General features: G+C 39.1%; 46 protein-coding genes. 6 read left to right on the top strand and 40 right to left on the bottom strand.

All coding sequences use genetic code 11. The annotated features are described in order from the left end of the window. Positions 1-294: 294 nt before the first annotated feature. On the bottom strand, positions 295-972 hold the full coding sequence (locus tag ACPWSO_RS02705; RefSeq protein WP_426081259.1) for a PRD domain-containing protein: 678 nt from the start codon (positions 970-972) through the stop codon (positions 295-297). Positions 973-1,343: 371 nt separating this feature from the next. Between ACPWSO_RS02705 and ACPWSO_RS02700 the strand changes: the two genes are divergently transcribed. After that, complete coding sequence (locus tag ACPWSO_RS02700) at positions 1,344-2,162, top strand: MerR family transcriptional regulator (protein WP_426081257.1); 819 nt, start codon at positions 1,344-1,346, stop codon at positions 2,160-2,162. Between the two features lie 52 nt (positions 2,163-2,214). Here ACPWSO_RS02700 and ACPWSO_RS02695 read toward each other — a convergent pair whose 3' ends face one another. The 11 genes from ACPWSO_RS02695 to ACPWSO_RS02645 form a co-directional block, all read right to left on the bottom strand. Further along, a complete protein-coding gene (locus tag ACPWSO_RS02695; protein WP_426081256.1) occupies positions 2,215-2,745 on the bottom strand; it encodes a dihydrofolate reductase family protein in 531 nt (176 codons plus the stop codon). A gap of 253 nt (positions 2,746-2,998) precedes the next feature. Next, positions 2,999-3,745 (bottom strand): SDR family oxidoreductase, encoded by a 747-nt coding sequence (locus tag ACPWSO_RS02690; protein ID WP_426081255.1) that lies wholly within the window; start codon positions 3,743-3,745, stop codon positions 2,999-3,001. 351 nt (positions 3,746-4,096) lie between these two features. Further along, a complete protein-coding gene (locus ACPWSO_RS02685; protein WP_426081254.1) occupies positions 4,097-5,596 on the bottom strand; it encodes a DUF1846 domain-containing protein in 1,500 nt (499 codons plus the stop codon). A gap of 566 nt (positions 5,597-6,162) precedes the next feature. After that, a complete protein-coding gene (locus tag ACPWSO_RS02680; protein ID WP_426081253.1) occupies positions 6,163-6,420 on the bottom strand; it encodes a hypothetical protein in 258 nt (85 codons plus the stop codon). Continuing rightward, positions 6,414-6,761 carry a hypothetical protein gene (locus ACPWSO_RS02675; protein ID WP_426081252.1) on the bottom strand — a complete coding sequence of 116 codons (348 nt, stop codon included), beginning with the start codon at positions 6,759-6,761 and terminating at the stop codon, positions 6,414-6,416. The genes ACPWSO_RS02680 and ACPWSO_RS02675 overlap by 7 nt, the downstream gene beginning before the upstream one ends. Positions 6,762-6,780: 19 nt before the next feature. Further along, positions 6,781-8,028 carry a hypothetical protein gene (locus tag ACPWSO_RS02670; protein WP_426081251.1) on the bottom strand — a complete coding sequence of 416 codons (1,248 nt, stop codon included), beginning with the start codon at positions 8,026-8,028 and terminating at the stop codon, positions 6,781-6,783. Continuing rightward, on the bottom strand, positions 8,029-8,346 hold the full coding sequence (locus ACPWSO_RS02665) for a hypothetical protein (RefSeq protein ID WP_426081250.1): 318 nt from the start codon (positions 8,344-8,346) through the stop codon (positions 8,029-8,031). Between the two features lie 345 nt (positions 8,347-8,691). Further along, positions 8,692-9,108 (bottom strand): hypothetical protein, encoded by a 417-nt coding sequence (locus ACPWSO_RS02660; RefSeq protein ID WP_426081249.1) that lies wholly within the window; start codon positions 9,106-9,108, stop codon positions 8,692-8,694. Between the two features lie 174 nt (positions 9,109-9,282). After that, positions 9,283-9,663: a hypothetical protein gene (locus tag ACPWSO_RS02655; RefSeq protein WP_426081248.1), complete on the bottom strand. Its 381-nt coding sequence runs from the start codon at positions 9,661-9,663 to the stop codon at positions 9,283-9,285. A 97-nt stretch (positions 9,664-9,760) separates the two neighbouring features. Continuing rightward, positions 9,761-10,150, bottom strand: a complete 390-nt coding sequence (locus tag ACPWSO_RS02650; protein WP_426081247.1) for a hypothetical protein — start codon at positions 10,148-10,150, stop codon at positions 9,761-9,763. 99 nt (positions 10,151-10,249) lie between these two features. Beyond that, positions 10,250-10,636 (bottom strand): hypothetical protein, encoded by a 387-nt coding sequence (locus ACPWSO_RS02645; protein WP_426081246.1) that lies wholly within the window; start codon positions 10,634-10,636, stop codon positions 10,250-10,252. A 235-nt stretch (positions 10,637-10,871) separates the two neighbouring features. Here ACPWSO_RS02645 and ACPWSO_RS02640 point away from each other — a divergent pair, with 235 nt between their 5' ends. Then, positions 10,872-11,303 carry a hypothetical protein gene (locus ACPWSO_RS02640; protein WP_426081244.1) on the top strand — a complete coding sequence of 144 codons (432 nt, stop codon included), beginning with the start codon at positions 10,872-10,874 and terminating at the stop codon, positions 11,301-11,303. A gap of 272 nt (positions 11,304-11,575) precedes the next feature. Here ACPWSO_RS02640 and ACPWSO_RS02635 read toward each other — a convergent pair whose 3' ends face one another. From ACPWSO_RS02635 to ACPWSO_RS02620, 4 genes are all read right to left on the bottom strand, one after another. Then, a complete protein-coding gene (locus ACPWSO_RS02635) occupies positions 11,576-14,062 on the bottom strand; it encodes a polysaccharide lyase 8 family protein (RefSeq protein ID WP_426081243.1) in 2,487 nt (828 codons plus the stop codon). Between the two features lie 433 nt (positions 14,063-14,495). Then, entirely contained in the window at positions 14,496-15,296 is an 801-nt protein-coding gene (locus ACPWSO_RS02630; protein WP_426081242.1) for a PTS system mannose/fructose/sorbose family transporter subunit IID, read from the bottom strand. Beyond that, the gene (locus ACPWSO_RS02625) at positions 15,289-16,080 is read right to left on the bottom strand and encodes a PTS mannose/fructose/sorbose/N-acetylgalactosamine transporter subunit IIC (protein WP_426081241.1); all 792 of its coding nucleotides are present in this window, start codon (positions 16,078-16,080) and stop codon (positions 15,289-15,291) included. The genes ACPWSO_RS02630 and ACPWSO_RS02625 overlap by 8 nt, the downstream gene beginning before the upstream one ends. Before the next feature lie 18 nt (positions 16,081-16,098). After that, positions 16,099-17,025: a PTS mannose/fructose/sorbose transporter subunit IIAB gene (locus tag ACPWSO_RS02620; RefSeq protein ID WP_426081240.1), complete on the bottom strand. Its 927-nt coding sequence runs from the start codon at positions 17,023-17,025 to the stop codon at positions 16,099-16,101. Positions 17,026-17,462: 437 nt separating this feature from the next. Between ACPWSO_RS02620 and ACPWSO_RS02615 the strand changes: the two genes are divergently transcribed. Beyond that, complete coding sequence (locus ACPWSO_RS02615) at positions 17,463-18,170, top strand: GntR family transcriptional regulator (protein WP_426081239.1); 708 nt, start codon at positions 17,463-17,465, stop codon at positions 18,168-18,170. A gap of 26 nt (positions 18,171-18,196) precedes the next feature. Here the strand turns inward: ACPWSO_RS02615 and ACPWSO_RS02610 are convergent, their stop codons facing one another. From ACPWSO_RS02610 to ACPWSO_RS02555, 12 genes are all read right to left on the bottom strand, one after another. Further along, positions 18,197-19,978 carry a glycoside hydrolase family 35 protein gene (locus ACPWSO_RS02610; RefSeq protein WP_426081238.1) on the bottom strand — a complete coding sequence of 594 codons (1,782 nt, stop codon included), beginning with the start codon at positions 19,976-19,978 and terminating at the stop codon, positions 18,197-18,199. An 11-nt stretch (positions 19,979-19,989) separates the two neighbouring features. Continuing rightward, positions 19,990-21,153, bottom strand: coding sequence for a glycoside hydrolase family 88 protein (locus ACPWSO_RS02605; protein ID WP_426081237.1), 1,164 nt, complete (start codon positions 21,151-21,153; stop codon positions 19,990-19,992). Between the two features lie 276 nt (positions 21,154-21,429). Then, entirely contained in the window at positions 21,430-22,257 is an 828-nt protein-coding gene (locus ACPWSO_RS02600; protein WP_426081236.1) for a hypothetical protein, read from the bottom strand. A 3-nt stretch (positions 22,258-22,260) separates the two neighbouring features. Beyond that, positions 22,261-23,994, bottom strand: a complete 1,734-nt coding sequence (locus ACPWSO_RS02595) for a DUF2264 domain-containing protein (RefSeq protein ID WP_426081235.1) — start codon at positions 23,992-23,994, stop codon at positions 22,261-22,263. A gap of 280 nt (positions 23,995-24,274) precedes the next feature. Further along, positions 24,275-25,168, bottom strand: a complete 894-nt coding sequence (locus ACPWSO_RS02590) for a helix-turn-helix transcriptional regulator (protein ID WP_426081234.1) — start codon at positions 25,166-25,168, stop codon at positions 24,275-24,277. Positions 25,169-25,402: 234 nt separating this feature from the next. Further along, the gene (locus ACPWSO_RS02585; protein ID WP_426081233.1) at positions 25,403-26,224 is read right to left on the bottom strand and encodes a hypothetical protein; all 822 of its coding nucleotides are present in this window, start codon (positions 26,222-26,224) and stop codon (positions 25,403-25,405) included. 741 nt (positions 26,225-26,965) lie between these two features. Continuing rightward, positions 26,966-28,414 (bottom strand): glycoside hydrolase family 1 protein, encoded by a 1,449-nt coding sequence (locus ACPWSO_RS02580; protein ID WP_426081232.1) that lies wholly within the window; start codon positions 28,412-28,414, stop codon positions 26,966-26,968. A 38-nt stretch (positions 28,415-28,452) separates the two neighbouring features. Continuing rightward, positions 28,453-30,333: a beta-glucoside-specific PTS transporter subunit IIABC gene (locus tag ACPWSO_RS02575; RefSeq protein WP_426081231.1), complete on the bottom strand. Its 1,881-nt coding sequence runs from the start codon at positions 30,331-30,333 to the stop codon at positions 28,453-28,455. Positions 30,334-30,467: 134 nt separating this feature from the next. After that, positions 30,468-31,316, bottom strand: a complete 849-nt coding sequence (gene licT, locus ACPWSO_RS02570) for a BglG family transcription antiterminator LicT (protein ID WP_426081230.1) — start codon at positions 31,314-31,316, stop codon at positions 30,468-30,470. Positions 31,317-31,770: 454 nt separating this feature from the next. Then, the gene (locus ACPWSO_RS02565) at positions 31,771-32,676 is read right to left on the bottom strand and encodes a magnesium transporter CorA family protein (protein WP_426081229.1); all 906 of its coding nucleotides are present in this window, start codon (positions 32,674-32,676) and stop codon (positions 31,771-31,773) included. 229 nt (positions 32,677-32,905) lie between these two features. After that, complete coding sequence (locus tag ACPWSO_RS02560; RefSeq protein ID WP_426081228.1) at positions 32,906-34,252, bottom strand: PTS sugar transporter subunit IIC; 1,347 nt, start codon at positions 34,250-34,252, stop codon at positions 32,906-32,908. 144 nt (positions 34,253-34,396) lie between these two features. Then, positions 34,397-35,110, bottom strand: coding sequence for a GntR family transcriptional regulator (locus ACPWSO_RS02555; protein WP_426081227.1), 714 nt, complete (start codon positions 35,108-35,110; stop codon positions 34,397-34,399). A 178-nt stretch (positions 35,111-35,288) separates the two neighbouring features. Here ACPWSO_RS02555 and ACPWSO_RS02550 point away from each other — a divergent pair, with 178 nt between their 5' ends. Further along, the gene (locus tag ACPWSO_RS02550; RefSeq protein ID WP_426081226.1) at positions 35,289-36,707 is read left to right on the top strand and encodes a glycoside hydrolase family 1 protein; all 1,419 of its coding nucleotides are present in this window, start codon (positions 35,289-35,291) and stop codon (positions 36,705-36,707) included. 212 nt (positions 36,708-36,919) lie between these two features. Here ACPWSO_RS02550 and ACPWSO_RS02545 read toward each other — a convergent pair whose 3' ends face one another. Then, a complete protein-coding gene (locus ACPWSO_RS02545; protein WP_426081225.1) occupies positions 36,920-38,230 on the bottom strand; it encodes a sensor histidine kinase in 1,311 nt (436 codons plus the stop codon). Then, positions 38,227-38,916, bottom strand: a complete 690-nt coding sequence (locus tag ACPWSO_RS02540; RefSeq protein ID WP_426081224.1) for a response regulator transcription factor — start codon at positions 38,914-38,916, stop codon at positions 38,227-38,229. The genes ACPWSO_RS02545 and ACPWSO_RS02540 overlap by 4 nt, the downstream gene beginning before the upstream one ends. 212 nt (positions 38,917-39,128) lie before the next feature. On the opposite strand from ACPWSO_RS02540, the gene ACPWSO_RS02535 reads away from it, so the two are divergent. After that, positions 39,129-40,088, top strand: coding sequence for a WD40/YVTN/BNR-like repeat-containing protein (locus ACPWSO_RS02535; protein ID WP_426081223.1), 960 nt, complete (start codon positions 39,129-39,131; stop codon positions 40,086-40,088). A gap of 410 nt (positions 40,089-40,498) precedes the next feature. Beyond that, complete coding sequence (locus ACPWSO_RS02530) at positions 40,499-41,629, top strand: glycerate kinase (RefSeq protein ID WP_426081221.1); 1,131 nt, start codon at positions 40,499-40,501, stop codon at positions 41,627-41,629. A gap of 86 nt (positions 41,630-41,715) precedes the next feature. Here the strand turns inward: ACPWSO_RS02530 and ACPWSO_RS02525 are convergent, their stop codons facing one another. The 10 genes from ACPWSO_RS02525 to ACPWSO_RS02480 form a co-directional block, all read right to left on the bottom strand. Then, a complete protein-coding gene (locus ACPWSO_RS02525; protein WP_426081220.1) occupies positions 41,716-43,554 on the bottom strand; it encodes a glycoside hydrolase family 13 protein in 1,839 nt (612 codons plus the stop codon). A 343-nt stretch (positions 43,555-43,897) separates the two neighbouring features. Next, positions 43,898-46,306, bottom strand: coding sequence for a glycogen/starch/alpha-glucan phosphorylase (locus ACPWSO_RS02520; protein WP_426081515.1), 2,409 nt, complete (start codon positions 46,304-46,306; stop codon positions 43,898-43,900). Positions 46,307-46,568: 262 nt separating this feature from the next. Further along, positions 46,569-48,002, bottom strand: a complete 1,434-nt coding sequence (glgA, locus tag ACPWSO_RS02515) for a glycogen synthase GlgA (RefSeq protein WP_426081219.1) — start codon at positions 48,000-48,002, stop codon at positions 46,569-46,571. Then, on the bottom strand, positions 47,999-49,153 hold the full coding sequence (glgD, locus tag ACPWSO_RS02510; RefSeq protein ID WP_426081218.1) for a glucose-1-phosphate adenylyltransferase subunit GlgD: 1,155 nt from the start codon (positions 49,151-49,153) through the stop codon (positions 47,999-48,001). Before glgD ends, glgA begins: the two co-directional genes overlap by 4 nt. After that, positions 49,143-50,285, bottom strand: a complete 1,143-nt coding sequence (locus tag ACPWSO_RS02505; protein ID WP_426081217.1) for a glucose-1-phosphate adenylyltransferase — start codon at positions 50,283-50,285, stop codon at positions 49,143-49,145. The genes glgD and ACPWSO_RS02505 overlap by 11 nt, the downstream gene beginning before the upstream one ends. Positions 50,286-50,399: 114 nt before the next feature. Further along, positions 50,400-52,313 carry a 1,4-alpha-glucan branching protein GlgB gene (gene glgB, locus ACPWSO_RS02500; RefSeq protein WP_426081514.1) on the bottom strand — a complete coding sequence of 638 codons (1,914 nt, stop codon included), beginning with the start codon at positions 52,311-52,313 and terminating at the stop codon, positions 50,400-50,402. Positions 52,314-52,945: 632 nt separating this feature from the next. Next, positions 52,946-54,952 carry an ABC transporter permease gene (locus ACPWSO_RS02495; protein ID WP_426081216.1) on the bottom strand — a complete coding sequence of 669 codons (2,007 nt, stop codon included), beginning with the start codon at positions 54,950-54,952 and terminating at the stop codon, positions 52,946-52,948. Continuing rightward, the gene (locus ACPWSO_RS02490; RefSeq protein ID WP_426081513.1) at positions 54,945-55,703 is read right to left on the bottom strand and encodes an ABC transporter ATP-binding protein; all 759 of its coding nucleotides are present in this window, start codon (positions 55,701-55,703) and stop codon (positions 54,945-54,947) included. The genes ACPWSO_RS02495 and ACPWSO_RS02490 overlap by 8 nt, the downstream gene beginning before the upstream one ends. A gap of 145 nt (positions 55,704-55,848) precedes the next feature. Then, complete coding sequence (locus ACPWSO_RS02485) at positions 55,849-56,859, bottom strand: sensor histidine kinase (protein ID WP_426081215.1); 1,011 nt, start codon at positions 56,857-56,859, stop codon at positions 55,849-55,851. Then, entirely contained in the window at positions 56,856-57,521 is a 666-nt protein-coding gene (locus ACPWSO_RS02480; protein WP_426081214.1) for a response regulator transcription factor, read from the bottom strand. The genes ACPWSO_RS02485 and ACPWSO_RS02480 overlap by 4 nt, the downstream gene beginning before the upstream one ends. Positions 57,522-57,671: the final 150 nt, after the last annotated feature.

Here is a 57,671-nt window from a genome sequence, read left to right as displayed (position 1 = left end):
CTGAACCTGCTAAAGAAAATCTTTTCAGGTTCAGTATTCGTTTTTTATTCACTTTCTTTCGTTCTTTATAAAATCAAATAATGACTGGAACGATACAGTTACCCAGGCAGGGATAACCCTTCACTCGTAACCTTATGGTGTACTTCAGCAATAAGAAAAATTTTCTTTGAAATCGCTCGATTTTGAAGAAAGCTCGACTTAGTATCGTAGCGAGCTAGTTTGTGATGCTAACCATTAGCTGAATGGTTTTGCTTTTTCATGCTACATTTTTTCAGTATTAAATCTACTATTCTGCTAATTTTTACGCTGATAAACGAGTGAATGGATATGGATTGTCAAAAAGAGAATTTCTGTTTCTGTCAGCTCAAACTGATATTTTTTCTTTAAAAATTCAGCAATATCGACTGAGCATTGATAAGCTAGCCTGAATTTTTCTTTTGCATGCGGGGACCATTCATCAATGGTATCAACATCTTTTTGATTTGTGATTATTCGAACGGAGAGGTGCTTAAGATGCTCAATGAAACTGTGCCCCGCGGGAGAATTATAGTCCAAATGGAACATGAAGCGGTATTTAACTAGTTTAATCATCTCATTCATTTGAGTAATAATCGTGTCTATCTGGTCCGTACTGATTCGAAACTCAGCCGCTGCCGCCAGCACAGTAATTTCTGCTGCATGAAACTCATTTAACACCAAACCAAAAGAGCTGTTCATATCTGCTACAATCTTTTGAGCCAGTTCAAATTCCTGATTGAAAAATAAAGCTGTATTATGAATTTTTGGCTGATTCCTTTCAATAATGGTTCTATGAGTCAGACACTGCAGCAAATAATTATACAACGTGATATAGATAGATGAATCAAGGGTATTTGCTATGCCGCTTTTCAAAATGATTACGTATTTCTTAGTATACTCAGCATATATCGGTTTGTAGTGAAAATTACTTGTGTCAAAGATTCTGTCTTCCATATTCAACACATCCTTTACTTAAATTATTAGCTATATAAAACTCATGGGCGGAGTAGCCAGCTCCATTTGAAACAGCCCCCCTAATGGTACGCCACACAAAACAAAAGAGTAGCTGTATCGATGAACACTCAATGTCTAATTCCAAGCTTGCTTGTATAAAAACCTCCAACTTAGACTGCATACCTGCGAGAATTACAAAAACTTTTCTACTTAGGGGTTGGCTGATTAGGGCACTACTTTTATGCATAGTATAGGTAAGGGGAGCAAAACCACCCCATCGCTCAAAGCTTTATCTATTTAAAGTGTAAACTGTCCAGCCTCTTGACAGTCAAGTGATACCTAAATAAAATGAAGAAGAGGTGTTTATTATTATGAAGGAATTAGATAAAAGCATGTATTTATCCACCGGTGAATTTGCAAAAGCTGCAGGAATTCAGCGCAAACACTTGATTTACTACGATCAAATTGGGCTGTTTTCACCAGAATTGATTTTGGATAACGGGTATCGTTATTATTTTTACCGGCAGCTCTATACGCTAAACTTGATATTGACTCTTAAAGAAATTGGCATGTCCTTAAGTGACATCGGTAATTTCATTAAAGAGCGAAATCCCGAAAAAATGATTGCCTTATTTGAACAGCAGCAGCTGGTTATTCAAGAAGAAATCGACAAGCTTCTTCAAATTAAGAATATGATGACCATGCAGATTAACTCAACAAAACTGGCCCAGTCTGTATCTGTGGGAACGATTCAAATCATTGAGTGCGATGAGGAACCTATTTTTCTAGGTGATATTCCTTTATTCGTTGAGGGGGAACAGCCGCTGCTCTCTAAAATGATTTCGCGCTTTTACCAATACGCTTCTTCTCAAGGCTATGAATGTACTTTTCCCTGGGGAATGAGAATTCAGCTCAACAGGCAGCAAAATATACCTGTAGAAAAATCGGCTCAATTTTACTATCGAGTACCTGAATCAACAACCTATAAACCAGCCGGTCGCTATATTGTCCTTTACAGTTACGGCATCCACGGAGACCGAGAGGAGACTTACAAAAAAATCACCGATTATGCTAAAAAATATCACTATCAGCTAACAGATTTTGTTTATGAAGACAGCCTGCTAAACGAAATTTCTACCTGCTTTCCAGAAAATTACATTTTACAGATTTCTGTAAAAATTGATGAATAAAACAGAAGTATTTCGGATTGTTTTTATCTCCGGAATACTTCTGTTTTGTAAGCTACGGTATTTTAGTTGGATTAGGCTTTTCCAAAACAAGCTCAGCAAACTGACCATACTGATGAACTTCTTTCAGCGTATATCGTTTTATTCCTTCCTGCTGAGTAAAAAGCGGAATCCCGTCACCCAATAGCACTGGTGCAAACTGAACAATTAGTGTATCTATCAGATTTTCATCAAGTAATGAGGCTATCAACTGATTGCCTCCGATAATCCAGATATTTTTTTCTTTTGGAAACTGTTTAACAAATGCAGTGACATCTCCCGAAATGGGTGTGAAAGTCTCTGAATCAAGCCCTTCTCGATGAGTAAAAACATAATTTTCAGTTGCTTCATAATAAGAATCGAAGTCAGACATACTGCTGGTTTCATCATAGGTTTTACGCCCCATAATCGTGATGTCCATCTTGTCATAGAATTCCTGATAGCTGGTTTCCTCTGGTGTACCCGTTTCATGAAGCCAGTCGATTCGATGATGGCTATCTGCCAGGTAACCATCTAAACTAACACAGCCATAAAAATAAATACTCATTTAATTATCTCCCCTACTTATTTTTTAGCGTAATAATAGATTACATCTAAAGAGATTTTATCTTACTCTGTAATAATTTAGCAGAAATAATCAAACTACACCAGAAAATAAGAACTAGCTTGCAGCCTTTGTGTAAAGTACAAAGTTTTAACCTTATCAAGCTATTAAACCGCTAAATAATGCCAATTATTAGCTGTCCTGTTTTTTCGTCATCTATAAATATTAAATATTTTTTAACTGCTAACTCTATTAATTACCAAGGCTGTGTAGTCGGTCCAATCGTGAACTCATTAATAGTTGTGTCTTCCGGCTGGTCAATCGCAAATTCTACCACCCCAGCTACCCGCTCAGGCGTGATGCCATGCTGGGCATATAGGGCACTCATCCCTGCCATCGTTGAATCATCGGTAATCGTCTCCAGCAGCTCCGTATTAATTGCAGCTGGGTAAATAGTCGCTGTACGGATGTTGGTTCCTTCTTGAGCAGATTCCATACGTAAAACCTCCATCAAATCACGAACCGCCCATTTTGTCGCGCCGTATACTGCACCGCCAGGATAGGCTTTCAAACCTGCTACCGATGAGGTCGTAATAACATGACCGGATTTTTGTTCAATAAAGGTTGGTAAAACTGCAGCGATTCCATTCAAAACACCTTTAATATTGATATCAATCATTTGATCCCATTCATCCACCTTTAGCGCAGATAAGGGAGCACTCGGCATAATACCTGCATTCAGAAAAATGACATCTACTTTACCATAAGTAGCTAGTGCCAGTTTTACTAGCTCTGCATTATCTTGTCGCTTAACTACATCCGTTACGCGATACACTGCTTGACCATCCAACGCTTCAATCTGGCTCACTAAGTCCTTCAGCCGATCCTCCCGTCTTGCTCCAAGAACTACTTTTGCGCCTTTTAGTGCAAGGCGTTTAGCTGTAGCCTCCCCAATTCCAGAAGATGCACCGGTAATAATTACTACTTTGTCTTTAACTGTCATGATAATCCTCCACCTTGCTGTATTTTTTTATTACATTTGAACTATAGCACTTAAAGTCGGGTTTAAGTCAAGCGTTTTTATAAAATCAACTATTCAAAACAGTTAAAACGATTCAGAAAAATAACAGCCAATAAAATACTTTCTCTAAATCAATAGTAAAAAAGGAAGCTTTTGAACCCTCTTTTTATTTGGTTTTTAGACGTAGAAAGCAATGCTGATTTATTAATGACTACTCACACTATTTAAGTTCCTCCTACATAAAAAAGAACCAGCGGACTTCCCTTTTTCAAGGTAAGCCTACTGGCACATTTTTCTTCTGTACTATATTAAATTTTTTAGAATACACCCTTATTAATAATACAGCTGTTCAGATGGATAAGCCGGTGTACAGGTAATGTCAATCCCCAGCTTTTTCAGATTTTGTTCATTATTCTTATTAATTAAAACAGTGGAATGCGCTTGAGCCCCTTCCAGTTCAACCAGTTTTTCATATGCACGCTGAGCGGTTGGATTCGTCACTGCGCTGATTGCCAATGCAATCAGAACCTCATTAACGCTCAAAGAGTGGTCCTTCATATGAAGTTCATTTTTCTTTAGCTTTTGAATTGTTTCAAGAGTGATTGGCGACAGTAGGTGAATATCATCATCAATTTTAGCTAATAATTTCACAGCATTCAAAATAACCGAAGCCGCTGCCTCCATCAATGATGTTGTTCTTCCAGTGATAATCTCTTTCGAAGGAAGCTCTAACGCAATGACTCCAACCGGATCTTTTGTCAGCGATTCATACTTTTCTGCATAGTCATGAGCAGGCGCAACCACTGTTCGATCCTCTGGCTTCAGTCCCAGCTCCTCCATAATCAAGCTAATCCGATTAACTGCTTCTTCATTAACAAGCCCCTTCTTGAAGTCGCATTCTGTCTGGAAATAACGGCGAATGATTTCTTGTCTGGAAGCCTCCTTTATAATCTCATCGTTAACAAAGCCTGCTGAAATCCGATTGACTCCCATATCCGTTGGAGACTTGTAGACAGACTCTTGATTTGTTATTTTTTCAATAATCCGTTTGATAACCGGAAAGGTCTCAATATCACGATTATAGTTCACTGCCATCTGTCCATAAGAATCTAAATGGAAAGAATCAATCATATTCACATCCCCTAAATCTGCTGTTGCGGCTTCATAAGCCACATTCAACGGATGCTTCAACGGTACATTCCAAACTGGAAATGTCTCGAATTTTGAATAGCCTGCCGCATGCCCCAGCTTACTTTCATGATACAGCTGATTCAAGCAAGTCGCCAGTTTACCGCTGCCAGGTCCTGGTGCTGTCACAATAACAATCGGTTTTTCTGTTTCAATGTATTCATTTTTACCAAAACCATCTTGAGAAACGATTTTCTCCACGTTTAAAGGATAATTTTCAATAGCTTCATGCTTGTAGACTTTGATATCTCTACGTTCCAGCTTATTGATAAATACCTTGGTTGCCGGCTGATTATTATACCGTGTAATAACCACACTGTTAGTCGATAAACCATACCCTCTCAGCTCATCAATCAAACGCAGAATATCCATATCATAAGTAATTCCATAATCTCCGCGAATTTTATTACGTTCAATATCGCCTGCATAGAGACAAATCAGAATTTCTGCCTGATCCTTCAGCTTCTGCAGCAGCTTTACCTTGATGTCTTCTTCAAAGCCGGGCAGCACCCGTTTCGCATGCTTATCATCAACAAGCTTGCCGCCAAATTCCAAATATAATTTATCATATTGATTTACTCGTTCCAGAATGTACTCCGATTGCTCCGTCAAGTATTTTTCTGAATCAAATCCAATTTCTCTCACTCAAAAATTCCTCCTCGCCTGCTCCTTAACCATTCTTCCATTAATACATACATTCGTCAATATAAAACTGTTAGAAATAAAGGATTTTTTTCTTAGCTGTTTTCCACTATTTTTTTAGTAGATTGATTATTAGTTTTAAACCAAAAATGAGAAATTAAGTATCTCTAGCTGTAGTCTTTGAAAAAGGGAATTAGTCTCATTTGTGCTGCTTCCTGTATTTTAAATAGAGACTGGCGGAACAAGCTTCAGGACATTCATCTTCTAGGAAAACGCATTTGATTTTAATCAAGCATGCTGATTTTCACTCCCAAAAAAGCTGCTTTATTTCCTGCTTCGTTTAGATAAGCTTCGATGGCACATTTTCTAAAGTGATTCTCATAGTAATTCATTGAAAAACCCCTTAAGTTAGATTTTTAGTCCAACTTAAGGGGCATACCTGATGGAGCTATGTTCGTATAGTCCGGCTTATTGCTGAGAAGCGCAGGGAGCTGTGAGCTATGTTGAACACTACCTCTCTGGTCCTTAAAACAAAATACTTTTGGTCCAGCCTCTTCTCATTTTATCTGCTAAAATCCTTTTAACGACTCGCTATGTTGTTTTAAAGACTCCTGCGCTTTCTTGCCAAACTGTCCTTTTATTGAACTTCCCAAAGTTTCAGACGTGCCTCGAATGCTTTTCTTTAGCGCTTCAATCTCTTCTTCAGTATTTTTCGCAACATCACTCCGGTTTGCCGCACTTTCTTGGCAAGCAGAACCAGCAGCTGAAAAGCGAATCATTAACTTTTCACCGTTCTTACGTAATTCTTTTAATAGCTCATCTACCATTGAGAAGCTTCCTCCTCATTTTTATCGATTTGTTCAGTTAACTTCTGATAATTACGCTGATAATCTGACGCTACTTCCTCTAGCTCACTATCCAGCTTTTTTATTTCATTCTGACAGGTATCTTGAAACTCATCACCAAGTCCATTTAATGCTCGGAGACCCTCTTGTAGAGCAGACTGATCATCGGTAATTGTTTTTATATAATAGCGGCTAGCTTCAGCAAGCTCTTCTAAAATCTGTTCGCCTTTATGTTTGGCAACCCGCAAATCATCCATTTTATCTTCATATTGCTGTTTTTGCTTTAGGTAATTTTCCTCCAGCTGTTCGATTGTCTGACTCAATTCGAATTCTCCTTTATCCTTAAATCTGTCCCGCTAATAATTGATCCTTAGCAATCAGTTGAGCAATACTTGTTTTAATCTCAGAAATAAGTGATTCATACGCCTCTGCTTGGCTTTCCATTTGAGTAATTTTGTCTTTATATTCTGAGACTGGTTCATCTACGATACTTCGCTTAGAAGCGCCGCCAGATTCTAAAGCGTCCATTACTTCTGTATGATTAAGTGTTGTTCCGATATTTTTAGCCGCTTGCTCTGTTTTTTGCCATAATTGTTCCGCTTTATCAATAGCGTTCTGATATTTCTTTTTTATCGAATCGGACATCGTTTTATTCATAGCTGATGCTGCCTCAACTGCAATCAACGCCTCACTGTCATCTAAATAGATTTGTTCATTAGCAGAAAGTCCACCACCGCTAGCAGTGAATTTTTTCTTTAATTGAAATAATGCCCATTTTTGGAGTGAAGCCTGACGGGCAATCTGAGACATCTTTACGGTTGGATTCTCTGTTTTTCCAAAGACAACATTACCATCCTTATCAAACGTCCAATCCTTAATACTATGACTATCCCCATCTAACCAGAAGATAGTCCCGAAATCTGTGATTTTATCTCTTTTGTTGCCGTCCAACAAATTAACCGTTGAATCATCCAGTTTGCGGTAATTCCTAAATAACTCCGGATTTTCCAACATAAACTTCTTTTCATCTTCATTAAGAGAATCATATAAGAACCAGCCATTAAAAACAGTCGTTGGAATTTTCCATTTTGCTCCGAGCTTCAGCATATAGGCTCCTTGGCTGTAGCCACTCAACTGAGTAACGTTATAGCCTTGTTTATTAACAACGAAATCCAAAAAATCATCAGCTTGCTTCGTTTGTAAGGAGCCGCCATTTTTAGTATCTTTCGCAGTAAAAGCCGTAAAAAAATCCATCCAATCATCTGAACCTTCACCACCAACCAAAGAAGGCGGTGTTGTCCCAGCAGAAATAACCGCGACATTATTGGGATCCCCCTGAGGATAAGCATCAGTGATAGGGGCAACAGCAAATCCTTGATAGCCGTTGTTGTCAATATCTGCAGAGGCGACAACTTTGTATTTCTTTTCTATCACCTTATTGTTGTCATAACATTGGACTATGACTACATTTTTTTCTTTTCCAGTTAATTCATTATCTGGCTTAGTTACATAGGTTATACTTTCTCGATAACTAGGATCTACATTGTATACTTTTTGATTCAAATCATTTAATATCTCATCATTATACAATTATATTTCCTCCTCAGACTGATCAGAATAAATAACGTTAATCTTTTTTATGGTTTTTCCAACCTCAATTTTTATAGGACCACCATATGAACCTATACCATAATCTTCATTCTCCGGAACTGGTAAGTCAACATCAATAGTATCTATCCCATTACTAGTTATAACCTCAACGTTAACTGCAACAAAACCAGCTAAGTGATTATAGTTATACTTTTCTAAAAAGCGAATTTCTTCTATATTTGCAAATTTATTCTTTAGACGTTGAGCCGCCACTTTTTCCCATTCTACAACTTGTACCTGTTCATTCTTCTTAAACATGAGAAACCCTCCTCCAATACTTAGTATTAGTACTAACACAGCAACTACGCTTAAAATAATTTTTTTATTCATTTTTTCGTCCTTAATGTTAATTTTTAATTACTAAATTTATTATACTTGTAAGTAAAGATGAAGTCTATGTATTAAAAAAATATTATAATTAAAGTTGTCGATATCTGTCGAAGCAACTATCTATACTCACTTCTTTCAACAGTAGCATGTTTATTTGATTATTTTCCAGTTCAGAATCTATTTTAGCAACTTAAGTTTCTGAATGTTTGTTATATCCTGGATTAATATGAGATACTTTTTTGTTCAATTTATTAAATCCTTTTCAATATACAATCAAATATCCTCTTCCTTACTATCTGTATAGATTACTTTAACTGCTGAATCAGTCTTTCCCTCAATTATTTTTCCGTCTCTTAAATTAGTCTCTGCCTCAATAGTAAGAGTATTCTTCAAATCTTCCTTATCGTTAATCGGGATATTAAGAATAAGTTTTGTGCTTTCACTATTCGCTGTTTCGATATAGCAACTAACCCCAATAAAGCCAGCCGGCCAATAATTATCTGCATAATCCTTTGAAAATTTTATCTCTTTTACATCTGTAAAAGTATTTTTAATTTGTTTCGCAACAGTTCTTTCCCATTCAACAATCTGAGCTTCTTTTTCTTTCTGTTTAAACACATAAAATCCCCTACCAATACTAATTATTAGCACTAACACAGCAACTACGCTTACGACTATTTTTTTCTTCATTTTTTTATCCTTACTGTTATTTTTTATCTTTAATTATTGATTTTATTATATTTTTAATTAGCAGTAACTATTTGTGATTGAAGCGACGTAAAGTCTGAGTAATCATTGTTACTTATGTCCACAAAAGTGATTACTTATTGAAAATATTCAATTTTTACCAGTATAGCTAGACAATCAAATGTCCTCCTCACTTAAATCACTATAAATAACTTTGACTTTAGCTTCCGTTTTGCCGTCTTTCAATCTTGTTGCTCCTCCATACCCGTATGCCCCAGCTTCTTCTATAGGTAAACTAAGTTCAATAACATCTTGAGTATTTTCAGTTATAATATCTGCTCCAATCGAAACAAAACCAGCTAAGTGATTATAGTTATATTTATCAGAAAAATGTATTTCTTTAATATCTACAAATTGCTTTTTTAGACGTCGAGCAGCTACTTTTTCCCATTCAACGACCTGTGATTGTTCATTTTTCTTCAGCACATAAAATCCTCCGCTAATACTTGAGATCAACACTAACACAGCAATTATACTTACAATAATTTTTTTATTCATTTTTTCATCCTTAATTTTTAATTGCTAATTTTTTTTACTTATAATTAAAAGACAGTTAACTGTCAATGGAGATATTCAGTTTCTCATCTGTATACTCTCAGATTTCTTCCTCACTTAAGTCACTATAAACCACTTTCACTTTGTCTTTAGTCTCACCTAGTTTAAGTTTTATAGGTTTACCGTATGCACCAATACCTTCGTCTTTATTTTCTGGAACAGGCAAGCTGATTACAACAATATCTTTTACATCATTCGTTGTAATCTCAGCGCTAACCGAAACAAAGCCAGCCAAATGATTGTAGTTATATTTTTCTAAGAAATATATTTCTTTAATATTTACAAATTGCTTTTTTAGACGTCGAGCAGCCACTTTTTCCCATTCAACGACCTGTGATTGTTCATTTTTCTTCAACACATAAAATCCTCCGCTAATACTTGAGATCAACACTAACACAGCAACTATGCCTACAATAATTTTTTTATTCATTTTTTCGTCCTTAATGTTATTTTATCTTTTTCAGTTTATTGTCCAATTTTGCATTACAAGTGAATTCATCATCATATTGAAAGGAAACGAGCCATACAATCAAATTTCCTCCTCGTTGCCATCTGTGTAAATCACCTTTATTCTATTTTCTGTAACACCTTTTTGAGGAGCTATGCCGACATAAGACCGCAAAGTAGAATTTTCTATGTCAGGCGGTAACGTTACGCTCAGTTCCATACTGTCTTTATCAGTAACAATATTTACACTTACACCAGTCATGCCTGATATACTATTTTCACTTGTCATTTCAGAAAAATGAACTTCTTTTACATCTGCAAAAGTATTTTTAATTTGTTTAGCTACAACTTTTTCCCACTCAACAATCTGTGCTTCTTTTTCCTTTTGTTTAACCACATAAAATCCCCCGCCGATACTTAGTATCAGCACTAACACAACAATTATACTTACAATAATTTTCTTATTCATTTTTTCGTCCTTAATGTTAATTTTTAGTCACTTATTTCATTATACTTGTATTTAAAGATAATATCTATCTATTCAAAAATGATTAAGATTGGTTCGAACTAAGCAATCTTTAGATTATTAAAAAGCAAAAAAATCTTTATATATGAAGGTGTATATATTTTCAAAGGTTTTACTAATTTATGAAAAATGATATAATGCGAAGGTTAATAAAAATATCTAAGGGGTATTAACTAAAATGAAAAAAATGTTTGAAACAAGGGTTATCATTCTCTGCGCCTTAATTATTGTCGTTCTGGTTACAGATATTATTTCTATGTTCTCTTTCTTTATCAGTCTTCCCGGTGTATACAGATCAGCACTTTTCGGAGAGGTTCTAAAAAACTATGCCATCCACATTGTTATTCAAGGAGGCATTATTGGTTTGTCTCTATGGTCAATTAAAGAGGAAAAAATCCGTCCTGTACTTGCTATTGGACTGCTTTACTTTCTTTATAGTCTTGGTAGATTATTGTTTAATATCTCAGCAGACGTTCAAGGCTACCTGGGAAGCCTTGACTTGTTAAGAGGTCTTAATTTGATCATTGAACTGTTGATTATCCTTCTTTTAGCTTCCTTTTTTATAAGCAAAAAAATGCGTAATTATGTTTTCAATAAAGCTAGCCAATGATTCACTAAAGGAACTGTTTTCGCATCTATAATCTCACTTAGTTGTATTTTTGAAGCTGGGAGCATCATTGAACTACGGAATGGCTGATTTTTCAGAAATGGTACATCGTCGTCTTAAGTGATGTTCTAGTTCTTTTTTTATCCGTATAATCCCTTATCATAGAAATCAATTTCTTACTGTTTAAGTAATTTCAGATAAAAAAACACTTCTCGAAAAAATCGAAAAGTGTTTAAAGTAGTATATTCTTTATAGCGAACTAAGCTTCTACGTATTTATTCCACAACAATCTGTTTACTCTGCCCACTGCAGTTTGTAAAATCAACACTAAAGGTGTCAGTTGAGCTATCGTAAGCGATGCCTTCACTCATCGATAAAATTCCATTGTAGTCTTTGGGAATTTTGATTTTCATTCGGCTATTGGACTGCGTTGGATCTGAAAGAGTAAAGGTCTTTTTTGTTCCCTTTATTTGCCTCATGAGAGAAACTGGTTTATCAGAAGCAATTCCAGCTGCCTCTCCTCCAGCTGCCCGCCAAATATTGATACCAGTATAACCTTCAGCAGGTAGTTGGACTGCCTGTATATCCGCAGAGTTTTCAAGAATTTCTACTGGTTTTTCTCCAGCATAGACTTTTAAATCGGCTTCACTGATTCCCGGCAATATTACATAGGCATACTCTGCCCCAACCGGCTGCTTGCCATGATTAATCAAAAACTTCTGGTAACTGCCGTTGTATTTCTTATCGCTCGGAAAGGCTTCATTAATTTCAGTATAAGTCCCTGTTCTGGTTTCACTGACAACCTCTACTACTTCTTTTTGCGGAAAATAGTAACCTATGGACGCTTCGTCATGATCTGAGTCCAGCAGTAACCATTCTTTATTACTTTGTTCTGTCGGGGTACTGATAGGTCCATTATCTGACAATACCTGATAGTTAAACGCCTCGTTCAGAAGACGATTATCAACGACTGTTTCTATTGAAGCTGTGGTAGTTCCTGTAATTCCAGAACCCAACGCAACAATTTGACCATTTACTACAAACCAAGATTTTTTGCCCTTCAAATCCATCGGTAGAACCGTTCCATTATTTTTAGTTCCTTCTTTATTTAGTGCCATCCCCACTACTGCCTGATTTTCAAAAGAAACACCGCCAACCCATTTTTCTTTAGAGGTTACTGTTGTAAATGCGGAGACCTCATCCTTTAGTGCAACAGTGTCTACAGTGGTTCCCGGCAGCCGATAGGGATCAATCGTTGGCCAGTATGACTGATTAAACTGGACACCGTCATTCGTGTAAAGGTACATCATTCCATCTGCTGTATGCCAGCCACGCTTATTTTCCTTATTGCCTGCTTCAAAGGAAGAAATACGGTTGGAATACAAACTCAAGCTCATCATATATTCTGGCGTCCGCTGAACAAAGCGATCCATAGAAGCATACATCTTTGTTCCAATGAAAGGCAGCTGATCTCCTGAAATAGAAGTATCATCCAGCAATGACAGTGTCATCCTTAAATCATTGTAATCTCTAGTATTTGTCAAATAATAATCAGGATTTTCCTTCATCCAGTATTTTACAGCTTCTTTGAGTTTTTGCTGATAAGTATCGGGAGCAAATTGAGCGACAATCAGTAAATTGTACATCGTTGTCGAACCATAGCCTTGTTTTGTTAGAGCCGGCGCTCGGGAAATCGACCGTCCGTTGACCCCTGGCAGCATTTCTCCCTGGTATATCAAAGGTAAAAATGCCCGATCTACATTTTCTACAAAAGCTTGAACAACCTCAGAAGATAGTTCAAATTCAGAATCGTTAGTAATTCCAAGAATTTGCCCCACCCCCTTAATCAGTACATTACCATAAGAACCAGTATAAGGAATCGTATTGTGCTGAATAAATGAGCCATCTTGATAAAATCCATCTCCTTTATCAACCAATTCAAACACATCGACGATACTCGTTGATGCCTGTCTAATTTTATCAGCATTTTCCTGCAGTATTCCTAATCCCAGAACAGTCTGAGCTAAATCCGTCCGGTTTGCCCCAGAGGTGACAAAATTCGGAATAAATGCCAAATCAACAAAGGTTCCTTGAGGCTTTGTATATAGCTGCTTGAATGGATCAGGTACGTACCCGCTGATTGCGTCCGTATAGCGAAGAAGCTTTTCCTTTGGAACCTCATCTCCAAGAATCATCAATGTTCCAACAAATTTTTGAGGAACACCAATCTGCCAATCCCACCAATTTCCATGGTATTTTTTACCATCATAGCCTTTTTTCAACAACATGAAATCCAATCCAGCTTGAACCGTCTTACTGATTGCAGGATTTTGATAAAAGCTGGTTCCTTTTGTTCCGTATGCCAATGTGAGTTTTTGAAGCTTGGTAAACTGAGTAGTCAAATCTGCTGAAGGAGTATTTCCCGGTTCTAAAGACCACAGAAATGTTCGGTCAGGATTCTTATCCATTGTCTGATAGAGAGCTTCTGCTTCCTCTGAAAGCTTCTGAACATAATTGACTACTTCCTGAGATGAATCATCATACTGATCAGAAACCAGCTGATTCCGCCATTTTTCCTGTAGTTGGTCATACGTATCCGTTTCATTCTCCAGCGGAGCTTCTCCTTGACTAACAAGAGGAACAGTTTCCTTTGTCAGTTTGAGTTCTTCAGCCCATACTGCATTTGGCTGGTAGAGCAGCAGCCCGACCATCACTGAACAACTAATCACTAAAATAGACTTCTTACGTAATACTTTTACCATTCGTACACATCCTCTTCTATTTGATTGCAGCTCTCCCCCGATATCCTTGAATCAACTGTTCTTCTTGCATTAAAACCTATTTGAAAACCTCCATATGTCAGCTGATCCTTCTCACTCCCCTCTTAGTTACAATGACAGATACTGGAACTCATTTTTTTACCAACAATTACCGGAAATCCGTAGCTCTCTTGACTATTATTTTATTAAAGAATGCCTATTTGACATGTCTGAGCTTTTCCCAAAGATAGAAAAGCTCAAAAAAATGAAGGCATAAAAAAATATGCAGCTCCGAGAGCTTCAATTCTTAGCAACTCTGTTCATTTAGAGATTGATGAAATCGGAGTGAAGTGAGCTGCTTCTGGAATACCGTTCATTCGGGTTTTGAGCAAAGAAAAGAGTGGAAACTTATTGTCCCACTCTCCTCTTTTCAACGTTAACCTAAAATACCAAATGCGCTCAATGCAATCGAAAGAATTAAAATAATCCAGATAACACGGGTAGAATTTAGTTTTTTCTGTCCCAGCATCCAATATGTTAGGATGACTAATAAAATCGGTACTAATGAAGGTAGTATAGCATCTAATGTATCCTGAATTACCAGCTCAACACCATCCTTTTTGTAAACGAATGGTACCGTTGCTTTGACTACTGATGGAATGAGTGCACCAATCACAGTTACTCCCAATACGGTTGCCGCATTGGTAAAAGCAGCTAGCTTATCCTTTAGTGTTGTTACAAGCTTAACTCCCTGCTTATATCCTAGCGGAAGCAAAGCTGCCCGAGCAAACAGCAAGGCAATATTAGCGATTATCCAGATGACACAGCCGACGACAGACCCGCTTTGAGCCAGGGTTCCTGCAACCGAGCCGAAAATGGTTCCCCAGATAACGTGAAACAGGGAATCACCGACACCGGCTAATGAACCCATTAAAGCCGTTTTCAAAGCGACTATTGTTTCTTTCGCTTTGTAACCGTCCTGCTCTTCGATTGCCACATCAATCCCCATAATCAGATTTCCAAAAATTGCATTTGTATTAAAGAACTGATTATGTGTCCGCAGCATATCTTGAAATTGTGTCTCATCATGTCCATAGAATTTTTTCAGCACTGGTAAAATACCGTAAAGATAACCTGTACTCATCATTCGCTCATAGTTCCAGTTCAGCTGACTACCTAAAATATAGCGCCAGCTAATTGCATTCAGCTCTTGTTTTGTTAATTTTTGATTACTCATCCCCGTCATATCCTCCTTCAAAAGTATCTGTTCCCGTAACAGCTTGAGCCGTACCTTTCTCGCTGTCACGTTTGAAAACCAGCATCGCTGCCACCACTCCGATAATTGAAATACCTAACATTGGCACTTGTAGATAGGCAGCTAAAAAGAAGCCAAGCAACAAATAAGGAATATATTGTTTTGTCGGTAAATATCGTAATAAAATTGCCACACCAACTACCGGTAAGACACCACCAGCAGTTTTTAATCCGGTCATCAGCCATTCAGGTGTGTTTTCAGTAATCGTTGTTACCGCCGCATCTCCCACAAGCAGCATCAGCAAAATGGGAATTGCTCTGGATAATCCCCATAAAAATGAACCTGATAAAACAAACTTAGGAATTCGGCTAACCTGCATGTTATCAATCGCTTTGTCCACACGATGCAGTAAATAGACATTACAGAAGCGGGCAACAACATCTAGTTGAAGCATCAACAGGGAAACAGGAACAGCTAGTCCGATGCCGTATTCTGCTCCTTTACCAGATAGCACAGCAAATGCTGTTCCCAGCACCGCACCTGTAAAGTAATCCGGTACAGAGGCTCCGCCAAATGCAGCAATCCCCAGACGCATCAGCTGTAATGTTCCTCCAACCATTAATCCAGTGGTTAAGTCTCCCATGATTAGCCCTGAAATCATTCCGGCGATAGCCGGTTGAGTCAGCGTATTTGAAATAAGTGAATCATTAATCGCAATAAATGCATAAATAGTAATAAGAATAATTTGGTATGCTTCTAAGTGCATGGTTCTTTCCTCCTGAATTTAGTTTCGTAGTTTTTCCATAAAATCGATAGATGGATCATTAGGTACCAGCTGAGCGGTAATTTTTACTCCCTTTTCTGCAATTCCTTCAAACACAAGCTCTTCATCCTTCATAACTTTAATGCTCTTGGTTATCTCTCTGGCGCCTTCTTTATAGCTCATGTTGCCGACATTCACAGCCGTAAGCTGACCGCCTGCTTCAAGATATCTCAGAACATCTGTCGGATTCTTGAATAAAAGAAAAAGTCTCTGTTTTCCATATTTTCCTTTTTGGATATTTTCTGCTGCAGCCTCTATAGTCAAAACTGATAAACGCATCGTTGTCGGTGCAGCCATCCGCAATGAAGATTTTTGCAGCGGATCTGCTGCAGCTTCATCGTTGATGACAATAATTCGCTGTGTATTCAAACTCGTCGACCAAATCCCAGCAACCTGTCCATGAATAAGGCGCTCATCGATTCGTACATTGACGATGACGGCTTTTCCTTCAAACTCTTTGTATTTATCCAAGTCTGCGTTTGCTTCAGAAGTTTCTTCACCTTTTTCCGAGCGTTTAATCTCAGCTTTGACATCCACCATACTGCCTTTTGAAAGATTAAGCAGTTCCTTTACAGTGATTTGCTGATTGACTGCCGCTTCAATGACCATTGGAAGCGACATTCCCGCTAATATATCTACCTCTTCTTCTTCCATATAATGCTTAGCTGCCACATTACATGGCGTTCCTCCACCTAAGTCTGCTAAAATAAGTACTGGCTTGTTAAGGGCTTTCATTTTCAAAAGCAATTCGTTTTCGAACTGGATATTATCGCCGTCAGGCCGCAAAGAAACCGTATGTACTTGTTCCTGCTGCCCAACAATCATTTCCAAACTGCTTTTTATCCCTTCTGCCATCTCACCATGACTTATCAATACAATATTTTTCACTTAATCCCCTCCTATTGGTTTAAAATGTTCTCACTTAACATGTTATGTCTTGCGTAAACCTACTATATCACATATCAACTCATTCGTAAACCTAATATCTTAATATATTGAATTTTATTTTAAAATTTTGACCATGGTTATTTTACTCCATATGTTATAAAAGATAAAGCGATTGCTAATCTCAAGTTGACATGTTATCCTTAAATAGATAGATTTCTTCAAGAACGCAAGTACTGGTACGCTTTTTTAAGCACACTCTCTGCAAAATAAATTTTTTAAGTAACACGATAGCTATCTCAAAGAATTGGACTGAATAATCTTGTTTACTTCACTGATTCTTTCATCTTCTCGCTTTCTATACAGGTAGAGACTGCTTGATTTTTCCTGTATAAGCGATGAATAATCTATAATAACTATGTCATAAAAAGGAGGTTGCTATGATTCCTAAATACGAACAAATCAAACAGGAGCTCATGAGCGAAATAAAAAATCACAAATTTATTCCTGGAGATAAATTCTATTCCGAAGCTGATATCAAACGAAACTATTCTGTCAGCTCCATTACAGCGGTGAAGGCTTTAAACGAACTGACCAGCGCAGGCTACCTATACCGGATTCAGGGGAAAGGCACCTTCGTGTCAAAATCAAAGGTCTCACAAAGTGTAAAGTTTTCAGATATTGAGCTGCATTCGTTGGATACCGAAAAAATTAAGGTCCTCTCTATCGAAGAGGAACAGAACCCGGAGATACTAAAAGAATTAGGTTTGCCAGCTCACAGCTCTTACTATAAAATCAAACGTGTCCGTTCTTTTGGAGATATTCCCTTTCTGGTTCATATCACTCATTTACCTAAGAAGCTAGTCAAAGAACCTATCAATACTGATTTATCTGCCTACGCAAGCGTCTACGAGCGGGTACGTAAAGACTTTAATCTCGATCTCTTTTCATTAGCCTCTATAGAAACGAATGAGATTGTTTTCCCGGATGATGCTGAGCTGCTGAATCTTTTACGGTTAAGCTTTAGAGAACCTGCAGTCAAGCAGGTCAAACACTCCTATTTACCAGATCGTAGTGTTGCAGAGTATATCGTCAGTTATAAGCACTGGAAATATTTCAAAACAAAAATAGAAGTGGAAGCTGAGTAGCTTCCACTTCTATTTTTGTTAGCATTTCATTTTTTCACAATTGGTGCTGCCGAGAAGGATAATTCCGTAATCTCAACACCTTCTGTTTCAAAAATAACGACTTCGTTTGCTCCCTTTTGTAAAAATTCTTTTGGACAGTATAGCGTATGAATTGGACCGTTCTGCCAATAGCGCCCAAGGTTTGTTCCATTTACAAAAACAACCCCTTTACCATATGTTGAACAATCAATAAATGTATCACTCAGCTCCTCTAAATTGAACATTACTTTATAAAATGACGGCTGTTCAGAATTTTCTCCTGCTTCGTAATCAATCTTTTCCAGCTGCTCTGCAGTTAGCTCCAAAGGATAATGTGTATACCCTTGATGGAAGTGAATATCCTGCATAATTCCTCCTCGGATGCCCTTTGATTGCGTCGGACTGTTCAGCTTATAGCCATAATTGACTCTACCCAAATTTTCAATCAGCACATCCAATGCGATGGTGTCTTGGCCTGCTTGTCCCTCAATCGAAAACTCTTCTCCTACAGTTTCCTGATACTGGGTGATTTTATGTGTTCCATTTACATAAGCTTGGATGCGGTCTCCCGCTTCTACAAATTTTAGCTTGTTTTCATGAGAATAATTTTTAAGCGTTAGCGAGTACAGCATGTAGCCATATCCGGAGCCAGCTTGCTCCATCGTCAAAGGATAAGAGGATTCAATCGGCTGGGTGATCGCTTCTTTCGTTTGAAATAGGGAAACACTGGCGGTTACAGGGAATGCCCCCAAGCTGGCCAGCTGTTTTTTGCGAGGTTCAGCCTGCCAGACCTCTGGACAAACTTCTCGAATTGCCTGCTGTACTAAATAATATTTTTCTGTCGGTTCACCTGCTTCTGTCAGCAAAGCGTCATAATCATAGCTTGTAACTTGAGGTAAATCCGTCGTTCCTCTTGCTGAACACCCATTGTAAAAACCAAAATTTGTGCCGCCGTGAAACATGTACAAGTTCAATGAACCAATTTCCAGCATCTCCTTTACTTCCTTAGCTAAGTCTTTGCCGTCTCGTTTGATAACAGGCTCTCCCCAGCGATTAAACCAGCCATCCCAGTATTCCATACACATAATCGGCCATTTCTTTCCATGCCTCGACATGAACGCCTGAAGCACTGCGGCATTTTCTTTTGAATGACTGCCAAAATTCCCAGTGACAAACACATCATCTTCAATTAGCGTTCCCGCATCCAGCACTTCATCCCAGGAGCCGTCAGAAGTAAACAGCGGCACTTCAACACCGCAGTCTTCCATCAGCTTTTTCGTTTGACGCAGATACTCCTTATCCATACCATAAGAGCCAAACTCATTCTCAATCTGCATCATAATGACGGGACCGCCCTGAGTCACCTGTAGAGGCAGCAGCTTGGGCAATAGAACATTGAAGTACCTGCGCACCTTTTCCATAAACTTCGGATCTGTTGACCGCAGCCGCAGCCCATTTTCCTTCAACAGCCATGCCGGTAGTCCGCCAAACTCCCATTCAGCGCAAATATAAACAGACGGACGTAAAATAACCATTAAGCCTAACTCTTGTGCCAGTCCTACAAAAGCTTCAATGTCTTTTAGCCCGGAAAAATCAAATTGTCCTTCAACCGGTTCATGAATATTCCAGGGAATATATGTCTCAACTGTATTTGCTCCGAGTGCTTTCAGATTATATAGGCTATCCTCCCATTGTTCAGGCGTTAAACGAAAGTAATGAATTGCTCCGCTAATGAGTTTTACTGGCTGACCATCCAGTAGAAACTCTTCTTTTATCTCAAATGTTTCCATCTTCTCTCTCCTCACCAATATCTTTGCCAATCTGGTTTTGCTAACCGCATTAAAGCTTCAAAATAAAAATAGTCGCCCCATAAATTCGGTTCGTCAATCCCCTTTCCTTCAGCATGGGCATATACGCCATGCAAAAGCAGCCCTTCATTATCAGGAGCTGTCTGAGCTGTGTAATGTTCCCCCAGCTGATAAACCATCCCTCTTGCAATAGCTTCTGCATCTGAGTAAGCAGTCAGCTTTTCAGCCTCCAACAGTCCGCAGGCAGCCACTGCCAACGATGAGCTGTCTTTGTCTGAAGGATTCTCATCATTGAAATCAAAATCCCAATAAGGCACTAAGTCTGCTGGAAGCTGTTCCAGAAAAACATCAACAATCCGGCTATAAACAGCTGGAACAGAAGGCTGATTCCGTCCGCTTTCATCTAAAGGAATTCCTAATATTGCCCAGCTTTGTCCTCTAGCCCAAATAGAAGCATCACTGTTTCCCTGATGGGTTGCGCCATGGCTGGGTGCCCCCGTTTCAGTATCAAAATAGAAGGTGTGAAAAGTTGAAGCATTCGCTCTGATAACTGTTTTTAAAACAGTTTGGTAATGTTTTTCTCCAATCTCTGCATAGCGAGGCAGACCAGACACCCGTGTCGCTTCAAACAGCAACGGGACATTGATTAGAGAATCTATAATTAAACGGTATTCTTTCGGATCACCTAGTCTTCCCCAAGCCTGTATAAAATTCCCCTTCGGCTGAAAGCGGGCACTTAAAACATCTGCCGCTTGTAAAAGTGTTTTTTTGCACTGCTGATCGCCAGTAATTCGATAGCCGGCACCTGCCGATAAGCTATAAAGAAAGCCAATATCATGGTGATCCAGCACAAAGTGATCATCCAAACGCTGCTGAAAGCTGTCAATATTCTTCAACGCTTGCTGCTTGAACTTTTCTTTTCCAGTCCATTCATAAGCAAGCCACAACATCCCTGTCCAAAAGCCGTTTGTCCAATCATCATTGGCCTTGATTCGGTATTGCCCATTAACCGCTGAAGCGGACGGAAACTGATTGCCGAAGCGCAGCATATTCTTTTCAAGCTGCTGAATACAAAAATCAATCTGATTATTTAGCCATTCTTCTGTCAGCTGCTGGCCTAAATTAATCAGGCATTGTTTATTTTCATGAAGAGTCACTTTGTCCATCTCCTTAACTTGTTAACATGTTAACTTATCTCATTATAGCTTACTTCTGAAAAAAAAGCGACCTTTCTAATGGGTTAATTTATTTTCCTATTGAAAAAAATAGAAACAGAGCTGGAATAGTTATCTCCTTGCTCTCCAGATTAGTCCCAACATTCTTTTCTATCAGCAAAAAAGCTTGGAACAAAATCAGCTGCTTTCTGATTTTGATTCCAAGCTTTATCATTTTACTCTGACAACAAAAATTACTGCTTTTTCATCTCAAAAAACTCAGCTGTTCCGCCCAAACACTTCAATTTGAGTTAAGGCCGGAAATGGTGATTCGTCAGCTGCCTTCTTCATATTTTTTAAAGTAACTGTAGTTGTTTCCTTTTCTGGAAAATGGACATCCTGAAAGTTTAATGAATTATCCGTTAAGACAGTCAGCAGCTCTCCATCAGAAAACTCCAATGTCACCTCTGTCCAATAGCTGTCATGAGGATAATCTCCTCTAAGCAGCAGACGAATCCAGTCAATACGTACCTTTCGGCCAAAATCAATCGTCAATGCTGCATCTTTTTGCTGATTGATTCCCCATGAAGCAAAGGGGTACTTGCCATGAGAAAGATTGCCATATTTTCCGTCAATCGCATTTTTAGCGAAAAATACAGCTTCTCCCCTTGTTTCTACATTTGCTTCTGCGTGAGGATAGGCTCCTGACGCTTCCTTTTGATCGTGACTGTTCTGAGAAAGATTCTGATAACTGTTAACTTCAAAATCATACGCTTTTCGAACCATCAAATGGTGCCGCTTAGAACGAAAACCTGTTTCAACAGAAGCAGTCATTGCTTCTTCAGTTGTAGGAATATGATACTCCCACGATGTTTGAGGCAGATAAATCAGTGTTGGCGCCAATGTTTCATCTAGCTGAACAACGAAAAAGGAATCTTCTAACTCTGTTGTTACAACGATTTTATCTCCATTTTTATACACGTAATCCTTAATGGCTAAAACAGCCATTTCTTCGCCAGCTGCTTCAAATGCACCATTTTCTGTTTCATCATCCAGACGCCCTGTAATCAGAATATCCTCACTCGTCTTCAATGCTACTTTTATCATTCTTTATTCCCTCTCTTCTTTTGTATATAAGCCGCCAACCAAACTAATCAAGCGATGCCGTCCGCTTGGCAGCTGTTTCTTTAAATATGGAAAACTTGTTCTTGGAAAAAACAATGAAGTATTCGGCTCAGGCTGCACAATATATGCTTCTTCAAAGCCTTCAATATTGATAATTTTAGACGTTAGGGGTCCTTGCTGAACCGATGCCGTCTCCTTACTTCCAGTTGTCTGCGGCTTGCGCTCCTCAAATCCAACACTGAAGCCGCCTTCTCTTACCTCTAGAGGAAATGCTGTTTCAATCTCATGAAAGCGAACGTGCCACTCGCCAAAAGGATAAATTTCTGTTCGAATGTTCACTCCTTTAAATGGTGACCATTGATGAACAACTTTTTCCTCTGACAGTTGATAGCTTTCTGTTTCACGTTTTACTCGAAAACAGTTGCCGTCTACAGAAATCGCTAACGTATTGTCAAAGGCTCCTTCTTCATAGCGAATCCCTGCTTTAGGCACGCTAAAGCCAAATTTTGTAGAATAAACAAACTTGCTGTATTTCGCTTCTCCATGAGCCTGTCCTTCTACAAGCATTCCTGCTGGAAAGCCCAGCACATGCGCGCCATTGCTTTCATGAAGTAATAATAGCCGACCTTCTTTTACAAGCCGTTTCTCATTCCTTTTTAAATAGATTGGCTGAGCCTGCCAAAAAGGATGCGTCTCCTCAACAGCTAAAAGTAAAAATGTTTTGAAAGCCCAATATGGAGAACCTGGTGCATTGTAGCCCTCTGCCATTACCAGATTTTCATAGTGATAGCCAATGGACAGCCGTCCATCAAACGTGAAGATATCATGATCCATCCATTTTTTCATATGCTTGGACATGATTCCTTTCATCACTCCCCAAGGCACGGCTTCAACATCAGCAAAAACTAAAGCTGAAAAAAAGGCCGCCTGAGCAAAACGATAAGTTAAGCTTCGTCCATAAGGCAAGGCTTCTCCGTCAGCATCAAAATAATGCAAGAAATCCTGAGCGAAGCGGGTCGCCCGTTCAATAAATATCTGAGACCGCTCTGGATCTTCTGCCCCCATAAACTTGACATAAATTAACCCATAGTAGTGAAAAGCAAAAGGAATATAGTAATCCCTTTGTGTCTCTTTCCCATCAACATACCAGCCTTCACCAACATACATCCCATCGATGAGCAGCAGCTCTTTTTCTAACGCTTCGTGATTCAATACTTCTCCACATTGATACAATGCAATTCGAATCAGAACTTTAAAAAACATCCAGTTATTCTTAGGAATCTGCCGGTCAAGCGCCTGAGCCATCCACTGAATAAGAGTTTGCTGCTGTTTTAATGGCAGCTGTTCCCAAAAATATTCCCTGTGCAGCAATAGTGTGAGTGATAACGCCGCCATTTCCACAATATACTGGTCGTAATTCTCAACATCTCCCCAATATGCCGCATTCGCAGAATCGGTACCGGCAGCCAGCTTGTTTAAATAAGCGTCACGCAGCTGATCATCCTTTTTCAGCGTCCAATAAGGAGCCAGTCCCCACAGCGGACGAATAAGCGCTTCCATATCCGCCCGCTGCTGATTGTAAACTGCACCACTACTGCCAAGATGCACTCCTGGAAAATCAGAATGAATAATTTCTTCTCTAATCGGCTGAATCAGTTTTTCCATTGCCTGAGCATAATCCTCTCTAGTTAAGAAATCATTGTCCCACTGTTTCATCATTGCCGTCCTCTCCTTTGTCTACTGCAAAGGATAACAAGAGGACAAAACTTTTTCAACTGCTCATTTGGGTACGCTCTCACAAAGTCTTAAGCTAATTATAGACAGGAAAATCGGCTTAATCTATTGGTTCAAAAGAAATATGTTCATTCTTCCCAAAATTTGTGCACATTGAATGAAATAAACAGAAGTACTTAACTTGAATAATCTAAAAATTAGAAAAGAGAAACAAAGAACATATGAAAATAACTCTCATAAAAAAATTATGAGAGTTAGTATTATTTTAAATAGAAATAGCTGGCACTGCGATTCTAGCACCTAGCTCAGGCTGCGCTCCATAATTAAAAACCGGACCTGACTCATAAGATAGCTTATAGCCATAATCAGCTGGGATGTATTTTTCTATTGCTTCATACACCTCATCGATAATCTCGCTAAAAGACTCCTCATTTTCATAAGGAGCACTTTGGAAAGACAACATGATGCTTTCCGGTAGCTCTACAACCTCATAGCCTTGTGGAAGTATTTTATCATAATCAAACGGAACCTCAATTCCCGAAGCCGTTTTTGCAAAGCCCTCACTCAAAAATTCCGGCAGAGTCAATAGAGCAGCTGGCTCAAATTTTTCCTGAATGCTATTTTGCAGACCTTCCCAGTCACAGCCCATCTCTTCACAATAGGAGAGATAATCATCTGCATGGTGCGCAGGAAGAAAGAGCAGTTTGCGTCTTGGTTTGTGTTGAACGGTAATTGTGCACCTGCTGTGCCGATTATGGATTCTGGATGCTTCCTTATGTTCTAGAATAGCATAATAATGACTTAAGGGATGCATAGTGAATAAAGGCAGGGGTATTCTCTGATCACGATATTCTGACGGAGTCAGTCCGAATCTCTTTTTAAAGGAGCGAGTAAAGCCCTCGTGGGACTGATAGTGATTTGTTAGAGCAATTTCCAAAATACTTGTTTCCGTTTTTAACAGTTCATTGCTGCTTTGAGTCAGTCGAACTGCAGCGATATACTCCTGTAAAGTTACTCCTAGTTCGGTTTTAAACATTCTATCAATCTGTCTTCGCGAGTAGTTGACCCGCTCACATATCTTTTTAACGGAAAAATCTTCTTCCTGAAAATGAGCAGCAATATATTTTTGTATTTCTACAATTACTACCACCTTATCCATATGGTTTCACCCTCTTTTTCTCCACTATAAAGTATCAAAAAAAATTGTCTTGATTTAACTAGACAATTTTCTTATTTCTATAATAAAGCCTGCTGCTCATTATCCTCCGGACTAACTATATCGTCGAACCTAATTCAAACTATATCTTTATTCCTCAGTGGGCTAAAAAAATAATGGCCTGAAAATCGATGTATATCATCCCTATCTCAAGACTGGCTGTTTTCTTTTCAAAACTTATTCATCATAACCGTGATAAGTTTTCATTGCTTCAATCTGTTGTTGGTACGATGTTCTCCCTTCCGGTATAGCATTCGCTAGCTGCTCTAACGCTAAAATTGCCCGCTTTTTCAGCTGAAAACTGATACCGCCGGTAATTTTAATGACACCGAACCCAACAGCTACGGTAATCTGATTTGACTTAATAACCTCGCTTTGATGGTTCTCTATGAACGCTGGTTCATTTTGAATTTTTAACGAGTCCAGATAGTCGAAGCCCCATGTAGTAGAAATAAATGCCGGCAGCTCTTCGAAATCCTCTAAATCATCGTCTTCTGCTAAACGTTCTTCCAACATACGAAGCGCATCATTACCAGTATCATTGCCAAAAGGTGCATAGTCATCTGTAATATTATAATAGATTTCATCGGTAAAATGCTTCACAAAAAAAGGATGTGATGTCTCTCTGGCAACGCCTGCCTCTTCGTCATCATAATAATAATTGATTTCTGACGATACATCCTGCCAGCCTGTTTTATCCGGCAATTTTTCTGAATGATAATTCAAAAACAAGGTCAGGCATTCTTCAATTTCTCCTGTTTCCTTACGAAATTGCTGAAGCTGTCCCTCATTGTCAAATTGAATTTCAATAGTATAGAGGCCCTTTTCCCAAGCCACTTGAATAAAAGGACTGCTTTCAAATGCGGGACTGGCTTCCAGTATTAAAACATGAAACTTCCCTTGGCTCAGCTCTGCAAATGCGTTGGTAATCGTCTGAGGGGTAACTGATTCAATTACTTCATTTTCGTTAAACAATTCGAAGACTCTCTTTTTTTCCATAGCTAACACTCCTTAGCTTTCTATTTTTAAAAGTAGGGAAGACATTCATGCGCCCATGCCCTAAAACTGAATAAATGATATTCCAAAGTTTCTCTATGCTTCTAGGATTGGATAGTGAGAATAGTGTTTCTTGACAATTTCTGTATTGTCCACCTCATTGCTGAAGTACAGCGCAAGAGATGCGTGGATATTTATCATCAGTAGCTACTTGTTTTTCAAGACAGCATACTCCTTTCACATTCATCTTCAATGCCATAAGTAAATATAACATAGGCAGCTTCAAACAAACAATACCGTTTCTACCTTGTAATTAATTTGAACTACCTAAAAAAACGATTCTGTCGTATTTTTTTAGTGGAAAATTTGCCGGTACTTTTTAAGTGTTCAAATACAAAAAGGTTCAACAAACAGATAAAATGAAATCGCCTAAAATTACAGATTAAAAGTGTCACAGAAGGATTGAACAACAAGAGCAAAGTCATCAAACGTGTAGTAATGCTGTAAAATTTTATCCTCTTCATTCTCGTATTTATATTGTTCAAAGACTTATTTTTTCTCCGCATAAAAGAAAGAACTTGAAACAGCATCAGGATGTTTCTGCATTTGTTTCAAGCTCTGTGAGTTTATTCAGCTTTTGTCCTACTAACACAATTCAACCAAGAACCAAAAAACTCGCAGGTTCCGCCAGATGACGGTCCTCCGAGTTATTTTTTTACTATTCATTCATTTACATTTTTACGATTAATCCAGCTTTTTACCGTTGGACTCGATTACTTGCTTGTACCAGTCAAATGATTTTTTCTTATAACGGTTCATGCTGCCTGCTCCATTATCGTCTAAGTCGACATAAATAAAACCGTAACGCTTACTCATTTCTCCAGTGGAGGCACTAACTAAATCAATACAGCCCCATGGCGTGTAGCCCATCAAGTCAACTCCATCCTCAATAGCTTTTTCCATTGCTAAAATATGCTGGCGCAGATAATCAATTCGGTAATCATCCGCTACATAAAAGTTCTCATCAACCTGATCAATCGCTCCCAAGCCATTTTCGACAATGAACAACGGCTTCTGATAGCGGTCATACAACTCATCCAAGGCTATCCGCAAGCCTTCTGGATCAATTTGCCAGCCCCACTCGCTGGCTTTCAAGAACGGATTTTTTACTCCGCCAAGCAGATTGCCATTCACTTCTTCGCTTTTTTCAGTAATCGTTACAGCAGTAGACATGTAGTAGCTAAAGCCAATATAATCTACCGGGTAAGCCTTCAGCAAGTCCAAATCACCTTCAAGGATTTCCAGTTTTTCTGCGTCCACACCATATTTTTTAAAGATACGATTAGTATAAGCTGGGTATTCTCCCCGAACCTGTACATCTGTACAGAAGAAATTGAATTCCTGATTTTGTTCCAGAGTTGCCATTTGATTGACTGGATTTGCATCCAGGCTATACGTTGTCGCATAAATAATCATACAACCAATTTTGAGCTCCGGATTTAAATCATGTCCAATTTTGACGGCTTTGCTACTGGCGACAAATTGATTATGCCATGCCTGAAACAGATTTTGTTTATCTCCGGCACCCGTTTGTTTAATTAACCCTTGGCTTAAAACAGGCATGTGAAATGCTGAGTTGATTTCGTTAAATGTCATCCAGTACTTCACCTTTTCATGGAAACGGGTCAGAACTACCTGAGCATAACGCTCAAAGAAATCAATCAGCTTACGGTTCTTCCAACCGCCGTATTCAACTGCCAAATGAAGCGGCATTTCGTAATGGGAAATCGTGATAACAGGTTCAATCCCATAGGTCAGGCATTCATCAATCATTTCTTCATAAAACGCTAAACCAGCTTCATTTGGTTCAAGCTCATCTCCTTGTGGAAAAATACGTGCCCACGCAATAGAGAAGCGATAGCATTTAAAACCCATTTCAGCAAACAGCTTGATATCTTCCTTAAAACGATAGTAATGATCAATGCCCCGATGATTAGGATAGACATACTTCTCTTCATCAATCGACCAGTCAAAAGTCTCGCTGGAAAGGACCGCCAACCGTTCTTTTCCGCCTGGCATAGCATCAGCAACTGAAAGTCCTTTGCCGTCCTCACGATACCCGCCTTCCAGCTGATTAGCTGCTGTCGCTCCACCCCATAAAAATCCCTCTGGGAAGCCTGTCGTTTTTTTCATGTAATTTCTTCCTCCATTCCGTTTTTCTAAACCTGCTTTTATTTTACTACAACTAGAAAATCTTCTCCGTGCAGAACATTTTCCTGAGATAAATCAAGAACATCTAAAAAGCTGTTGCTGTTGGTAATAACTACAGGGGTTTCAATAGAATACCCTTTACTCGTAATTAATTCCGGATCAAATTGAACCAGTAGCTCTCCTTTTGAAATCTTATCACCAGCTTTAACAAATGTCTCGAATCCTTCTCCATTTAACTCAACCGTATCCATCCCTACATGAATCAATAGTTCAATTCCTTCGTTTGACGTAATACCTATTGCATGACCTGTTGGAAAAATAGTCGTTATTTCTCCATCAACAGGAGCATAGACACTACCATCCGTTGGACGTATAGCTAAGCCTTTACCCATTGCACCAGAGGCAAACACATCGTCCTTCACTTCAGATAAAGAGAAAAGATCTCCGCTGATTGGACTTGCTAAAACCAATTTTTGACCATTTTCAGAGCCTGCTTCTTTCTTACTTTCTGCCTCGATAACTTCGTTTTTTGTTTGTCCGCCTTCTTCAAAACCTAAAACAAGTGTCAGGACAAAGGCTAAGATGATAGCAATCCCTGTACCGATGGCTGCAGAAACAATTCCAGAAGTATCACTTGAATCTGGAGCAATAAAACCTGGCAAACTAAAGACGCTAACTAGACCAAAAACATAATTTTTTGCACCGCTGAAGGCTACAAAAGCGCCCCCAACTGCACCACCGATACAAGCTGCGATAAATGGTTTCTTAAGCGGCAGTGTAACTCCATAAACCGCTGGTTCAGTAATTCCGAAGATAGAAGTCAATGCGGCTGAAAGAGATAAGCCTTTCATTTTTACATCTTTACTCTTAAGGAAGACAGCCAATGCTGCACCACCCTGTGCCATTACTGCCGGCAATAGCATCGGCATCATTGTATCAATACCGCCGCCGGCTTCGGAAAGGTTCAGCATCATGATTGGCACGAAGCCCCAATGCATACCAAACATTACAAATACTTGCCATAATCCACCCATCACAGCGCCAGCCAACAACGGACTCAAGCCATAAATTGAATTATACGCACCGCCAAGCAGGTTCCCAGCAACTGTTCCAATTGGTCCAATTAAGATAAAAGTTAATGGCGTCATTACTAAAAATACAGCTAAAGGAACGCAAATGATTTGCAGCGCATTAGGAATGACCTTTTTAAAGAAACGTTCTACATACTGCATAACAAAAACGGCTAGAATAATCGGAATAACAGAGGATGTATAGCCGCTTGCCCCTAAAATTACCGGTATACCGAAGAAGCTCAATTCTGTTCCGGCTAAAGCATTAATACTCGGATGAACCAGTGCCATCGCTAAACAGACTGCTAAAAACTGATTCGTATTGAACTTTTTAGCTGCTGTGAAAGCCAGTAAAATCGGCAAGTAGGTGAACAGTCCGTCCGCAACTGCAAAGAGTACCAGATAAACACCTGAGTCAGCTGCCAACCACCCCATAGTCAAAGCTAACGTCAAGAAGCCTTTTAGTACCCCAGCTCCTGCCATCGCTCCTAAAAACGGTGTGAAAATGGAAGATATAATGTCAATCAGACGATTAAAAATATTACCGTTTCCTGAGGCAGTGTCTTCATGTCCTTCATTGCCTAAGCTGCTCTGTGCCAGTAATTCCTTGTAGACATCATTTACATGACTGCCGATTACGACCTGATACTGACCGCCGCTTTGAACAACCTGAATGACATCAGGGTCATTTTTTAAATCTTCCGTTTTCGCAACGCTTTCATCCTTCAGATTGAAACGTAGTCTTGTTGCACAATGGACGACTGTGTTTACGTTGGACTCTCCGCCAACCAGATTTAGTACCCGTTTTGCTATTTCTTGATTTTTACTCATAGATATACCTCTTTCTTTTTTTATATAAGAAAAACCCAAATTGAAAAAACAGTAGCACAAAACAAACTTGTACCTACTTGTCTTTTCAATCCGGGTTTAGCCTGCATTACCAGTAACAATCCTGCGATTGACTTTTATTTATTTTTTTCTGCATCTCCAACCAGCCGCTGAATATGGATGGTTAGATAGGTTTGTTCCGCTTGTCCAACCGGCTTATCGTACTTTTTCTGTAAATACTCATTAATCCGCTGAACCGCCTGAAAGGCTTTGGGATATTTGGACTGAATCAGTTCATAAAGGAATTCATCCTCTTCACTACTCAGTTCATCCTTTAAATAGCGTTGACTGAAAAATTGAAGATGAGTAACCATTCGCTGATAATTCAGAGAATCTTCATCAAACAATGTACCGAAATACCTGCCAATAATGGTTAAAATGCTGCCGACAATTTCCGTAGCAGTCATGGTAACTTCCATGGTGTTGTTGCCTTGTTCCCCATTGACAATATGAAAAGCGATGAAACCGGCTTCATCATCACCAAAGGCGACACCAAACTGCTCATTGATTAACTGTATCCCCTGCTTGGCAACTTCAAACTCCTTTGGGTAAAACTTACGTGTCTCATATTTTAAGGGATTAGGAAGTTCAATTCCATCTTTTGCTCGAGCTAAGGCGTAATGAATGTGGTCAGTCAATGTTAGATAAACATTAGATGAAAGCTCCACTCCCAGCTTTTCCTCCGCCAAATCAACAATTTTTTTAACTGCCTCCACCTCTTCTGAAGGTAGATCAGAAAACAGCTGCTGAAATTGACTAGATAAGGCTGAATCCTTGAGAACAAACTCCTTTTCAACAAACTCTGGTAAAAGCTCATCACCCACACGTTTCTTGAAAGCCAATCCACGGCCCATATAGACAGTTTCCTCTCCGGAAGCATTGCGTGCCATCACGACATTATTATTCAGTATCTTTTCAATAATCATAATGAACACCCTCCATTCCAAAATAAAAAAACCTAGAATCCACCTACTTCTCCTGCTAAAACTAGCACAATAGTTGATTCTGGTTTTGCCTGCCTAACAGTAACAATCCATTTACGGTATCAGAATAACATTATTCTTTTAAATTTACAAGCCCGAAAATTTATTTACTTCATTTTTATTAGACAAGTTGGAAACAATCAAAAAAGTGCTTTCATTCTATTCATTTTTCGTAAACTATTTTGTCAGCAAAAATATTGCAAAAAACAAGCAGTCCACGCTAAATTCAAAAGAAGCTGATTTGAAGTATTCGTAAATCAACTGTAAGAGGCTGAAGCATCGTCTGTCTAACTGATGTTCCAGTCCACTTATTTCTTTCTTCTCAAGCCTCATTTATAGCCGTTTAAGCTCCTGTCAAAGGTGTTCATGAAGCTTCTAAACACAATGTCAATCTTTCTTATTTTAGTACAAAATGCAGAATGAAGGACAATGTGAACCAGCCAACAACGCTAATTCCAATTGCAATAACCCAGCCTAGCAAGTTATGCTCTAAAGGCAGCGGCATGTTCATCCCAAAAAAGCCGGTTACAATCGTTGGAACAGTTAATAAAATAGAAAGCACGGTTAACAGCTTCATTGTATCATTCAGATTATTATTCAAAATATTGTTATACGTACCAGAAAGCTGCTGCAGTACTTGGGAAGTCAGCTGTGCCATTTCCACTAACTGCCGCGCTTCAATATGAGTATCTTCCAGCTGCTCTCTTTCGACATTATCCAATAAACGAAAAATGCTCTGTGTTTTAATCTGCTCTATCAAAACAGCATTTTGTTTTGCTGCAGACAGAAAGTAGACGACCCCTGTTTCCAGATCAGATAATGCTAAAAGATTTTTCTTCGTCGTTTTTTCCTTCAGCATATCATTAATATGATTTCTTTCTCGATTCATTTCTTCAATAATCGGAAAATAATTATCAGAAATAATAAACAAGCTTGAAAAAAGAAACTTAAATACAGAAACGGTCGAATTCTTAGCTAAATAGTTCTCCATTTCTTGAACAATATAGGCATTTTTACTATTTGAAATGGTGATTAGCTGCTGTTCCTTAACAAGAAAGGTCATGGGATTTGTTTCATAGCGAATGGCACTTTCTTTATTTTCTGGAACATTATAAATCAAGGTAAACATGTCCAGTTCACTATCAAATTCAATACGCGCCCGTTCATTTTTATCCAGCGCATAAGAAATAATCTCATTGTCAATACCATACTGTTCGTACAATTCAGAATGATCGGCCATATTGTCAGAATCTATATTGACCCAAGCACATGTATCATTTCTAAACTTCTTTTCTGTAACCATCACTAGCCCTCCACTTATAAACAAAATAAAACTGCTCAAACACACTGAAAATCCTTTCCAATTATAGCACGCCGACCACTGTAATCAAGAGAAGCAGTCTGATTTAGTTCTTTATCTCAGTATCAGGAAGTCTTTCTGGTCTAAATCCAAAAAATGATACAAGCTTGAGAGATAGATAAATATCTAAACCCTTTTCTCCCAAGCTTGTATCATTTTTAATGCTTACTTGCTACATGTTGTCTCCAACGGTTTCTTCCTTTGCCATATTGGCTGTTACTTTTTCATCTACACGAAGGAACGGCAGATAAATAAATACACTTGCAGCAATAATCAAAATCTGTAAGACGGCTGCTTTCCAATCCCCGCCTGTCGCTAAGAAGCCGGAAATAACCGGAGGTGTCGTCCAAGGAATCTGTACAACTACATGATTAATTAAGCCTGCAGCTGTAGCAAAATAGGCAACTGTTAAAGAGAAAATCGGCGCCAAAACAAAAGGAATGATTAAGCTGATATTAAAAACTATCGGCAGTCCGAAAATAATTGGTTCACTGATATTAAAGATAGCTGGCGTAACAGACAGCTTGGCAAAATCTTTATAGTCTTTCCGGCGGCTAAAAATAAAGATTGCAATTAACAGAGCAATCGTGTTGCCGGAACCGCCCATTACAGCGAAAGTATCTTTAAATGCCATATTGATAATATGAGGAATTTTTTCACCGCTAGCATAAGCAGCCATATTTTCCTGCATATTTTGGATAAGGAACGGATCTAATAAAGAGCCGGAAATCACTGCCTGATGAATCCCGAAGCCAAAGAATAAATTGGCAATTGATGTGATTAGAAGAAAGCCTGGTAAGCCTGTCGTTACTTTGCTCAGCGGACCAGTGATAACATTAGTAATTAACCCATTTACATCCATATTAAATAGCTGATTGACTATAAATGATAGAATTGCAAAGCTAGTGACCGTAATCATAATGGGAATCAACACATTAAATGATTTTAAAACTGCTGGAGGAATATTACCTGAAAGCTTGATTTGAAGCTTTTCATTACTAGATAATTTGATAAACAGCTCTGTTGCTAATAAGCCGACAAAAATCCCAACAAACATACCTGATGCTCCAGTATGAGTGACTGGAATCACTCCGCTTACTTCAACTGCTTTCTGAGCATTTTCCGGTAAGAACATTGTTTTCATTGGTGTCAATACTACAAAGGTAGAGATAGCGACCAGTACTGCTGCAATATGATTTGTATAATTGCGGCTTACGCACATATGATAAGAAACTGCAGCTACAACAAGCAAGGTCGTAATACTCAATGTACCGTTGGCAATAGATATACCAATTTCCTGAACAGTCGTTAAGGTAGCTGGATCAATGATTTTCCCCATAAATCCTGTAGGCTCTAAAATTACATAGTTAATGAGTGTGACAAAGCCGGCCAGCATCATAAAGGGCATGAATGTAGCAAAGGCATCCCTCAACGTTCTCAAATGGATTTGGTTACCCATTTTCGTGGCAATCAGTCCAAACTTTTCAAAGATAAGATCTTTTTTACTAGTCTTTTCCATGTTAACTCTCCTCGTTTTTATTGTAAGCACTTACTACAAGAAGTATCATACTACTAATTCTTGTAAAAGTAAATAACTTTATATAAAAATATATACTTTTGATTATAAGAAAAAGAAAAAGCCAAAAAATGGCTTTATTTATTACTAATTTTCTACAAATACTGCTTCAAAAACAAAATCCTGATAAAGATGCCGGGTAATTGAATATTCAAAAGGAAGACCATTCGCTAGAAAAACATTTTTTTCTACCTCAATCATAAATTCACCAGGTTCAATCGCCAAAAGACCACCATCAAATTCCGTTGCTGTATCTCCTTTAATCCGAATATGAGAAGTCTTTATCTCAAGTCCTAAATCATCTGTTATATAAGAATATACTGACTTTTTAAGATGCTTAGGCTCCAGTCCTGGAATGATAGACAATGGCATGAATGTCCGCTCAATCGAATAGGGCTGATGATCAATAAATCGACTTCGGATAATATGATAGACATATTCTTTTTTATCAATTTTTAACATCTCAGCCACCGCATCTGAAGGCAGCTCAATCGAAAACGTATGGATTTCTGAATCCACATGCTCCTCTCCAACTACACTAAAAAGCCCTTCATTTGGACCAAACACCTTTGAATTATCAATAGGCTTGCGCAGCACTTCTGTTCCAAACCCGCTTCTCGACCTGAGCACTCCTTCGGAGACTAACAAATCAATACCCTTCTTAACTGTTAATTTACTGGTTTGATACTCCCCTGCCAGTTCATCCCCAGTCGGCAGCTTCTCGCCTATCTTAAAAAAATCCTCAGTAATTTTCTTTTTTATATCTAAATAGATTTCCATATACTTAGGCAGCTTTTTCATTTCCTCTCCTCATTTCGTTATAAAAGATATAATTAATTATATACTTTTCACTACTTTTATCAAGGTAAACATAAAAAAATAAAACTCTCAAAAACAAAAGTATATACTTTTTAATATAAAACTATTTATTTTATCTTGAATTGATGATATTATATCCTTGTAAACAAGGAGGACAATCATGAATAAACAACAATTAACATTTCCAGAAGACTTTTGGTGGGGCTCTGCCTGGTCTGCTGAGCAGGCAGAGGGCAGAGGCGAAACCGGCAAAGCAGAAACGGTTTGGGAACGCTGGTACAAAGAGCAGCCCTATCGTTTTTACAATCGTATTAGCTCTGAAGTAACTACCGATCATATTCACCGCTATAAAGAGGACGTTCAGCTCATGAAAGATACTGGTCATAACTCTTTTCGTGTCTCGATTTCGTGGGCGAGAATGTTTCCAAATGACGGGACTGGCGAGGTAAATCCAAAAGCGGTTGCCTTTTATAGAGACTTATTCACCGAAATGAACAATAAAAATATCAAAGTTTTTGCCAATCTTTATCATTTTGATATGCCGGCGAAGTTACAAGATAAAGGCGGCTGGGAATCGAGAGAAGTTGTTGATGCCTATGCCAATTTTGCAGCGGCCTGTTTTAAAGAATTTGGCGACTTAGTTTATCATTGGTTTACCTTCAATGAACCGCTGGGACCAATTCTTGGTAGTTACTTAGAAGACTTTCATTATCCAAATATCATCGATTTCAAACGCGGTGCTCAAGCAGCATTCTTTACTATTCTTGCTCATGCAAAAGCCATATCTGCTCATAAAAAACAGAAACTTCCCAGTAAAATCGGGGTCATTCTGAACTTAAGTCCGACTTTCCCAAGAAGTCAAAATCCTGCGGACGTGCAGGCTGCAAAAATAGCGGATCTCTTTTATACACGCAGCTTTCTCGATCCAATGGTCAAAGGCGAGTTTCCAGAAGAGCTGACTGCTTTATTGAAAGAATATAACCAGCTGCCGGCCGATTATACAGCAGAAGACTTAACACTTATCAAAGAGAATACCGCTCAAATCCTCGGTTTGAACTATTATGAGCCCCGTCGTGTTAAAGCACGCTTAACCACTGTAAATTCTGCCGGTCCTTTCCTGCCGGAATGGTTCTTCGAAAATCATATCATGCCGGGACGCCGAATGAATGACTATCGAGGCTGGGAAATTTATGAAAAAGGAATTTTTGATCTGTGCATGGATATAAAGAATAATTATGGTAATATTGAAGCCTTTATTTCAGAAAACGGAATGGGAGTTGCTGATGAAGAACGCTTTATGGACGAAACAGGTCAAGTCATTGATGATTACCGTATTACTTATATTCAAGACCATTTGGCTTATTTATGGAAAGCTATTCAAGAAGGCTGCAATATTAAAGGCTATCATTTATGGACCTTTATTGACTGCTGGTCATGGATTAACTCCTATAAAAACCGTTACGGTTTAGTGTCGCTTGACTTGCCTACACAAAAGCGAACCATCAAAAAAAGCGGAGAGTTTTACAAACAGCTAAGTGATCAAAACGGCTTTAACTATGATATAGACTTACTCGTCTGAAAAGCTTCATTCCATCGTGCTTAGACAATAAAGAAGCGTGCATGAGCCAGTCAGGCTCCGCACGCTTCTTACTTTATACATTTTTTTCTACTTGAAGCCTTTTTCCGCTGAAGTAAATGAGCTAGCTGCCCTCTAGCACTTCAGCTGGGCTGCTTTGACTTAGTTTAACATAAATGATTCTCAGCTTTGGATGAATTACTACTACTCGGATTTCATTGAATATTGTTGAACAACTTTTTGTTTGTCACAGGAAAAGAGAGTATAAAAGAAGTTTCTATATCTGAACTGCTAACTTCAGCGTTTCCTCCCAGAGCCTCTAAAATATTTTGAGCAATCGCTAGACCAAGACCATAGCTGTTTTCATGCTGCTGTCTGACATTATTTGAACGGTAGAAACGGTCAAAAATTCTCGGCAGCTCCTCCGCTTGGATCTTCTGTCCTGAATTTCTAAATACCAAGTAGACATATTTTTGATTGGTCGTTAGCTGAACAGTAAAGCTGCCTCCATTATTTGTATATTTATAGGCATTATCAATAAAAATTCCCAGCAGCTGATCCAGCAGATTTGAATCTGTCCACATGAACGTCTTAGGAAGCTCTTTAGCAACAGTAATCTGCTTATCAGCAAATCTGCATTCATAAGCTGCCAGATTATCCAGTATAAGCTGATCTACTCTGACTTCTGAAAAATTGAGCTGCTTTGGCGCTTCAATTTTAGCCAAAGAAAGTAGATTATTTATAAGACCATTCATTCGCTCTGCTCCCTTTGAAATATTGTGCAGCCATTTTATCTGATCCGCTATTGTTTCTTCTTTATTGGTATATAAAACCCCGGCATTTGCTGTAATAATACTAAGAGGTGTTTTCAATTCATGAGAGGCATCTGCCACAAATTGCCGTTGCTTTTCCCAGGCCTTGACCATCGGCTTCATCGCACGATTAGTAAAATAAACAATCACTAAAAAAAACAAACCTAGCAAAGCAATCCCGACGCTTATCAAAGTTAATGCTAAAAAGGTCAAGCTTTTTTTTGAATCTGTAATATCTAAAAAGCGAATTAGGTAGGTATCATCCTGCTCCTTTATTTCTTCTTCTCCATTAACCAGTGAAACAATTGCTGGAGAAACAAGGTACTGCCATTCTCGGTCTCCAAGAGTCACTGTGCCCTGATTTTTATTATTCCAAGCAGTTTTAGCCGCTTTAGCAAATTCCTGCTCTGCCATTTTTACAGCAGAATCTATCGTTAATAGTTTACCGTTGTTATCTACCAGCAGGTTGAAATAAACACCGGAACCAGGAATGATACGGTTGATGACTAAAGGGTTATCTGCCAGCTTTTCTTTCCCCTGTTTCACTTCACCTCCAGTGATATGAAGCTCTTCTACTTGGCTCAATTTTTCCTGATTTTCGGCACTTATTCTTAAGTAGGTGGTTGTATAAATAATGATAAATGCAGCCAGCAAAATGACCGCTACAAAGGCCGTTGTTATTCCTATTAAATGCTTACGAAATGCGGCTATCATCCTTCCAGCTCCTCTGGCAGCTGCAGTCTATAGCCTAAGCCCCGCATTACTTTTATCTTTGCCAGACTATTGACTTGCTTTAGTTTTTTTCTTAAAAGTGAAATATGGATTTCTACGTGATTGTCTTCTGCATCTGAATCAAATCCCCAAATTTTTTCAATAATTCTTTCTTTTTCTGATAATTGAGGATAATTAACAATCAGCAATTCTAAAATACCGGCTTCTTTATTCGTTAGCTTTACTGATTTTTCTGCACCTGCCAGCATCAGCGCGTACGGATCCAAGCTGATGTCTCCAAAGGTGTAACGTCCATCCTGCTTGTATTCTCCCCGTCTGCGGCTTAATGCCTTTAAACGTGCAGACAGCTCCTCATGCTGAAAAGGCTTAGCTAGATAATCATCTGCGCCCTTGTTTAGACCATCCACCTTATCCTCCCACTCGCCTTTAGCCGTCAGCATAAGTACAGGAATTTGGATACCAGCTTCCCGCGCCTCTGTCAGCAGCGTAAGCCCATCCTTTTTTGGCAGCATAATATCCAAAACAGCTAAATCATAGATTCCTGACAGCAGACAGTCTAATCCATATTCACCATCCGCTGCAATATCAATTGAATACCCATCTTTTTTCAAAATTTGAGCAACCGCTTCTGCCAGCATCTCTTCATCTTCTACTAAAAGAAGCTTCATCTTATTATTCTCCTTTGCTACTAGTTTCAGAACATTAATTTTTATTATCATACCATAGCCTGTCCGGTCAAAAACTTGTCTTCATAAAAGCTTCAAGATAATTATCACTGTTGAACCTTTAACGAAGCCTGAATAGTTGTATTTTTACTACAGGTTCACTAAAGGTTGTTTGTTTAAAATAGTCCTATCAAACAAGAAATGAAGGTGTAATTATGACTAAACAACACATGAAAAACGAACCTGAAGCTGTGCAGAGTACTTGGCAGTCTCGTCTAAAGAAGATTCCTTTAACAGTCAGGACGGGCGCCGTTATTGCCCTTGTCGGCTTGTCTTTCGCTTCATACAGCATTGGTAAATCCGCCCAGCAAGCAGAAAGCAAAGCCCCTTTAACAATGTCAGCAGCAAACAGCTCAGCAGCATTCGAGAATGTCAATTTCCGACGAAATAATAATCGGTGGGAATTCTCGTCAGATGGCGGTAAAACTTGGTCAAAAACACCGCTGGAAGGTATTTCTCAAGACAGCAGCGGCCGATTGGGCTACGAACAGGCACAAACAAAAGAAATGAACAACACTTCAAAAAGCAGTACTTATTTCTCCCCATTTACTGACTCAGATGGAAATACTGTCATCATGAAACGAGAAGCTGATGTCTGGACATTCTCATCAGATGGGGGCGAAACGTGGTCTGAGAAAATACCCGAAGGAATCGACATTGCAGATGACGGTACTTTAACTTGGAAAAGCAGCGATGGAAAACAGCTATCCAGATTCGATCCTCAGCAGGAACGCTGGACCTATTCTGAAGACGGCGGCAAAACTTGGTCTGATCCGTTGAAAGAAATTGAAGATTGGATTGAAAATGGTGTGCCCCTTTCTGATGCTGACGGCGTATCAATGAAGCTAGAGAATGGAAAACTCCTTTATTCTACAGATGGTGGGAAGACTTGGTCTGAAAATGCACCGGAAGGATACGAAGCTGCCATGAATACTGTACTTTCTAAAACAGAGGACGGCAAAACACTTTACTCAACAGACGGCGGTAAAACCTGGTCCGAGGAGAAACCCGAAGGCTTTGATGTGCCGTCAATCGATGAGATTATGGAAGCTATTCCAGAAGAATGGCGGCCTTCTTCCGAAGAAGAGCTAGGCAGCAACCCAACAGCTATATAAGCTCCAGCCCTCTCTTATCTTTCTAAAGCATCAAAAAAGATTCTTAGTCTTGGTCATTTGAACCAGGGTCAAGAATCTTTTTTCTTTGTCCTCCAGCTATAGTTTCTATGTTTAAATTATTAAAGCAGTTATCCCTTTTAACTGTGTCTAAAAATATGATATCTTTAAGAAGCGGCAGTGTATCTTTGTCTTGTTTGTTTTCATCAAAAAGTCTAAGCTATTGGACATGTGTTGGCTGCAGAATCTTTGCATAAATAATTGACGTGTCTCTTGATAGGAACACATGCAGATCGTGCTGGCTGTTGCCGTGCTCGGTTGATCGAACTAAGCTCTCCTGTAAAAAAAACGTATCTGAATTTCAGACATGTATGATAAAGCTGTCTAAGTAAAAAATGAAGGAGTGGAAAAGGATGAACGTTACTATAGCAATCGATTCATTTAAGGAGTGTGCAACCTCAACAGAACTGGGTAAAGCTATTGAACGAGGTATCCAGCCCTTTGCAAATCCAGTCCATGTCATTCCTATTTCTGATGGTGGTGAAGGGGCAATTGAATCGGTTGCCGCTGCTTTTGATGGACAGTACATAAAATTTGATAGCCTGAATCCATTTGGTGAAGCAATTCAAGAAGACTATTTTTTAACCACGATTGAAGGAATAGAAACGGCTGTCATTGAATCTGCCCGCTTTGTCGGCATTCACTTCCTAAAAGGTCGTAAGGAAGAAAGCTATCTTGGCAGCTCTTATGGGCTTGGTCTGGCAGTCTCAGACGCTGTCAGCCGCGGAGTAAAACAACTGATTGTAACATTGGGCGGCAGTGGAACAACTGATGGTGGATTAGGGATGCTGCAGGGGCTTGGTGCCCGCTTATTTGACGCCGCCGGTCAATTATTAGCAGCTGGCTGTGAAAACCCTCTGCTGGTCACCCATCAGCTGGAAATAGAAAAAGCTAAACAGCGTTTAGCTGGTGTCAAACTAATTGTAGCAAACGATGTTGCTAATCCCTATTGCGGCAGGAAAGGCGCTGCCAGAATATTTGGTCCGCAAAAAGGATTAACAGCAGCTCAAATCGAACAGCTGGATACTCAGCTTTATCTAACCGCTGAATATCTAGTGCAAAACGGTTTTGCTGATTTACGACTCATTGCTGGTGCAGGAGCTGCCGGCGGTTTAGGCGGTGCTTTCGCCCTATTAGACGGAGAGATGCAGCCGGGATTTTCCATCTTTTCAAAATTAACTAGGCTGGAAGAACATATAGCCAAAAGTGATTGGGTAATCACTGGCGAAGGATGTCTGGATACGCAGTCCAGTGCCGGAAAAGTGCCATACGGCGTAGCACAATTAGCAGCGAAATATCACACCTCTGTACTGCTGCTCTGCGGCAGCTATGAAGAAATCCCTGAACAGGCATTGTTTGACGGCATTTTCTCCATCCAGCGGGAACCAGTCTCTCTCCAACAGGCAATGGATAGAGACTACACCTTGAAAAATATTGAAATGATCAGTCATGAATTATTCAAAATGCTGGCAAAGAAAAAATAAACAACAGAAAACCAGACGGCATATACAAGTGCTGACGTCTGGTTTTCTGTTGTTTATCATTATTCTATTCTCTAGGTTCTAAGCAGCTATTTTCTCCATTCTTTTTCAACGAAGTAATCCTGCTGCCCGGAAATCGTCACTCCTGCCAGCATGTCATAAACAAGCTGATCTGAAAAAGGCAGCTTTCTTGTAAAGCAGCATGATTCAGCTGAAACAAGAGTTTCCTCCTCACTTAGATTTATCAAATACAACGCAGCTTGCTGCTCATTGCAGCGAAGAATCCCTAAAATATTTTCAGTATAAAATGGATAAAACGCACCCTGTACCAATACAGGATTCTTTTTCCGACGATCAATCCACTTTTGATATAGGTTAAAAATCGTTTGATTTTTGTCCTTCCACGGAAAGAATTTTCGATTTTCAGGATCCTTCCCGCCAGTTAACCCCGCCTCATCACCATAATAAATCGTCGGTACTCCCGGCAGCATGAACATCATTCCAACAGCCAAATTAAGTCTGGATAAGTCATTATCCAGCAATGTCAGAATTCTTTCTGTGTCATGTGTCCCAATATTGTTCAAATTATTATAGAAAATATCCATTGGATAATTTTCCTGTAAAACTGTCAACTGCTCTGCTGTTGCCTGTGGCACCTGTTCTCTTCGAACAACAGAAAGAATCAATTCCCGAAAGGGATAATTCATCACACCATGAAGCTTCTCTCCAAAAATATACTGTCTTCTTTCACCATAGGACTGCTTTTTTGAAGCATCTTCCCAAACTTCTCCAATCAGCACCCGTTCAGGATATTGATCAAGCTTCTTTCGAAAACCTTCAATAAAGAAATCCGGCAGTTCATCCGCAACATCCAACCGCCAGCCGTCCACACCAAGACCAGTCCATTTATCTAATACACTGCTATCTCCGGCATAGATAAATTTTTGGAAATCTTCATTGGCTTTATCCACCTCAGGTAGATCCTTAATCCCCCACCACGACTTATAGTCCTCTGGGTACTCCGTAAATTTGAACCAAGGAAAGTATGGACTGTTTTGCGTTTGATACGCCCCAGCTTCTTTACCATAGCGACCGTCGAAGTTGAAATACCGGCTGTTTTTTCCAACATGGCTAAAAACACCATCTAAGATTAATCGAATACCGTTTTCGTGGAGAGCTGAAACTAGCTGTTTAAACTGCTCTTCATCACCCAAGATACCATCAATAGCCAAATAGTCTCCTGTATCATAGCGATGATTACTGGCAGCTTCAAAAATTGGGTTCAAATAGATTACCGTCACACCCAATGTTTTGATGTAAGGAATCTTTTTTATCATTCCCGGCAGGTTGCCTCCATAAAAATCCCAGCGAATGATATCGCCCTGCTCATCCTTTAGGTATATAGGTTCATCTTCATAGGTTCCGTAGATAAAGGTGTTCTTCTTTGGATTGCAGATTTCCTGGTGCTCGTTCCCGTTAAAAAAACGGTCAGGAAAAATTTGATACACAATCCCTTCGCGGTACCAGTCAGGTGCAGCATCCGCCTTGTCATAGCAAGTGATTTGATAGGGATGTACCTGCTCAAGGTCTGTTGATAAAACACATGGGCCCCCCTGGCCCTGATTCGATCCGCAGTATGTGGTTTCATATTCACTTGTTGCAGATTTGTTTACAATTTCAAAATAATAGAAGTATAACCCTGCTCCCTGAGCAAAATCATACCCACAGGTATACAGGTCATGCTCACTAGCTGTCATCGGCAGCCGTTCAAGTCCACGTTCCCCTGCTTCTTTACGCATAATCAGTGAAACCTGTTCAACCTGTTCTTCTTTGACGCTAAGTGAAAAACGAGCGTTTTTAAACTTTTCTATTGCACCAAACGGCTGCTTGTACTCGTCCAGCCAGGAATTAAAATAAATCGCAGTCATTGTGCCTCTCCTAAATCTATAAACTCCACAAAATTTTGTCTATGAAATTTACGCTTACTTTCTTTGTTTAGATACCGGGAAGTTCCTTCATACCACTTGTTTCGTATGTCGATTCTCTTACTATCCCCTATTAGTCAGCTGAACTTCCGCAGCTTCAAATGATTTTAGCTTCGTACCAGTATGTTTCCTTCATAAATGGCTCTTAATGAAAACGAAAGAAATAAACTGTCTTATTTTAGGGGTGGCGACAGTCGAAACTCTCCCACCCCTAAAATCAAATGAATAAACAGCGTCTCAACGATATTCTAGGCGCAAGGATTGAAGCAAAAGGAGAATCCTTTTGTCATCCCTTCTTTTTTAAGCCTTTGACTGGTTCAATCTGCCAGATTTCTTCTGCATACCGCTGAACAGTATAGTCAGAAGAAAAGTGACCGGCTTCTGCTGTATTGATTAAACTGATTTGCTGCCAGCGTTTTTTATCGCGGTACAGTCGCTCAATCGTTTTCTGCGCCTCAATATAGGAATGATAATCCCGTAAAGTAAAATATTCATCGTTGTATCGGATTAGAGAATCGAAAATTTCCTGTCCTTCAATTTGAATATTTGGAATTGTCCCATCGATAAACGCATTTAATATCCGCTGCAGCTCTAAGTCATTTTCATAAATTTTGATTGCCAGATAGTCCTGTGTTTCATAGTAGCTATAAACCTCATCCTCTGTCAATCCAAAAATCACAATATTTTCGTCGCCAACGATATCACGAATTTCGATATTCGCGCCATCTAAAGTCGCAATCGTCACTGCCCCATCCAGCATCAGCTTCATATTACTAGTGCCGGAAGCTTCTTTGGAAGCCAATGAAATCTGCTCACTAACATCTGCTGCCGGAATAATCATCTCTGCCAAGGAAACATTATAGTTTTCTAAAAAGACAATCTTCAGTTTCCCTTGAATTTCTTCATCATTATTAATTAGGTTTGCCGCTTCATTGATACATTTAATCACATGCTTTGCATACGTATAGCTTGGTGCTGCCTTGGCACCAAAAATAAATACGCGAGGATAGATATCCGCATCAGGATTATCCTTCAACTCAAAATAGAGCTTCAAGATGTGAAGCAGATTCAGCAGCTGGCGTTTATACGCATGAAGCCGCTTGATTTGAACATCAAAAATAGCATCCGGCGATACTTCAATTCCGGTAGCATTAAGAATGTAATTTGCCAAACGAACCTTGTTCTTTCTTTTCGTTTCAGCTAACTTTTGCAGCACAGCTTCATCATCCTTATAATTCATCAGTAGATGTAAATCATTGGGATTGCTGCGCCAAGACGTGCTGATTGTTTCATCCAGCACATTAGCTAAAGGCTCATTTGCCAGCTGCAGCCAGCGCCGCTGCGCAATTCCGTTAGTTTTATTGTTGAACCTTTCCGGGTAAAGCAGATAGAAGTCATGAAGCACGATGCTTTTCAGTAAATCGGAATGAAGCTTGGCTACACCGTTGGTACTGTGACTGCCGATAATGGCTAAATGAGCCATATGCACTTGATCCCCTTTAATGATTCGGGTACGCTCAATAATTTCCTGGTCAACCACTGAAGACATTTCTTTGACAAAGCGCCGATCGATTTCTTCAATAATCATATAGATTCTCGGAACTACTTCGCGAAGCATAAATACCGGCCATTTCTCCAATGCTTCTGCCATGATTGTATGGTTGGTGTAGCTCATCGTTTTAACTGTAATTGCCCAGGCTTTTTCCCAGCTCAGCTCCTCCTCGTCAATCAGTATCCGCATCATTTCAGCCACACAAAGCGCCGGATGGGTATCATTAATGTGAATAGCCGTATATTCTGCTAAATCCTTCATTGCTATACCTGCTCGTTTGTGGGAACGAATAATACTTTGAATTCCTGCTGACACAAAGAAATATTCTTGAACCAAGCGCATTAAACGACCTTCATAATTCGAATCGTCAGGATATAGGACTGACGTCAAGTCACGAAAATCACGACGTTCTTCAATGCTCAAATACTTGCTTTCTTCAAACTCTGGAATCTCTGCTGACCATAAACGCAAGGTATTAACCATATCGTTTTGATAGCCTACCATTCCTGTGTCATAGGGAACTGCACGCAAAACCTGCTGGTTCTCGTAAACAGGCTTTAGTCTGCCCTCTTCATCTTCTTTCAAATATACCTTGCCGCCATAATTCACATTGACTGCTTTACTTGCTTTACGAACCTCCCACACATTACCCTCACGCAGCCATTCATCCGGCAGCTCTACTTGATTGCCGTCGACAAATTTCTGCTTGAACAAGCCATAATCATAGCGGATACCATTGCCGTTGCCTGGAAGACCACACGAAGCAATAGAATCCATAAAACAAGATGCTAGTCTTCCCAGTCCGCCATTACCTAAAGCCATGTCCTTTTCTACCTTGCACAAATCCTCTAAATCGACATTCATCTCTTCTAAGCTGTCCCGCACGATGTCCAGAAGACCCATGTTCAGTAAATTGCTTTTCAGCATTTTCCCCGGTAAAAACTCAATCGAAAAGTAATAGGACTGTTTTGCCCGGTTGTCCCGAATCGTTGTCCGCGTTTGTTTCCAAGCATCTGAATAATAAGCTTGGATAACAGCTCCCAGCGAATCAAAGAGTTCTCCATTTGAAGCCTCTTCCACTTCATTTGTGAACTTTTCCTGCAGCCTGCGCCTAAAATCTTCTTTAAACTGTTCTTTCGTGATTTCCATCTGATTAAAATCCCCTTTTACCCTTTTTGAAAAACAGAAAGTTGCGACAGCAATCGGTCACAACTTCTTAAAGCCAAACGAACGTTGTTTTAGCAGCTCTTACAGCTATTCAGCGAATAGTGGATGCTTGTACGTACTCGTTAAAGCAGAAGCTTTTTCTACATTCTTCAACCACTTTCACTGATAGCCGATAAAATAACTAACGTTCTTTATAATGTTCGTTTTTCTAATAGAAAAACGATGAGCACCTATAAATTTACGCCCCTGTTAACAGCTGATACAAGTCGATGTACTGCTGTCCAGGCTGCCGCCAACTGAAATCCGTGGCCATTGCTGCTCGTATCAGCTCTTGCCATATAGCCGGCTCTTGCTTATACAGCTCTGCTGCCTGCTTGATTGCCTCCATCAAATAGAAAGAACGAAACTCATAGAAACCGAAACCAGTTCCTTCTTTTGTTATCGGATTGTAAGGAATTACCGTATCCTTCAAACCGCCAATCTCGTGAACAATCGGCAGCGTACCGTAGCGCATAGAGATCATCTGAGATAGACCGCAAGGTTCAAAAGCCGAAGGCATCAGGAACAAATCAGCGCCGGCGTAAAACAATTGGGCCAATTTAATATCAAAGGATATACTGACCGAACATTTCTCAGGGAACCGGCCGGCGAAATTCCGAAAGCCCTGCTCAAATCCAGGGTCTCCTGTTCCCAGCACAACTAGCTGGATATCTGCTGCCATCATATATTCCATCTCATCCATAATCAGCTGAAACCCTTTTTGATGGGTTAAGCGGCTGACAATTGCAAATAGCGGTACATCCCTTTCAGGCAGCCCCATTGTCTTTTGCAGCGCAGCTTTATTAACTGCTTTCCCGTTTAAATCAGCTACCGAGAAATTTGCTGGAATCAATGGATCTGTTTCGGGATTATTCATTGTATAGTTAATGCCGTTTAAGATACCGCTCAGCTTATCCTTTTCCATCCTCAGCACCCCATCCAGTCCGGACCCAAATTCCGGTGTCTGAATTTCCTGTGCATAAGAAGGACTAACTGTATTCACACGACCGGCATACAAAATTCCGGTTTTCAAAAAATTGACATTATCATCAAAACGAACGGTTCCATCAAAGTATCTTTCCGTTCCCATCCCAAATAAATCTGGCAAGATTTCTGCAGAGAATATACCTTGAAACTCAATATTATGGATAGTTAAGACCGTTTCAATTTTCTGATATTCCTGGATCCAATGATATTTTTCCCGAATTAAAAAGGGAATCATAGCTGTATGATAATCATTAACATGAACAACAGCTGGAACAAACGCAATTTTCTCCATCATTTCTATCACAGCCAGCTGGAAAAAAGCAAATCGTTCGCCATCGTCATAATGACCGTATAAGCCTTCTCTGCCAAAATAATATTGATTATCAATAAAATAGTAGGTTACATTGTCCAGCATCATTTTTTTTACACCGCAGTATTGATGGCGCCAGCCGACATCTACATAAAAGCTGAGTACATCTTCACACTGGTCTTGGTACTTCTGCGGCATTTGCTGATAGTAAGGCAGCACCACTCGAATATCCAGCCCTTTTTCTCTCAGCTCTTTCGGCAGCGCTTCTGCGACATCTCCCAAACCGCCTGTCTTAAAAAAAGGTGCGCATTCTGCTGCTGCAAATAAAATCTTCATTCAGCTTCTCCCCCAACCACATTTTCAGTAACATGTGCTCCTTTTCGAATCACAGCTAATTTATCCGGAGTCCCTTTAATCTGAACACCAGAATCAACGACGACACCTTTATCCAGTATAGCATATTCAATCTGAGCGCCCGAAGCAATTTTTGCACTGGCGTTAATGAGAGAGTGCTTCACCACTGCACCAACATCAATTTTGGTCCGACGGGAAACCAATGAATTTTCTACTGTTCCCTGGACAACACAGCCTGTGGCGAACTGACTATTCTTCACCATAGAATCAGGAGAATAATAAGTGGGTACTTCATTTTTAAACTTCGTATAGATTTTTTGATTGGAATACATCAGCGCATTAAATTTCTGCGGATCCAGCATATCCATATTCGCTTGATAATAGGACTGAATATCATGGATATTCTTAAGATAGCCAATGTACTCATAAGTGGAGCACTTCGCCTGACCAAGTTGAGATTTCATTAAATCAATCAGACTTGGTGATGCATCATTTTCCTGCGCCCATTCCAGTGTTTGAATCAGCCACTCTGTTTGAACAATATAGGCTTCCATACTCAGGTTGACTCTCTCGGCTTCTGCGCTGGCATCCTTCAAGACATGGGCTCCAGTCACACTACCTTCTTCGTTGATATCTAGTAAAGTATCCTCTGAACAGACACTTTCTTTGTTCACCCGTTTATAAACAACAGTTACATCATTTCCTTGGGCTTGATGGATTTTCAAAATGGCTCTCAAATCTAAATTACAAAGCATCCGGCTGCTCATAAATACCGTATATTCTGATTTTGATTTTTGTAGATAATCAATCAGTGAGCTATAGAACGGCTTTCTTTCATTTTTCTTTTTCACGAAATCCTGATAAAAGTAAGTGAAAAAGCGATTTTTCAATGAATCTAAATCCCACTCTTTTCCGCCGCCAATATGGTCAAAAACGGATTGGGTTTCTCCTTCATTGAAGACCATGAATAATCTGTCGATGTTTGCATTGACTAAGCTGGATAACTGAAAATCAATCAGACGATACTTACAGTCAAACGGCAGTGTGGCCAACGGTCTTTTTTCAATCAGCGGCATCAATGCATCAAATTTTTCGATATTTCCAATAATTGCACACATTCTATTAGTCTTCATCTTTTTTCACTCCGATCACTTCAGAATAACCAATCACGGCGATTTCCTCTTCATTATATACTACTGCGTTATCCCCAATTACCGCATCTTCACCAATAATTGCGTTCTTGATGGTGACATTTTGACCAATCTGAGCTCTCGGCATGATAATGCTGTTTTCAATAGTGCTTCCTTCTTTTACTTGAACATCTGTAGACAGAATACTATTTTTTATTGAGCCTGCCACATAACAGCCGTCAACAATCAGCGCATTCTCAACAGACGCCGTTTCTGTGATAAAATGAGGGGGCGAGCTGGTGTTTTTAGAGAAGATGCGCCAAGATAAATCACGAATATTAAACTCGTTATCGATATCAATAAACTCCATATTGGCTTCCCAAAGTGAATCAATTGTCCCTACATCTTTCCAGTACCCATTGAAGCGGTGCGCATACACATTTTCTCCAGAATCAAGATAAGCAGGAATTACATTTTTCCCGAAATCCAGCATTTGACTATCTTTGGAATAGCTGTTCATCAGAACCTCCCGCAGTCTAGCCCAGTTAAAAATATAAATACCCATTGAAGCTAAATTGTTTTTAGGCTCATCTGGTTTTTCTTCAAACTCAATAATACGGTCATTTTCATCCGTATTCATAATTCCAAAGCGGGAAGCTTCCTTGATTGGTACTTCAATAACTGCCACTGTTAGGGAAGCATTGTTTTGCTTATGCTCCTCCAACATGGCTTCGTAGTTCATCTTATAAATATGATCACCAGATAAAATAAGAACATATTGAGGATTCATTTGGTTGATATAGGCAATGTTCTGATAAATCGCATGGGCTGTTCCCTGAAACCATTTTTCCCCATCTGAGCTTGAATACGGCTGCAAAATCGTTAGACCTGAATTGATGCCGTCTAACCCCCAGCTTGCCCCGTTGCCTATATGACTATTCAATGCCAGCGGCTGATATTGCGTAACCACCCCAACATTTGTGATTCCGGAATTAACACAATTACTTAACGTAAAATCGATGATACGGTATCTACCGCCAAACGGCACGGCAGGTTTAGCGATATTTTTGGTTAGCTTTCCTAACCTTGTTCCTTGCCCTCCGGCTAAAATCATTGCTAGCATTTCGTTATTCATCTTTTGTGCAGGTGAATAAATTCACCCTACCTCCTTTCATCCTCAAAAACTATATTGCTTCTTCATTTGCCTGCAGTATTCAGAAAAAACGCTCCTTCTTCTACTGACAAAGTATTACCTCGTTTTTTTTCGTATCTTGATATCTTTCGGCTGTATAATAATTGCTCCCAGAGCAGGTACCGTCGTTCTAATTTGATAGTCAAACTGCTTGAAGGGTTGTTCCTCTGCAGCTGCATCTTCATTCATTTTTGTCCAGGTTCCACCGAAATCCTTCATTTCAGTATTCAGAATCTCATGATAGCTTCCTTCATAAGGCACACCGATAGAAAACCCTTGACGCTCTACTGGAGTCATGTTTAATACAACAAGTAGGAAGTCTTTTTTTGTTTTCCCCTTGCGGATAAAGCTGAGTACTGTTTCCTGACTATTGTCGGCATCAATCACCTCAATCGTGTCATAGCTGTTATCCAGCTCCCAAAGCGCTCGATGCTCCTTATAAAATTCATTTAGCGTACGGGTAAAGCACTGCATTTTTGCATTCATATCATCCTGCAAATCCCGCCATTCCAGTCCTTCATCATATTTCCACTCTAGGAACTGTCCCCACTCACTGCCCATAAATAAAAGCTTTTTCCCCGGATGGGTCATCATGTATACATAAAGATTCCTAAGCTGAGCGAATTGCTTGTAGCGATCTCCCCACATTTTATGCATCAGGCTCTTTTTCCCATGAACCACTTCGTCATGAGACAAAGGTAAAATGTAATTTTCGTCCATCATGTACATAAATGAAAAAGTGAGCAAATCGAAATGCTCTTTTCGTACAATCGGGTCCATTTCATAAAAACGTAGAGTATCGTTCATCCAGCCCATGTTCCATTTGTAATCAAAGCCTAATGCTCCTGTTTCTATCAAACCGGTAATTTGCGTTTTTGACGAACTCTCTTCAGCAATCATGATTGCTTTCGGATGAGCGAGCTTAATAACCGCATTCAGCTTCTGCAGGAAATAATACCCTTCGAAATTTCGGTTGCCTCCTTCATGATTCGGCGTCCACGGTCCTTCATCATAATCCCGATACAGCATGCTTGAAACAGCATCCACGCGAATGCCATCCAAATGGTACATTTCAAGCCAAAAAAGGGCACTGGAAATCAAAAAGCTTTGGACCTGTGGTTTGCCCAAATCAAAATTCAACGACCCCCAGCGAATGTTTTTCGCCCGATCCGGGTCTTCATATTCAAATTGCGGTGTTCCGTCATAATAAGGGAGCGTATCATCATTAATACAAAAATGACCTGGTACCCAGTCAATCAAGACACCAATATTATTCAAATGACAGCTTTCTACAAAGGCTTGCAGCTCCTCTGGTGTTCCATAATAAGAGCTTAAAGCAAAGTAGCCAATCAGCTGATAGCCCCAAGACATACCTAATGGGTGCTCCATCAGCGGCATAAATTCAATATGAGTATAGCCCAGTTCTTTTACATAAGGAATTAGCTCCTCCTCCAATGATTTAAAAGTATACGGTGTACCATCATCGTGATGGCGCCATGAACTGGCATGTACCTCGTAAATATTCATCGGCCGTTTAAAGTAATCCGAGCGTTTCTTTCTTCCCTGCCACAAACCATCTTTCCAGCGCTTTTCCGGAATCGTATGAATAACTGCTGCATCTCCCGGACGCTGCTCAAAAGCAATCGCAAAAGGATCGATTTTGAACAATTCCCTGCCGCCTGCCTGACGGATCTTGTACTTGTACAAATCCCCTTCAGCCGGCAGCTGGGTAAACAGCTCCCAAATCCCCTCGTTTCCCTTAATCATAGGCAAAGAATCTGTCCAGTCATTAAAATCCCCAACTAACCAGACCTGTTCAGCATTTGGTGCCCAAACCCGAAACACGTATCCGGATAGACCATTTTTAATATCCTTATGAAATCCAAAGTAATGCTGACTATAAAAATTTTCTCCGGAAAGAAAACGCTGTGCCTGTTCAAGACTATTTGCTTCATCTCCCGATACATTCATCTCGTTCATTCTCAACCTCCTTTATTATTCATTTTTTAGCATATATAATTGTAAAATAAATTTAATAAGCATGCATAAATATAACATAATATGCATATCTATCGCCATTAATTAATAAGGAATTCTCAAATAAAATAATCGAATAACCTTATACTTCATTTTACTATAAAAGCCCTTACAATTGTTGATATATTTGCATTTTAGGTGAAAAAAATAAAGAAATATAAATTGCAACAGCATTTTTATTCTAAATAGAAATATTTATTCACTTTTTTTGATAAAAATTACAATATTATAATTTTAAAAACATTGTAATCTTACTTATCACTAACACCTCTGTTAAAGAAGTATGTTTTACAAAGAAAAAAGCATATCCATTGACTAAAAACACTGAGTTTGTAATCAATTGAAACAACAGCTAGCTTTTCTTTTTTTTAATACAACTATTTTTTTGTATTTTTTCACATATACCAATTTTGTTCAATAAAAACTATTGATTTGCTACGCCAGAGCATAAGCTCTCAAAATATTGACCAATTCTAACACTTTCAGAATCGCCTCCATTAAACACTAAAAACGCAGGATCAATCGATTCCTGCGTTTGTTCACTAATTTTATTAAGACCATTTTATTTACTTTTCTACAGTCCGGACAAAGCTGATATAAGTTACCACAAAATAAATAAAGAAAATAGTAAGAAACATCGCTAATGCAATTAGGTAATAAATAATCCCCGGCATACTTAGCCCTGTATAGAATGCAAAGTTATTACTGACAAACAATCCCGTACATATACTAATAAATACTGAAATGATAACTGGACACAGGTAGTAAATACCCAGCTGTTTCAAAATCACTTGATTTCGTTCTCTTTTATTCATTCCCAGATTCTTCAGTATCTGATAACGGTACTTATATTTAGAGGCATCAGAAAGCTGCTGAATCGCCAGCACACTCATTGCTACCACTAAAAACACGATTCCTATATACCCCAGCGTAAAACTCATACTCGTTGTGACACTATCCAGCTCTGCAACTAAGCTTTCCCGTACTGTAATAGGTGTGCCGAAAGTAATCAGCTGTTCGCTGCTTGTTCCATACTTAATCGCTAATAGCTGATCTTCTATATCGCCATCTTCACCCAAATAACCGGAGATTTTTTCCAAGTGCTGTTCAATCTCATACATAGAAGAGCTATCCACATTTGCTGCTAAAATACTAAAGTAAGGAGTTATTTCTGCTAAGCTGCTGTCAGGAACCACCAGAATGTAGTCGGCTCCGTTCATTCCACTTTGCGTGAAAGCATCTGTGACAGTATCCTGATACACCAATGTTTCCTTGCCAACGACCAGATTATTGGCTAAGCCATAATCTGTGAATGTATCCACCAGTTTTTCTTTTGACTGAATAAGATAGTGCCCCGCTTCCAAATGAATATCCTCAAAGCCTGCCATCCGCCGCAGCTGATTATAGTCAGACAAAAGCATGTAGGTATCATAGTCAAAATATGCGCTTCGTCCTTCTGAATCATAAGCACCTTTGACATTTTTATATAAATACGCATTTAGCTCACTGCTCTTATTATTCTGATATACATGATAGATGTGTTCTGCTTCTACTTTTCCATATTGTTCAATGACTTCTTGTTGTTCATGAAAATCAGTTGTCACTTGATCTTTAAGATAAAAAACATCGATATCCATCAAGTTCGCATCGAAAACTTTCGCCTGATAATCAGAGAACAACAACACACACATCCAGCTTAAGATTGTTACCGCAAATAAAATTGTTAATGAGCCCATGGTAAAACGCATCGTTCTAATCTTTGAAGCCAACTGTCTAAAAACAAAAACATTTGCTTCTTTAGTAACCCATCTTCCTTTTTTCTGGATAAAGCTGCTCAAATAACCGGATAAGCCAATATAAAGACCATAAATAGCTGCAAATAATGCAGCCAGCATTGGCCAAATCGTTTGCATTGTGACATTTCCCGTATAAGCAACGAGATGAAAGAAAATAATATATACAAAACTAATTAAGAAGAGCTTTTTATTTTTCACACTTGGCTCATTATTGTTTTCTAAATACAGCAAATCCCGAATTTCCATCTTCTTAAATTTCCTATTGATTCTAAGCAGTGCTAGTGCGTAGGCGAAGAAGTAGACCGCAAAAGTAAGCAGATAGGTGTAGATATTGATATCAACCGTATACTGATACTTCGATTCAAAAACTGTGAAAAAAACATTAATCAGTGCAATATGCAGAAAATAACCTGGAATAAGACCTAATAAAAACGTTAGGATTCCTAAAAGCATATGCTCTCTTTTAAACATCCTAGCTACTTGCTTCTTAGTCATGCCAATCAACAAGTACGTCCCAAATTCCCTGCTCCGCCTCTCCAGCATAAAATTGATAATATATTTCGTCAGCCAGACAACAATCATCACAACAAAAAATGTAGCCAGACCGATAAAGACAATCATCGAAGTTATTTCATTCAACAGGTCTCTAATAGAATTAGAAAAAATCAGTCCATTAAAGGCAAACATCAATGATGAAATAATCGTCATTGTAATAATGTAAACCAGATAATCTTTGACTGACCGTTTGGCATTACGCAATGACAACTTATTAAGCATGGCCATCGCCTCCAATGATTGACAGTACATCAAGAATCTCATTTAAGAACGCTCTTCTTGTCTGCGTTCCTTTATACAGCTCCTGGAACACCTCTCCATCGCTAAGAAACAAAATTCGATTACAGTAGCTGGCGCTAAACGCATCATGTGTGACCATCAAAATAGTCGCCGCCATCTCCCTGTTCATTGTTTCCATCGTTTCCAGCAGCATCGTTGACGATTTTGAATCCAAGGCGCCGGTCGGCTCATCCGCCAAAATCAGCTTAGGGTTAGTAATTAACGCTCTGGCACAGGCACATCGCTGTTTTTGACCACCAGATACTTCATAAGGAAATTTGTCTCTAAACTCATAAATTCCCAGCTGTTCCATGATTTGCTTTGGCGTTCGAGTCTTGCTTTTCTTTTTTCCCTGTAGGCTTAGGGAGAGTGTAATATTCTCTTCTAATGTCAACGTATCCAACAGATTGAAATCTTGAAAAATGAACCCAAGGTTTTCTTTTCTAAAATTTGCTAACTCATCTTCTCCAAATTGAGTGATGTCTTTCTTGCCAAAGAAAATCTGTCCGGCACTTACTCGGTCGATTGTCGCCAGCATATTTAATAAGGTTGTTTTCCCACTGCCGCTGGTTCCCATAATCCCAGTAAACTCTCCTTCACTTACAGAAAAATTTACTCGATTTAAAGCTTTCGTTGTACTCCCCTTATTCCCATAATATTTTTCTACATTCACTACTTTTATTAATTCATTCATTTCCCAACACCCTTCCATTACACACCTCCAATTAAACAGCTTTGCTACAAATTGACAGTAATTAATTATCTGGAGGCGATTCACTTGATAATCCAAGTATATGACTTCTTAAAACCATGTCATATTTATCTAGATTGCATTAAAGTTACAACTCTGAAAGATAACTATTTTGGGGAAAGATAATGACGATTTCTGTATACTCATTTTCAACTGCCGCACAATCAATTTTCAGCCCTAATTTTCTACATAGCTTTTTACATAGATACAAGCCGAATCCTGTCGCTTTTCCAGCAGCTCTGCCGTTGGTTCCCGTAAAGCCTTTATCAAACACTCGAGGAAGTTCATGACTTTTGATACCGATGCCGCTATCTCTTATCGTTAGTTCGGTCTGTTCCTTGGTTGAGACAGCCGTGAAAGACAGGCTGCCCCGCCCCTCTTTTTTATACTTAACTGCATTGAAAATAAGCTGGTTAACAATAAATGCCAGCCACTTCTTATCTGTATATACAAACTCTTCACAGGCAATTGTAACCTGCATCTGATTTTGAATGAGAAGATATTTATTTTTCTTAATCAGCTCAGCGATTACTTCCTGCAGCAAAACCTCTTTTATGAAATAGTCTTGATGAACATAGTCACTTCTTGCATAAAAAAGCGTTTGATCTACTTGGTTTTCTAAGTCAATTAAATACATTTGAATTTTTCGAGCCGAATCTGTCTCCAGCTCCGCAGCGGCCAAATGCAGACTAGTCATGGGCAGCTTCACCTCATGAATCCAGGCCTCAATAAATTCTTTATAGTCAGTTTGCTCTTCCTCCAACCAGGCAATTGTCTCCATAGCAGAAGTATTCGCTTTTCTCAGAATGTCCCTATACAGCTCATCCTCATAACGCCAGTTTTTTTCTAAAAGCTCATGTATTAGATAGGGTTTATCCAGCTGTGTCATTTGCTTGTCAATCCCTCTAAAGAATCGTTTTCTCTTATAGTAATCCAAAGTAAAATAAACAAAAATAATACTTACCCAAACAAGAGCAATCAGCACAATTGTGACTGGTGTATTTCCTAGAGTTAATAAATAGAAAGATAGAATGAGCAGACAAGAAAAATGAAGCACTAAGACAAATAATTTATCATGTAGATAATAGAATAGTTTCATATTTGATAACCTACGCCTCTTTTAGTTTGAATGAAGTTTGACACACCCAGATCCTCTAGTTTACTTCTTAGTCTAGTCATATTAACGCTTAACGCATTGTCATCAATAAAAACATCATTGTCCCAAAGATAGACAATAATATCCATTCTAGGCACGACCTCTTCTTTTCGCTGGAGCAGAAAGTGAAGCAGTTTAAACTCGGTCTTCGTTAGTTCTGTTTCCTTTTCTTCAAACCGAGCCTTGTATGTTGTCAGATTTAAAGTTAATCCCTTATGTGTTAATACAAGCTGCTCCTTTGACTGGACCACCGTTCTCTTTAAAAGTGCCTGAATCCTTGCCAACAATAGTGATGGAATATAGGGCTTGGTTATAAAATCATCACCGCCCAACAAGATACAGTCCAGCTCAGTCAGTACATTGTTGTCACTGGTTAGAAAAATAACCGGCACCGTTGAGGTTTGTCTTAATGTCCGGCAAATCACCTGACCATCCTGATTTGGCAAATTCAAGTCCAGTAAAACCAAATCTGGCGCTTGTTCTTTTATTTGCTCCACTACATTTTCAAATACTTCAACAGCTGTCACCTCATAAAACGCATGCTCCAGCAGCTGTTTTAGTTCAGCTCTCACATTTTTTTCGTCTTCTATAATTAATATCTTCATAATTATCCCCGCTTTATTCTCAGCTAACTAAAGAAGCTCTTAATCAAGTTGTCTTTTTTAGCAGCCGCAGATTCCTTCTCATTATAGCATGTATTAAATACTGAAAAGAACTTCCGTTTTAAAAGGAAAATAGAGCAGCTTTATTACAAT

It is taken from the genome of Enterococcus sp. LJL51 (assembly GCF_049894025.1).
GTDB lineage: Bacteria > Bacillota > Bacilli > Lactobacillales > Enterococcaceae > Enterococcus_L.
This window is presented reverse-complemented; position numbering and strand designations above follow the sequence as displayed.

Coding starts and splice junctions, on each gene's coding strand:
- ACPWSO_RS02705 (WP_426081259.1), bottom strand. CDS start 972: ATGGAAGACAGAATCTTTGACACAAGTAATTTTCACTACAAACCGATA.
- ACPWSO_RS02700 (WP_426081257.1), top strand. CDS start 1,344: ATGAAGGAATTAGATAAAAGCATGTATTTATCCACCGGTGAATTTGCA.
- ACPWSO_RS02695 (WP_426081256.1), bottom strand. CDS start 2,745: ATGAGTATTTATTTTTATGGCTGTGTTAGTTTAGATGGTTACCTGGCA.
- ACPWSO_RS02690 (WP_426081255.1), bottom strand. CDS start 3,745: ATGACAGTTAAAGACAAAGTAGTAATTATTACCGGTGCATCTTCTGGA.
- ACPWSO_RS02680 (WP_426081253.1), bottom strand. CDS start 6,420: ATGGTAGATGAGCTATTAAAAGAATTACGTAAGAACGGTGAAAAGTTA.
- ACPWSO_RS02665 (WP_426081250.1), bottom strand. CDS start 8,346: ATGTTTAAGAAGAATGAACAGGTACAAGTTGTAGAATGGGAAAAAGTG.
- ACPWSO_RS02660 (WP_426081249.1), bottom strand. CDS start 9,108: ATGAAGAAAAAAATAGTCGTAAGCGTAGTTGCTGTGTTAGTGCTAATA.
- ACPWSO_RS02655 (WP_426081248.1), bottom strand. CDS start 9,663: ATGAATAAAAAAATTATTGTAAGTATAATTGCTGTGTTAGTGTTGATC.
- ACPWSO_RS02650 (WP_426081247.1), bottom strand. CDS start 10,150: ATGAATAAAAAAATTATTGTAGGCATAGTTGCTGTGTTAGTGTTGATC.
- ACPWSO_RS02645 (WP_426081246.1), bottom strand. CDS start 10,636: ATGAATAAGAAAATTATTGTAAGTATAATTGTTGTGTTAGTGCTGATA.
- ACPWSO_RS02640 (WP_426081244.1), top strand. CDS start 10,872: ATGAAAAAAATGTTTGAAACAAGGGTTATCATTCTCTGCGCCTTAATT.
- ACPWSO_RS02635 (WP_426081243.1), bottom strand. CDS start 14,062: ATGGTAAAAGTATTACGTAAGAAGTCTATTTTAGTGATTAGTTGTTCA.
- ACPWSO_RS02630 (WP_426081242.1), bottom strand. CDS start 15,296: ATGAGTAATCAAAAATTAACAAAACAAGAGCTGAATGCAATTAGCTGG.
- ACPWSO_RS02625 (WP_426081241.1), bottom strand. CDS start 16,080: ATGCACTTAGAAGCATACCAAATTATTCTTATTACTATTTATGCATTT.
- ACPWSO_RS02615 (WP_426081239.1), top strand. CDS start 17,463: ATGATTCCTAAATACGAACAAATCAAACAGGAGCTCATGAGCGAAATA.
- ACPWSO_RS02610 (WP_426081238.1), bottom strand. CDS start 19,978: ATGGAAACATTTGAGATAAAAGAAGAGTTTCTACTGGATGGTCAGCCA.
- ACPWSO_RS02600 (WP_426081236.1), bottom strand. CDS start 22,257: ATGATAAAAGTAGCATTGAAGACGAGTGAGGATATTCTGATTACAGGG.
- ACPWSO_RS02595 (WP_426081235.1), bottom strand. CDS start 23,994: ATGATGAAACAGTGGGACAATGATTTCTTAACTAGAGAGGATTATGCT.
- ACPWSO_RS02590 (WP_426081234.1), bottom strand. CDS start 25,168: ATGGATAAGGTGGTAGTAATTGTAGAAATACAAAAATATATTGCTGCT.
- ACPWSO_RS02585 (WP_426081233.1), bottom strand. CDS start 26,224: ATGGAAAAAAAGAGAGTCTTCGAATTGTTTAACGAAAATGAAGTAATT.
- ACPWSO_RS02580 (WP_426081232.1), bottom strand. CDS start 28,414: ATGAAAAAAACGACAGGCTTCCCAGAGGGATTTTTATGGGGTGGAGCG.
- ACPWSO_RS02575 (WP_426081231.1), bottom strand. CDS start 30,333: ATGAGTAAAAATCAAGAAATAGCAAAACGGGTACTAAATCTGGTTGGC.
- licT (WP_426081230.1), bottom strand. CDS start 31,316: ATGATTATTGAAAAGATACTGAATAATAATGTCGTGATGGCACGCAAT.
- ACPWSO_RS02565 (WP_426081229.1), bottom strand. CDS start 32,676: ATGGTTACAGAAAAGAAGTTTAGAAATGATACATGTGCTTGGGTCAAT.
- ACPWSO_RS02560 (WP_426081228.1), bottom strand. CDS start 34,252: ATGGAAAAGACTAGTAAAAAAGATCTTATCTTTGAAAAGTTTGGACTG.
- ACPWSO_RS02555 (WP_426081227.1), bottom strand. CDS start 35,110: ATGAAAAAGCTGCCTAAGTATATGGAAATCTATTTAGATATAAAAAAG.
- ACPWSO_RS02550 (WP_426081226.1), top strand. CDS start 35,289: ATGAATAAACAACAATTAACATTTCCAGAAGACTTTTGGTGGGGCTCT.
- ACPWSO_RS02545 (WP_426081225.1), bottom strand. CDS start 38,230: ATGATAGCCGCATTTCGTAAGCATTTAATAGGAATAACAACGGCCTTT.
- ACPWSO_RS02540 (WP_426081224.1), bottom strand. CDS start 38,916: ATGAAGCTTCTTTTAGTAGAAGATGAAGAGATGCTGGCAGAAGCGGTT.
- ACPWSO_RS02535 (WP_426081223.1), top strand. CDS start 39,129: ATGACTAAACAACACATGAAAAACGAACCTGAAGCTGTGCAGAGTACT.
- ACPWSO_RS02530 (WP_426081221.1), top strand. CDS start 40,499: ATGAACGTTACTATAGCAATCGATTCATTTAAGGAGTGTGCAACCTCA.
- ACPWSO_RS02525 (WP_426081220.1), bottom strand. CDS start 43,554: ATGACTGCGATTTATTTTAATTCCTGGCTGGACGAGTACAAGCAGCCG.
- glgA (WP_426081219.1), bottom strand. CDS start 48,002: ATGAAGATTTTATTTGCAGCAGCAGAATGCGCACCTTTTTTTAAGACA.
- glgD (WP_426081218.1), bottom strand. CDS start 49,153: ATGAAGACTAATAGAATGTGTGCAATTATTGGAAATATCGAAAAATTT.
- ACPWSO_RS02505 (WP_426081217.1), bottom strand. CDS start 50,285: ATGAATAACGAAATGCTAGCAATGATTTTAGCCGGAGGGCAAGGAACA.
- glgB (WP_426081514.1), bottom strand. CDS start 52,313: ATGAATGTATCGGGAGATGAAGCAAATAGTCTTGAACAGGCACAGCGT.
- ACPWSO_RS02495 (WP_426081216.1), bottom strand. CDS start 54,952: ATGCTTAATAAGTTGTCATTGCGTAATGCCAAACGGTCAGTCAAAGAT.
- ACPWSO_RS02490 (WP_426081513.1), bottom strand. CDS start 55,703: ATGAATGAATTAATAAAAGTAGTGAATGTAGAAAAATATTATGGGAAT.
- ACPWSO_RS02485 (WP_426081215.1), bottom strand. CDS start 56,859: ATGAAACTATTCTATTATCTACATGATAAATTATTTGTCTTAGTGCTT.
- ACPWSO_RS02480 (WP_426081214.1), bottom strand. CDS start 57,521: ATGAAGATATTAATTATAGAAGACGAAAAAAATGTGAGAGCTGAACTA.